This window comes from Psychrobacter sp. LFX-11D (assembly GCF_904846475.1).
Lineage (GTDB): Bacteria > Pseudomonadota > Gammaproteobacteria > Pseudomonadales > Moraxellaceae > Psychrobacter > Psychrobacter cryohalolentis.
Genome location: NZ_CAJHAV010000012.1, coordinates 1 through 57,671, shown reverse-complemented (window position 1 = coordinate 57,671; position 57,671 = coordinate 1). Strand labels below are relative to the sequence as shown.

At 42.4% G+C, this 57,671-nt stretch carries 49 protein-coding genes, 1 other RNA gene and 1 pseudogene (1 of these 51 running past the window's edge); 26 read left to right on the top strand and 25 right to left on the bottom strand.

Going from position 1 to position 57,671, the window contains the following annotated elements; translation table 11 throughout:
* The 3 genes from JMX75_RS09765 to ffs all read right to left on the bottom strand — a co-directional run.
* Nucleotides 1-2,816 carry the 5' portion of a M48 family metalloprotease gene (locus tag JMX75_RS09765; protein ID WP_201532179.1) on the bottom strand. 118 nt of this gene lie to the left of the window's left edge, so only the first 2,816 of its 2,934 coding nucleotides appear in the window; the start codon lies at nucleotides 2,814-2,816; its stop codon lies off the left edge, out of view.
* Between the two features lie 58 nt (nucleotides 2,817-2,874).
* On the bottom strand, nucleotides 2,875-3,471 hold the full coding sequence (locus JMX75_RS09760; protein ID WP_201532178.1) for a LemA family protein: 597 nt from the start codon (nucleotides 3,469-3,471) through the stop codon (nucleotides 2,875-2,877).
* Between the two features lie 207 nt (nucleotides 3,472-3,678).
* Nucleotides 3,679-3,775: signal recognition particle sRNA small type (ffs, locus tag JMX75_RS09755), an RNA gene on the bottom strand.
* Between the two features lie 244 nt (nucleotides 3,776-4,019).
* Here ffs and JMX75_RS09750 point away from each other — a divergent pair.
* Nucleotides 4,020-4,736 carry an SIMPL domain-containing protein gene (locus JMX75_RS09750; RefSeq protein WP_201532177.1) on the top strand — a complete coding sequence of 239 codons (717 nt, stop codon included), beginning with the start codon at nucleotides 4,020-4,022 and terminating at the stop codon, nucleotides 4,734-4,736.
* Nucleotides 4,737-4,834: 98 nt separating this feature from the next.
* On the opposite strand, the gene JMX75_RS09745 is transcribed toward JMX75_RS09750, so the two are convergent.
* Together JMX75_RS09745 and glnA are read right to left on the bottom strand one after the other, a co-directional pair.
* Complete coding sequence (locus JMX75_RS09745; protein ID WP_227673161.1) at nucleotides 4,835-5,566, bottom strand: DUF4124 domain-containing protein; 732 nt, start codon at nucleotides 5,564-5,566, stop codon at nucleotides 4,835-4,837.
* A gap of 283 nt (nucleotides 5,567-5,849) precedes the next feature.
* On the bottom strand, nucleotides 5,850-7,259 hold the full coding sequence (gene glnA, locus JMX75_RS09740) for a type I glutamate--ammonia ligase (protein ID WP_011513771.1): 1,410 nt from the start codon (nucleotides 7,257-7,259) through the stop codon (nucleotides 5,850-5,852).
* 749 nt (nucleotides 7,260-8,008) lie between these two features.
* Between glnA and JMX75_RS09735 the strand changes: the two genes are divergently transcribed.
* The 5 genes from JMX75_RS09735 to JMX75_RS09715 all read left to right on the top strand — a co-directional run bounded on the left by JMX75_RS09735 (nucleotide 8,009) and on the right by JMX75_RS09715 (nucleotide 12,377).
* Nucleotides 8,009-8,632: an anthranilate synthase component II gene (locus JMX75_RS09735; RefSeq protein WP_201532175.1), complete on the top strand. Its 624-nt coding sequence runs from the start codon at nucleotides 8,009-8,011 to the stop codon at nucleotides 8,630-8,632.
* A gap of 51 nt (nucleotides 8,633-8,683) precedes the next feature.
* The gene (gene trpD, locus JMX75_RS09730; protein WP_201532174.1) at nucleotides 8,684-9,823 is read left to right on the top strand and encodes an anthranilate phosphoribosyltransferase; all 1,140 of its coding nucleotides are present in this window, start codon (nucleotides 8,684-8,686) and stop codon (nucleotides 9,821-9,823) included.
* A 63-nt stretch (nucleotides 9,824-9,886) separates the two neighbouring features.
* Nucleotides 9,887-10,774, top strand: a complete 888-nt coding sequence (gene trpC / locus JMX75_RS09725) for an indole-3-glycerol phosphate synthase TrpC (RefSeq protein WP_201532173.1) — start codon at nucleotides 9,887-9,889, stop codon at nucleotides 10,772-10,774.
* A gap of 103 nt (nucleotides 10,775-10,877) precedes the next feature.
* Nucleotides 10,878-11,609 carry a Smr/MutS family protein gene (locus tag JMX75_RS09720; protein ID WP_011513775.1) on the top strand — a complete coding sequence of 244 codons (732 nt, stop codon included), beginning with the start codon at nucleotides 10,878-10,880 and terminating at the stop codon, nucleotides 11,607-11,609.
* A 108-nt stretch (nucleotides 11,610-11,717) separates the two neighbouring features.
* Nucleotides 11,718-12,377, top strand: coding sequence for a DNA-3-methyladenine glycosylase family protein (locus tag JMX75_RS09715; RefSeq protein ID WP_201532172.1), 660 nt, complete (start codon nucleotides 11,718-11,720; stop codon nucleotides 12,375-12,377).
* Nucleotides 12,378-12,398: 21 nt separating this feature from the next.
* On the opposite strand, the gene JMX75_RS09710 is transcribed toward JMX75_RS09715, so the two are convergent.
* Entirely contained in the window at nucleotides 12,399-14,345 is a 1,947-nt protein-coding gene (locus JMX75_RS09710; protein ID WP_201532171.1) for a mechanosensitive ion channel family protein, read from the bottom strand.
* Between the two features lie 377 nt (nucleotides 14,346-14,722).
* Here JMX75_RS09710 and JMX75_RS09705 point away from each other — a divergent pair, with 377 nt between their 5' ends.
* The 7 genes from JMX75_RS09705 (at nucleotide 14,723) to JMX75_RS09675 (ending at nucleotide 26,448) form a co-directional block, all read left to right on the top strand.
* A complete protein-coding gene (locus tag JMX75_RS09705; protein WP_227673159.1) occupies nucleotides 14,723-16,594 on the top strand; it encodes a TonB-dependent receptor plug domain-containing protein in 1,872 nt (623 codons plus the stop codon).
* 338 nt (nucleotides 16,595-16,932) lie between these two features.
* Nucleotides 16,933-18,357, top strand: a complete 1,425-nt coding sequence (gene ahcY / locus JMX75_RS09700) for an adenosylhomocysteinase (protein WP_201532169.1) — start codon at nucleotides 16,933-16,935, stop codon at nucleotides 18,355-18,357.
* A gap of 13 nt (nucleotides 18,358-18,370) precedes the next feature.
* Nucleotides 18,371-19,219 (top strand): methylenetetrahydrofolate reductase, encoded by an 849-nt coding sequence (locus tag JMX75_RS09695; RefSeq protein ID WP_201532168.1) that lies wholly within the window; start codon nucleotides 18,371-18,373, stop codon nucleotides 19,217-19,219.
* Nucleotides 19,220-19,392: 173 nt separating this feature from the next.
* Nucleotides 19,393-20,292 carry a 16S rRNA (uracil(1498)-N(3))-methyltransferase gene (locus JMX75_RS09690; RefSeq protein WP_201532167.1) on the top strand — a complete coding sequence of 300 codons (900 nt, stop codon included), beginning with the start codon at nucleotides 19,393-19,395 and terminating at the stop codon, nucleotides 20,290-20,292.
* Between the two features lie 233 nt (nucleotides 20,293-20,525).
* Nucleotides 20,526-22,250: a putative bifunctional diguanylate cyclase/phosphodiesterase gene (locus JMX75_RS09685; protein ID WP_227673057.1), complete on the top strand. Its 1,725-nt coding sequence runs from the start codon at nucleotides 20,526-20,528 to the stop codon at nucleotides 22,248-22,250.
* Between the two features lie 327 nt (nucleotides 22,251-22,577).
* Entirely contained in the window at nucleotides 22,578-24,371 is a 1,794-nt protein-coding gene (locus JMX75_RS09680; protein WP_149491699.1) for an acyl-CoA dehydrogenase C-terminal domain-containing protein, read from the top strand.
* A 292-nt stretch (nucleotides 24,372-24,663) separates the two neighbouring features.
* Nucleotides 24,664-26,448, top strand: coding sequence for an acyl-CoA dehydrogenase C-terminal domain-containing protein (locus JMX75_RS09675; RefSeq protein WP_201532165.1), 1,785 nt, complete (start codon nucleotides 24,664-24,666; stop codon nucleotides 26,446-26,448).
* A 1,883-nt stretch (nucleotides 26,449-28,331) separates the two neighbouring features.
* Here the strand turns inward: JMX75_RS09675 and JMX75_RS09670 are convergent.
* From JMX75_RS09670 to JMX75_RS09620, 11 genes are all read right to left on the bottom strand, one after another.
* The gene (locus JMX75_RS09670; RefSeq protein WP_201532164.1) at nucleotides 28,332-30,590 is read right to left on the bottom strand and encodes a YfjI family protein; all 2,259 of its coding nucleotides are present in this window, start codon (nucleotides 30,588-30,590) and stop codon (nucleotides 28,332-28,334) included.
* A 109-nt stretch (nucleotides 30,591-30,699) separates the two neighbouring features.
* Nucleotides 30,700-30,879 carry a hypothetical protein gene (locus JMX75_RS09665; protein ID WP_201532163.1) on the bottom strand — a complete coding sequence of 60 codons (180 nt, stop codon included), beginning with the start codon at nucleotides 30,877-30,879 and terminating at the stop codon, nucleotides 30,700-30,702.
* Nucleotides 30,869-31,201, bottom strand: a complete 333-nt coding sequence (locus tag JMX75_RS09660; RefSeq protein ID WP_201532162.1) for a hypothetical protein — start codon at nucleotides 31,199-31,201, stop codon at nucleotides 30,869-30,871. The genes JMX75_RS09665 and JMX75_RS09660 overlap by 11 nt, the downstream gene beginning before the upstream one ends.
* Nucleotides 31,194-31,391 carry a hypothetical protein gene (locus tag JMX75_RS09655; protein ID WP_201532161.1) on the bottom strand — a complete coding sequence of 66 codons (198 nt, stop codon included), beginning with the start codon at nucleotides 31,389-31,391 and terminating at the stop codon, nucleotides 31,194-31,196. Before JMX75_RS09655 ends, JMX75_RS09660 begins: the two co-directional genes overlap by 8 nt.
* Complete coding sequence (locus JMX75_RS09650; RefSeq protein ID WP_201532160.1) at nucleotides 31,378-31,659, bottom strand: hypothetical protein; 282 nt, start codon at nucleotides 31,657-31,659, stop codon at nucleotides 31,378-31,380. Before JMX75_RS09650 ends, JMX75_RS09655 begins: the two co-directional genes overlap by 14 nt.
* Entirely contained in the window at nucleotides 31,652-31,927 is a 276-nt protein-coding gene (locus JMX75_RS09645) for a hypothetical protein (RefSeq protein ID WP_201532159.1), read from the bottom strand. The genes JMX75_RS09650 and JMX75_RS09645 overlap by 8 nt, the downstream gene beginning before the upstream one ends.
* Complete coding sequence (locus JMX75_RS09640; RefSeq protein ID WP_201532158.1) at nucleotides 31,914-32,150, bottom strand: helix-turn-helix domain-containing protein; 237 nt, start codon at nucleotides 32,148-32,150, stop codon at nucleotides 31,914-31,916. The genes JMX75_RS09645 and JMX75_RS09640 overlap by 14 nt, the downstream gene beginning before the upstream one ends.
* A 3-nt stretch (nucleotides 32,151-32,153) precedes the next feature.
* Nucleotides 32,154-32,387, bottom strand: a complete 234-nt coding sequence (locus JMX75_RS09635) for a helix-turn-helix transcriptional regulator (RefSeq protein ID WP_201532157.1) — start codon at nucleotides 32,385-32,387, stop codon at nucleotides 32,154-32,156.
* 187 nt (nucleotides 32,388-32,574) lie between these two features.
* Nucleotides 32,575-32,994 (bottom strand): antiterminator Q family protein, encoded by a 420-nt coding sequence (locus JMX75_RS09630; RefSeq protein ID WP_201532156.1) that lies wholly within the window; start codon nucleotides 32,992-32,994, stop codon nucleotides 32,575-32,577.
* 90 nt (nucleotides 32,995-33,084) lie between these two features.
* A complete protein-coding gene (locus tag JMX75_RS09625) occupies nucleotides 33,085-34,377 on the bottom strand; it encodes a coiled-coil domain-containing protein (RefSeq protein WP_201532155.1) in 1,293 nt (430 codons plus the stop codon).
* A gap of 179 nt (nucleotides 34,378-34,556) precedes the next feature.
* On the bottom strand, nucleotides 34,557-35,882 hold the full coding sequence (locus JMX75_RS09620; protein ID WP_201532154.1) for a tyrosine-type recombinase/integrase: 1,326 nt from the start codon (nucleotides 35,880-35,882) through the stop codon (nucleotides 34,557-34,559).
* Between the two features lie 474 nt (nucleotides 35,883-36,356).
* Between JMX75_RS09620 and JMX75_RS09615 the strand changes: the two genes are divergently transcribed.
* On the top strand, nucleotides 36,357-38,837 hold the full coding sequence (locus JMX75_RS09615) for a site-specific recombinase (protein WP_201532153.1): 2,481 nt from the start codon (nucleotides 36,357-36,359) through the stop codon (nucleotides 38,835-38,837).
* A 45-nt stretch (nucleotides 38,838-38,882) separates the two neighbouring features.
* Here JMX75_RS09615 and JMX75_RS09610 read toward each other — a convergent pair whose 3' ends face one another.
* Nucleotides 38,883-39,725: a symmetrical bis(5'-nucleosyl)-tetraphosphatase gene (locus JMX75_RS09610; RefSeq protein ID WP_149409461.1), complete on the bottom strand. Its 843-nt coding sequence runs from the start codon at nucleotides 39,723-39,725 to the stop codon at nucleotides 38,883-38,885.
* Between the two features lie 80 nt (nucleotides 39,726-39,805).
* On the bottom strand, nucleotides 39,806-40,669 hold the full coding sequence (rsmA, locus tag JMX75_RS09605; RefSeq protein ID WP_201532152.1) for a 16S rRNA (adenine(1518)-N(6)/adenine(1519)-N(6))-dimethyltransferase RsmA: 864 nt from the start codon (nucleotides 40,667-40,669) through the stop codon (nucleotides 39,806-39,808).
* Between the two features lie 522 nt (nucleotides 40,670-41,191).
* Here rsmA and JMX75_RS09600 point away from each other — a divergent pair.
* A complete protein-coding gene (locus JMX75_RS09600; protein ID WP_149409650.1) occupies nucleotides 41,192-41,485 on the top strand; it encodes a hypothetical protein in 294 nt (97 codons plus the stop codon).
* Between the two features lie 184 nt (nucleotides 41,486-41,669).
* On the opposite strand, the gene pdxA is transcribed toward JMX75_RS09600, so the two are convergent.
* Nucleotides 41,670-42,779 carry a 4-hydroxythreonine-4-phosphate dehydrogenase PdxA gene (gene pdxA, locus JMX75_RS09595; protein WP_201532151.1) on the bottom strand — a complete coding sequence of 370 codons (1,110 nt, stop codon included), beginning with the start codon at nucleotides 42,777-42,779 and terminating at the stop codon, nucleotides 41,670-41,672.
* Between the two features lie 323 nt (nucleotides 42,780-43,102).
* Here pdxA and dnaB point away from each other — a divergent pair, with 323 nt between their 5' ends.
* From dnaB to argF, 3 genes are all read left to right on the top strand, one after another.
* Nucleotides 43,103-44,506 (top strand): replicative DNA helicase, encoded by a 1,404-nt coding sequence (dnaB, locus tag JMX75_RS09590; protein WP_011513790.1) that lies wholly within the window; start codon nucleotides 43,103-43,105, stop codon nucleotides 44,504-44,506.
* Nucleotides 44,507-44,633: 127 nt separating this feature from the next.
* Nucleotides 44,634-45,740, top strand: coding sequence for an alanine racemase (gene alr, locus JMX75_RS09585; protein WP_201532150.1), 1,107 nt, complete (start codon nucleotides 44,634-44,636; stop codon nucleotides 45,738-45,740).
* A 194-nt stretch (nucleotides 45,741-45,934) separates the two neighbouring features.
* A complete protein-coding gene (argF, locus tag JMX75_RS09580; protein ID WP_011513792.1) occupies nucleotides 45,935-46,852 on the top strand; it encodes an ornithine carbamoyltransferase in 918 nt (305 codons plus the stop codon).
* A 124-nt stretch (nucleotides 46,853-46,976) separates the two neighbouring features.
* On the opposite strand, the gene rpiA is transcribed toward argF, so the two are convergent.
* From rpiA to JMX75_RS09555, 5 genes are all read right to left on the bottom strand, one after another.
* Nucleotides 46,977-47,636, bottom strand: coding sequence for a ribose-5-phosphate isomerase RpiA (gene rpiA, locus JMX75_RS09575; RefSeq protein WP_181209920.1), 660 nt, complete (start codon nucleotides 47,634-47,636; stop codon nucleotides 46,977-46,979).
* A gap of 146 nt (nucleotides 47,637-47,782) precedes the next feature.
* Nucleotides 47,783-49,087: an arsenic transporter gene (locus tag JMX75_RS09570; protein WP_201532149.1), complete on the bottom strand. Its 1,305-nt coding sequence runs from the start codon at nucleotides 49,085-49,087 to the stop codon at nucleotides 47,783-47,785.
* 137 nt (nucleotides 49,088-49,224) lie between these two features.
* Nucleotides 49,225-49,935, bottom strand: coding sequence for an arsenical resistance protein ArsH (gene arsH, locus JMX75_RS09565; protein ID WP_201532196.1), 711 nt, complete (start codon nucleotides 49,933-49,935; stop codon nucleotides 49,225-49,227).
* Between the two features lie 67 nt (nucleotides 49,936-50,002).
* Nucleotides 50,003-50,410 (bottom strand): arsenate reductase (glutaredoxin), encoded by a 408-nt coding sequence (gene arsC / locus JMX75_RS09560; protein ID WP_201532148.1) that lies wholly within the window; start codon nucleotides 50,408-50,410, stop codon nucleotides 50,003-50,005.
* Nucleotides 50,411-50,468: 58 nt separating this feature from the next.
* The gene (locus JMX75_RS09555) at nucleotides 50,469-50,852 is read right to left on the bottom strand and encodes an ArsR/SmtB family transcription factor (RefSeq protein WP_265088684.1); all 384 of its coding nucleotides are present in this window, start codon (nucleotides 50,850-50,852) and stop codon (nucleotides 50,469-50,471) included.
* Between the two features lie 281 nt (nucleotides 50,853-51,133).
* Between JMX75_RS09555 and ilvA the strand changes: the two genes are divergently transcribed.
* The 8 genes and pseudogenes from ilvA to JMX75_RS09515 all read left to right on the top strand — a co-directional run bounded on the left by ilvA (nucleotide 51,134) and on the right by JMX75_RS09515 (nucleotide 57,434).
* Nucleotides 51,134-52,687, top strand: a complete 1,554-nt coding sequence (gene ilvA, locus JMX75_RS09550) for a threonine ammonia-lyase, biosynthetic (protein WP_201532146.1) — start codon at nucleotides 51,134-51,136, stop codon at nucleotides 52,685-52,687.
* Nucleotides 52,688-52,782: 95 nt separating this feature from the next.
* A pseudogene (locus tag JMX75_RS13120) lies at nucleotides 52,783-52,842 on the top strand (excalibur calcium-binding domain-containing protein); the annotation flags it as partial.
* A 97-nt stretch (nucleotides 52,843-52,939) separates the two neighbouring features.
* A complete protein-coding gene (locus JMX75_RS09540) occupies nucleotides 52,940-53,380 on the top strand; it encodes an RNA-binding S4 domain-containing protein (RefSeq protein ID WP_201532145.1) in 441 nt (146 codons plus the stop codon).
* A gap of 225 nt (nucleotides 53,381-53,605) precedes the next feature.
* On the top strand, nucleotides 53,606-54,100 hold the full coding sequence (locus JMX75_RS09535; RefSeq protein ID WP_011513800.1) for a low molecular weight protein-tyrosine-phosphatase: 495 nt from the start codon (nucleotides 53,606-53,608) through the stop codon (nucleotides 54,098-54,100).
* Nucleotides 54,101-54,197: 97 nt separating this feature from the next.
* Nucleotides 54,198-55,319: a UDP-N-acetylmuramate dehydrogenase gene (gene murB / locus JMX75_RS09530; RefSeq protein WP_201532144.1), complete on the top strand. Its 1,122-nt coding sequence runs from the start codon at nucleotides 54,198-54,200 to the stop codon at nucleotides 55,317-55,319.
* Entirely contained in the window at nucleotides 55,303-56,082 is a 780-nt protein-coding gene (locus JMX75_RS09525; protein WP_227673058.1) for a YdcF family protein, read from the top strand. Before murB ends, JMX75_RS09525 begins: the two co-directional genes overlap by 17 nt.
* A 130-nt stretch (nucleotides 56,083-56,212) precedes the next feature.
* On the top strand, nucleotides 56,213-56,515 hold the full coding sequence (gene ccoS / locus JMX75_RS09520; protein ID WP_133104593.1) for a cbb3-type cytochrome oxidase assembly protein CcoS: 303 nt from the start codon (nucleotides 56,213-56,215) through the stop codon (nucleotides 56,513-56,515).
* 97 nt (nucleotides 56,516-56,612) lie between these two features.
* On the top strand, nucleotides 56,613-57,434 hold the full coding sequence (locus tag JMX75_RS09515) for a sulfite exporter TauE/SafE family protein (RefSeq protein WP_201532143.1): 822 nt from the start codon (nucleotides 56,613-56,615) through the stop codon (nucleotides 57,432-57,434).
* The last annotated feature ends 237 nt before the right edge of the window (nucleotides 57,435-57,671 follow it).

Genomic DNA, 57,671 nt, shown 5'->3' with positions numbered 1-57,671 from the left:
CGATAGTTGCTAACTATATATAGATTATCAGTAATGACATCATCAATATGGCTGTTTTGTATAGCGCTATTATACTCTATTTGACCATCACTCTGCTGCCTGTCTTGATAATTATCACCAGCCTCTTCACTGTCTATGCTTGGTGATATAAAAACAGGCACTGCTTCTATCAATGCCAATAATTGCACACTATTTAAATTTTGTGCAGTCAATAGTAGCCATTGTAAATTTGCATTGCTCACTGCTGTTAAATCAATATCAATCAGGCGTGCATGACGGCGCACATATACAACATAATTGGACACATTAAAACTTCTACCACTCAGAGCTGATGCTACCTGACCTTTGACATCTTTTGATAATCGGTAGGCTAGTAGCGTTAATATTGTTTTTTCAGCGTTGCCAAGGCTGTTAAAAACCTGACCTGATGGATCAAGCTGGGCATAAATATCATCTAAACCAGCTCGTAACTCCAGTTGCCATGATTCATTAGCATTTGCTAACTTATGGTTTAAAACACCAGCCAGTATAGGCAGTAGTTGCTGTAAGTGCAGCGCCTGCCATAATGACAAAATTGATGGTGACCGAGAGATTGTATTCTCTGAGCGCATGAATACTGGTTTAGGCTCACCCATGTAAACGTCATCATTGGCTATTTCATCAGCAAAATTTCTGCTTAAATCGACGGTTAACTGACTTTTAAACAGCTCAATGATGCCGTGCTGATAGCGCATCAGCATGGTACGAGATTTTGTTTGCTGTTTATAATATAGATGGCTTTGGTGGCTATGGCTACTTTCACTTTTTAAGCGTAGTTCATTTATTACGCTTTCGGATAAATTATGCTGGGATAGTTGCTTTATAGCAAATATTATCAAAGCACTATCTAACCGCCGATCAATACCAGCAACCATCTCTAGTAACTGCTGGTCTATGGTATGCAACAATATTTTCTGATCACTCATTATATCAATTCGAGGTTTTACATTAGACGTAGAGCTACTATCAGTCGTAGTCACTACCCTATCTTTAGGAATACCACTCCAGATATCTGATAAATCATAAGTGGCAATTGTAGATAATATGCAACCTTGATGGCATAACATCACTGCCTCAATCAAAACTTGCGCACCCCGCGGATGATAACTGTGATTAAGCACATATTGTGGCAATGACACCTTGTTTATAGCAGCAGTACTGATTAATTTTTTTGCCAGCAGGTCGCTATCATGCTTTGCTTGCCATGGCCTTATCAGCTGACGTTTATCGATCGACTTTGCTTTTACTTGTAAACGCCCATCAACTATCACATCCTTCTCTACAGCGAACTCAAGACCTGAGTCCGTGTCTAAATCACTACTTATTTTTGTATCATTGTTCTTATAAATACTAGGTGATGACTGAGATTGAATTATGATTTTTTCTGGCGATTCTGTACTTAGGCTATTATTTCTTCTTTTGAGGCTATTTGCTGTTATTACTCCCCAATCACCCAGCCGGCGCTGCTCATAAACTTCTTGTACTTTCTTCTGATTAATACGTTTTTCTTTGGCAACTTGTATGGCAAAGTCGTGATAAGTATTAGCATTAATGGCGTTCATACGCTCACTCAAACTTGGATGAGTGGCAAACCATGAGACATCACCTAGGTCGGCGCCGCTACTGGCAAAGAAAAAATGACTCAGTCCATTAATATCGGCGATACCTGTCAAGCGCGAACCCAAAGAATCTTGATGAATGGCTTGCAAGGTTTCCATAATTGCTGGCGAGCGTGTGAGCTGTATACTGGTCGCATCGGCTAGCAATTCACGCTCGCGGTTAAAGCTGTGCTTGATTAGTTGAGCACTTGCCATGCTAGAGAAGCTCAACCCATGTATTAGTAATGTCCAGATATTACGCGGTGCTTGTCGATCTATTACAGGTATATTTTGCAACCATTTCGACTGACGCTTGGCGGAGGACTGCTGTTGTTGTGATTGCTGCTGCCAGTAAGTGACCCACTCACTATGAGTGGTAAAACGGGCGGTTTGCGCCTCTGTACTGCGTGCAAAATGATCAACTTGTCTCTGTGATAGAGACTGATGGGAAGTGATATCAGTATCAAGAGAACGATGATTGGAAATTGGATCACTCCAGTCATAGAGTAATTGTAAGCCTGCCAGCACAACCATTAGTTGTAGATTAAACTTGGCATCACCATGTAAGAAATGACCATATTCGTGCCCTATCAGACCATATAGCCCCTCATCAGACAGTTTATCAAGCGCGCCTTGAGTAACTACAAGTGCCATATCTTGACTATGACGACCTGCAACGAATCCATTGATGCCTTGCTCGTTAGGCAACACATATAATATTGGCATACTAAAACCTGAAGCAATCGCTAGCTGCTGGGCAATCTCATAATAGCGACGATAAACAGGCGGGAAATCACGCTCATCACGTACCGCAATTTGGCGTGCACTGAAGCGAACCTTTGGTGCAGGCTCATGCTGATGGGCAATCCCTTGACTATGCTCCCACGCATCTTGGCTGTGGTCGATAAATAGGCGAACCCCGCCCACACGCTGAGCAATAGCGCGACCACCCGCTTCTAAACGTCTGTACTCTAAAAAACTGCCAATGACAAAGCTACCGATTATCCAGACCACAACCAGTATCAACACCCAATGATCAATGCCACCAGTAAATATCGTCAGCAGCAGCGCCATGATACCCAGCGCTACTGCCAGATGTGCAAAGACAATGAGAAAAAATAGCCCATAGAGCAATAGGCTACGCTGAGTACGGGTGCGCTGTTCACCAAAAAAATCCATCTAGTTGCCTGACTTAAAAATAGCTAAACGCATTTAAGCATCCGAACGTAATGAAACATCAGCCCATATTGACGACAGGTGCTTGTGCAATCGCTTTTCGATCTTCAAAGACCAATGGACTAAGAGGACGAAAACCAAAAGTCGTGCTAATCAGATTATTGGGAAATACCTCGCGGTCATTGTTGTAGAACATCACGCTGTCATTATAGTGCTGACGGGCAAAGCCAATGCGGTTCTCAGTATTGGTCAGCTCATCCATTAACTCTTTAATCATGCTGTCTGCTTTTAGCTCAGGGTACGCTTCCACGACAGCTGAGAACTGTCCTAATGCTTTGGACAACATACTCTCAGCCTTGGCAAATAGCGCCATGTGTTCAAGCGAGTCTGGCTGATGCTTGCTAGAATCCTGCAGACTCTGAGCATGGTTGCGCGCACTAATAACGCGTATCAGCGTCTCTTCCTCGTGAGACAAGTAACGTCGTATAGTTTCGACTAGGTTTGGAATCAAATCATGACGACGTTTTAGCTGTACATCTATCTGCGCAAAACCATTTTTTGCTTGATTACGGGCGCGTACCAACTTATTAAATATTGATGTACCAAAAATCATTACCAATACAACCACTACAATGAATGACCAAACAAACACTTTCATCGTCAGACTCCAATACGCTTTGTATTAATCTTATTGTTAATAAAAGTTACTGTATTGTATTTTAACTTATATAGTTTACTAAAAGTTCAAAATAAGACAAAAGACAGGCGAAAAAAAAGCCCTTTATAATGAAGGGCTTATTATCAGGATTCAATATTTGGGCTTATTTATATATTTTATTATCAAATTTTGGGCAAAAAAAAGCGACCCCATCAGCACATCCTCGGCACACATTATAACTATTACCGTTGCTACCTTCCGGTCCTGGCGGGATTCATAGAACAATGTTGCGAGGCTACCAATGGGGCCACCAGCTGCAGATTATACAAGAATTTTTCATTATTACAACCCCAATCGTAAAACTGTTCGCTTTTTATACTACATGCGCCTGTAACTTGAGTGACAAAATTCTCACAGCGATACTTTTAAATTTTGCTATTTTAGCTAAGAAGCTTAAATGCTATAAAAAATGCCAAATAAATAAAATGCATTTTTATGGCTTTCAAATTAACTTCTTCAAACACAATTACGTCATTCAGGAGATTATGATGAAAAACATATTAACTAGTAAAGCTGCTCTCAGCACTGGTACAGCACTTTTATTAACAGCGATGATGGGAAGCGCTCATGCAGCACCAACTGGCTACGACCAACTTACTTTTCAGGCAGAAGTAAAAGAAGAGATTCAAAACGATGAGGTCACTGCCAGCTTATATAAAAAAGCACAGGCAACCGATGCAAAAGCATTAGCAACCACATTAAACACTTCGATTAATAATGCTTTGAAAATCGCTAAACGCTACCCAACTGTCACCGTCAGTACAGGGCAACAGCGTACCTACCCACGCTATGATAAAAGCAATAAAATCGTTGGCTGGACAGGACAGGCAAATATCGATCTAAAAAGTACGGATTTTACCGCAACTAGCCAGCTGATTGCTGATTTACAAGAAACCTTAGTGATGGAAAATCTTAGCTTTGGTGTTTCAGATATCAAAAAGAATGCACTAGAGCAAAAGCTAATGACTGAGGCTTCACGCGCTTTTCAGCAGCAAGCTAAAAATATGACCCGTGCTTGGGATGCACGCGGCTATCGTGTCGTCAATGTCAATCTAAACACTGGCAGCAATTATCCGCGCCCGATGTATAATGCAATGAGTATGAAAGCTGAGAGTGCTGATGCGTCGGTACCAAGCCAAAACTTTGAATCTGGTAACAGCACCATCTCAGTCACTGCCAATGGTACGATTGAGTTGACTAAATAAAATACAGTCAAAGTTATATGAAAAGATGAGTATGAATAAAGGCAATCGCTGATATCAGTGATTGCCTTTATTTTTTAGATAACATTATTCATCATAGGCTACTTTATAGCTGGTTGCTCAAGAGTCATAGGTGTGTCTACTTGTGGTTTATTAAAGGTTTGCATATTAGGCTGTTTGCCATCTTGACGCAGTTTTAACAACACCTTTTGATGCCAAGGCAAGCGCTGATAAGCCAAAAGCTGCTCAGCAATTTTTTTATTATTTTGCAATGTCTGCGTATTTTGAATCACATAAATAGTTCGTGATATCTGCTTTAACGTCTGCCCTTTCGCGTTTTTAATCACAGCATGAATAACATGAGAGCCCGGTAGGATATCAACCGTAGAAATCGAAGCGCTTAAACCTTGAGCTACCTCATTACCATCAAGCATAATACTCACACTATCGCCTGTTTGTAATGCAGGTTTGATTTGTAGAGTAACCACGATACTTTGCGCCGGACGACGATAGGCGCGCTCTTCGCTAGGCTCAATCATCGTTAATTGATAACTGACGCGTGGTGCTTGAGTTGCGCTTGAAGCACTTGCCATCGCTGGCGGTATTGCATTGCTAGTGACCATTGGCTTAGCAGGTGCAATAGGATTACTATCTACTGCGGTGCTGTTATTAGTAGCATTATTGGACGTAGAGCGAGTGTCCGTTATAACAGAAGTTTCACTAATTTTCTTGCCCGGTTTATTTTCGTAGTTCTGCGGGCGATCGGTAAAGGTGACTTGACCCGTTTTTTCATCAATGACTTTATAAATAGCAGCGGCATTTGCAACAGGCATCCAAAGACTAGCCGTGCTAACTATAAAACCCGTCAGCAGGCTTAAAGTCACACTTTTATTCAAAAGATTACTTTTTGATAATAGAGTCATAGTCAGTCAGCCTAATAGATACTTATTATTAATATACAGATGAAACTATTATGCGTTACTTTTCATATTAAAGCAGTATCGTCTGCACAGAAATTTTGTCAGCTCAGTCAACACAAATATTCAAGAGCAAAAAAAACCAGCTAAGATCTACTTAACTGGTTTTTTATTGAGCTTTTAAATTTTTAACGACAAATTAGCAGCTGTAATATAAGTCAAATTCTACTGGATGTACAGTAATGTTGACGCGCTGTGCTTCTTCTTGTTTTAGAGCAATATAAGCCTCTAACATCTCTTTGGTAAATACATCGCCTTTTAATAAGAACTCATGATCATCTTTTAGTGCTTGTAGCGCCACTTCTAAGTTTTCAGCGACCGTTGGAATCAATGCTTCTTCTTCTGGTGGCAAATCATATAAGTTTTTATCAGCCGCTTCACCTGGATGCATTTTGTTTTGAATACCGTCAATACCAGCCATCAACAACGCCGCAAACGCTAGGTATGGGTTGGCTGCTGGATCAGGGAAACGTGCTTCAACACGCACTGCTTTTGGGCTACTAACGTGCGGAATACGGATAGACGCTGAACGGTTAGATGCTGAGTACGCAAGCTTGATAGGCGCTTCATAATGTGGCACAAGGCGCTTATAGCTGTTGGTCGATGGATTGGTAATCGCATTAAGTGCACGAGCGTGTTTAATGATACCACCGACAAAATACAATGCCGTTTCAGACAAGCCCGCATATTCATCACCAGAGAAAGTATTGACACCATCTTTTGAGATTGAGATATGGACGTGCATACCAGAGCCATTGTCACCAACGATAGGCTTTGGCATAAAGGTTGCGGTTTTTCCAAACTGATGAGCAACATTATGTACGGCATATTTGAGTTTTTGCACTTCATCTGCTTTGCGTACTAGAGTGTTAAAAGCAACGCCAATCTCTAACTGACAAGGCGCAACTTCATGGTGATGGACTTCGATACAACCTTCACCAATCATATCTTCAATGCGATCGCACATGACGGTACGCATATCTTGTGCGCTATCAACCGGTGGCACTGGTACATAACCGCCTTTGACACGTGGGCGATGACCCATGTTACCCCACTCGTAGTCTTTATTAGTTGACCAAGCGGCTTCTTCAGCGACGATTTCATGACTGACACCAGACATGCCCACAGACCATTTTACTTCATCAAAAACAAAGAATTCAGGCTCAGGACCAAAATAGGCAGTGTCACCAATACCGGTAGATTTTAAATACTCTTCAGCACGGCGCGCAATAGAACGTGGATCACGGTCATAACCTTGTAGGGTTGATGGCTCAATGATGTCACAAGTCACAACAACCGTAACCGCATCAAAGAATGGGTCAATAAACGCCGTATCAGGATCAGGACGCAATATCATGTCTGATGCTTCAATCCCTTTCCAACCAGCAATCGATGAGCCATCAAACATTTTGCCATCTTCCATCGATTCTTCATCAACGCTATGAGCTGGAAAGCTCATATGATGCTCTTTACCGCGGGTATCAGTGAAGCGGAAATCAACCCATTTAGCGTTGGATGATTTGATCAGATCAAGTAGTTTATTTGACATAGATAGTTTCCCTAGTGATTATCATGGTACTGAAATTATGGTAATGGCTTTGTATTACTAAACAGTGCTGAGGTTGAAGATAACGGTTTTTACTCGTTATTCATACTAACAGCCAGTATCTGTCTTTATTATTAATGACACATTTTTATCAATCAGACAAATGCAATTGCTATATTAGCAATATCTCGCTAATAATGTTGCACTCTTCAGACGCCGATTGATAAATAGTTTGTGCTGCAAGGCAATACAAGATACTTGTATGCTAGGGAGATGCAACAGCCATGCCAACCTAGCTAGTTTCATTACTCTATATCATCAAATTTTTAGTTTATTACTAATAAATACAGTCGGTTAAATAAAGTACAGACTAATTTTCCAGAAAAAATATTGACTCACATTTGCTTCTAACAATGAATATCAACGATTCAATATCATAATATTAGCATCATAATAGTGCATAGATAAGAATATATTTAGTGCACGTGCACCATAGTGGAACATTTACAAATATTTTTTGAAAATATACTTTTTTTAGCAGCGGTAATGGTGCCAAGTTGCCGTTCCATTAACGATTAAACATACTTTTATCTATCGACATTCAATCTATAGAATCATCACATTTGATAGACGACAAAATAATGTTAATATAATGATGCCATAAAATCTTTAACATTAAGTGACATAGCAAACTGCCATACAAATTTATTAATCAATGCCAACAGTAAACATCTCAATAAGTTGAAGCCCTCATGATTCTGATGATCGATAACTACGACAGCTTTACATATAATATTGTACAGTACTTCGGTGAATTGCAGCAGGACATCACCGTCTGTCGTAATGATGAGATTAGCATTGAGCAAATAAAAGCGCTTGCGCCTGACATCATCGTTATCGGTCCTGGACCTTGCACCCCTGATAGCGCCGGCATCTCACTTGAATTGATTGATACTTTTAAACACATGATACCAATACTGGGTATCTGCTTGGGTCACCAAGCTATTGGACAGGCGTTTGGCGGTAACATAGTCAAAGCAAGCGAAGTGATGCACGGACGCTTATCCGCTATTTACCATAATGGAGAGGGTGTGTTTATGGATTTACCCAATCCTGCACAGTTTACCCGCTATCATTCACTGGTCATTGATAAATCAAGCTTACCAGAAGGCTTTGAGGTCACTGCTTGGACACAACATATCGATGGCAGTATAGAAGAAATCATGGGTATTCGTCACCGTGACTTTGCCATTGAAGGGGTACAGTTTCATCCTGAATCCATTTTAAGCGAGGCTGGCTATCAGCTGCTTAATAACTTTTTACGAGCGCATCATTTGGCTGTTATAGACACCGATAATTTGCCACAGGTGGGCTAAGGCTAGCCGCTAGAAATTATCTAAAAATTTAAAATAATAATAAGTGAGAATATGATGACCACTGCTCCTTTGCAGAACGTACTTTCAAACGTAACCCGTACGCCAGAAGATATCCATCAGTTGTCAGATGACAGTATCCATGAGCTACTAACCACCGCATTAGGTAGGATTTTTCAACACATTGATCTGACCTTTGATGAGATGTATCAAGTGATGCTAATCATCATGCAAGGCAGATGTAGTGATGCCATGATGGGTGCTATTTTGACCGGTCTGCGTATGAAAGGCGAATCAATCGATGAGATTACCGCCTCAGCAAGTGCTATGCGTGCACTAGCGTCAAATATCGCCCCAAAAGACTGTGACTATATGGTCGATATCGTTGGTACAGGTGGTGATGGTGCCAACTTATTTAATGTCTCTACAGCGGCAGCGTTGGTAGCAGCAGCAGCAGGTGCACAAGTTGCCAAACATGGTAACCGCGGTGTTTCAAGCAAATCTGGTAGTTCGGACTTGCTTGAGCAAGCTGGTATCAGTCTATCGCTGACACCTGAGCAAGCTCAAGCCTGTATCGAAGACCAAGGTATTGGCTTTTTATTTGCGCCAAACCACCATAGCGCCATGCGTTATGCCAATCCAGTACGCCGTGAGCTAAAATCTAGAACGATTTTTAATATTTTAGGTCCACTCACCAACCCTGCTGGTACGCCCAATTTGGTGATTGGCGTATTTACCGCGCAATTATGTGAACCTTTAGCAAAGGTCATGAAAAATCTAGGCGCGCGCCACGTGATGGTCGTCGGTGCAAAAGATGGTTTGGATGAAATAAGTCTCGCAACCTCGACCACGGTGGCTGAATTAAAAGATGGTGAAATTTCTGTCTATGATATGATGCCAGAGGATGCAGGTATTGATTCACAAACCTTGATTGGGCTTGATGTTGACTCACCAGCGCAAAGCCTTGAGCTAATACGTGCCGCTTTGTCAGGTACAGAGACACATGAACGATCAGTGCTTAAAGCGCGCGATATGATTGCGTTAAATGCAGGCGCAGCGATATATACTGCAGGACTTGCAAGCAACTATCCAAACGGTGTGAGCCGAGCACAAAAAATTATCCAAAATGGCGAGGCTCTAGTGAAGCTTGAGTCTTTGGCACAATATACACAGAAATTGGCAGCCAATGCTTAACTTATAAGTACATAAACCTAGCCATCATAGACTATTTATCTTTAACCATATTTGGATACCGCCATGACTACTAACAAAACAGTTGGCTCACATATTCCTTCAGTATTACAACGTATCGTTGCTACCAAACATGAAGAGGTTGCTGCTGCTCGTAATCTGTTATCACTTGAGGACTTACAAGCGAAAGTCGTGGCAGATAAACAACCTCGTCGCGGTTTTGCCAGTGCATTGCGCGCCGCTAATATCGGTATTATTGCTGAGATAAAAAAAGCCTCGCCTTCTAAAGGTATTATCAATCACAACTTTGCGCCGGCTTTATTTGCTAAGCAGTATGAGCAATCAGGCGCAAGCTGTCTGTCTGTATTAACAGATCGCGATTACTTCCAAGGTGATGATAGCTACTTGGTCCAAGCACGTGAAGCTTGTGATCTGCCGATATTACGTAAAGACTTTATGATTGATGTCTATCAGATTTATCAGTCATATTTACTTGGTGCAGATTGTATATTACTGATTATGGCGTGCCTTGATGACGTACAGGCGAAAGAGCTACATGCGCTTAGCATCGAGCTTGGTATGGATGTGTTGATAGAAGTGCATACGGCAGAAGAGCTTGAACGTGCCCTACAACTGCCACATTCAGAGCACAATATCTACGGTATCAATAACCGTGACTTAAATACCTTTGATGTGGATTTGCAGACGACACTTGATTTAAAGAACGCCCTATTACGCGAGCTTGCTATTGATGATGCATTTTCTGCTAACCCTAATGATAGCTTGCTACGACCGCTCATCGTAACCGAAAGTGGCATTCACAGCAGTAACGATATCCGCATGATGCTAAGCCATAATATTCAGCACTTTTTAATCGGGGAACAATTTATGAAAACCGATCATCCTGGACAAGCATTACAATCCTTACTTGCGAGCGTCGCAGCACAGGCGTAAAGTAAGTGAGATAGTTTAGATAAAGCCAATATGAAAATAATCATTATCTTTATTACTTACTCAATTAATCATTTATTCACTAACCAACGATACATTAATTATTATGTCAAACTCTCTATTTTCAAAAGAAATGCAAGACCAACTTAAAGAGCTTAAAGGTCAATTGAGTAAAGGTCGTGATACCGTGTCACCTGATGGCGACGACGGTAAGCCCACTGAGCCTGTCTCGCTATTGACTCAAAAGCAAGTTAAAAAAACCGTCAAACAGATGGATAGCGAACATATTGATGATGATAAAGTCTTGTTCATGCAAGCAATGAATGGTGTCAATCAACTCGACGATAAAAACGTACGTTCACCTGCCAATGCCGCAAAAGCCAAAAAGCCTGATGCAGCGACACTGTCTAAACGTGCAGCCGCTCAAGGTGGCGAAGCAAGCGACTTGGGCGCTGGTTTATCAGATATGCAGGCTTTATTGAACCCTGTTGCTGGTGAAGCCTATTTATCTTATAAAAACCCTACCTTACAAAACAAAATTTTTACCCAGCTAAAACAAGGTAAATTACGTTGGTATGATGCTGTAGATATTCATGGTTGCACTATTGAAGAAGCGCGTGTAGCAATGACTCAATTACTCAGCCAAGCAAAGCAAAACAATGAAACATCGGTAAAAATCGTCCATGGTAAAGGTAGTGAAGCGATTCTAAAAACTTGCGTCAACGGTTGGTTACGTCAATTACCAGAAGTGTTGGCATTTTGCTCAGCCCCGCCAAAAGATGGTGGCAATGGCGCTGTATTGGTATTATTAAAAAAGAATAAGCCTGATAGCGAATAAGCTCTTTGGTTTAGGAACAAAAAAGGACTGCAAATAAGCAGTCTTTTTTTATAGCTGTATTTAACCTATATTCAGTAGGTAAATTTAATTATTTAGGACAAGTCTCTCATGGACGTACAAAATACTGAAATAATAAAAACCGTTAAAACAATTGAAAATAATGAACAGCTAAAACTTCACATCGATGCACTTATTGCTATTGAACCAAAATTTGCTCCTATCTATGAGCAAGTCGGTGCTCCAGACTTAAGACGTAATACTGGCGGCTTTGAGCAGCTAATGAGAGCGATAGTTGGTCAACAGCTATCTGTAGCGGCGGCTTCCAGCATTTGGAAAAAACTGCTTGATGCTAACCTCACCTCACCGCAAACGATTATTCAGGTAGAAGACGATATATTGCGAACACAAGGGTTATCTAAGCAAAAAATTCGTTATACGCGCTCATTGGTTGAGCATGATATCGACTTTGAAGCATTAACCACCATAAGTGATAAAGAAGTGCTTGAGATACTCACTGCCGTCGTTGGTATTGGCTGTTGGACGGCTGAAATGTACTTATTATTCTCTTTAGGACGAGCTGATGTACTGGCGGTCGATGACTTGGCGATTAAAGTCGCAGCGATGGATTTGCTAGGTCTAGCAGAACGTCCAACACCAAAACAATTAAAAATGGCGACCAAAGATTGGTCGCCACATCGGAGTGCTGCTAGCTTACTACTATGGTCACATTACGGCTGGCTAAATAATAGAAAAGCAGTGCCTTTATAATAGGCTATCTTACTAAATGCTTCATACCTTAGGGAATCTAAAGCTCTTTTTAACCTGCTTGAACTTTAGTTTTGCTAAATTATAACCACGATTTTTATGAATGCGTTTGTATCTATTGTCGATCATATCCTTTTTTAAGCCATCTTTGGGTTTATCTGCGGTCTGCTCATCATCAACAGCATTCACATCTTTGCTTAAATTAACGGCTTCAGACTTATCATCAGCAGCATTTTTTTTATCAGCTTTCTTTTCAACCGTCTCGCCTTCTTTACTTTCATGATCTAATTCAGCCTGAAGCTCTGGTTGCTTAACAATCAGCTGCTGTGTTGGCAGGGCATGCTCTACATCATACTTTCTAACTTGCATTAATAGATCAACAAATAACACGTCTTGTTTTTCATAAAATTCGATGATACCAGTGGCATTGATATAGGCTTGCAATTGAATAATATAACAATCTTGACGCAACTCTAAAATATTGACTTGGTTCCATTCTTGATTGGTTAATTCATGCTCATCCAAAAACGTATCCAAATGCTTTACCATTTTAAACACAACATCGATATCAGCGGTACGCTTGATATATAGCTGATGCAAAAAGCGGAACATATCACGCGAGGTAAAGTTTTCAATTTGCATCGATGAAAAATCACCATTAGGTACTGTGACGATAGTGCGAGTCAAAGTACGCACGCGCGATGAGCGAATACCAATATCGATGACGGTGCCTTCATAGGTACCAAACTTGCAATAATCACCGATACGTACGGGCGAATCTGCCACTACTACCACACTACCGACTAAGTTTTCGATGGTCTTTTGCGCACCTAATGCTAACGCTAAACCACCGACACCTAATGCCGCAATACCCGTCGTTAAGTCAAAGCCCAAGTTACCAAAAGTGACGATGACTGCAAATATCAATAACAGTGCTTTGACGACTTTGCGTAGTAGCCCCAAAATTGAGACCCGTTCAGTATAGTTTTTCTTATAGCTTAAGTTCACTGCACGGGTAAATAATGCATCGATAATGCGTAATAACAACCACGTTATCGCCACCCACGAAGCAATCTCAGCGAAACGGTTGACAGGCTCGCGCAGGGTCACTGACACGCCCGCATAAACCATCACCTCAGATAAAATCAGCGCCATAATCACCACCGCTAACGGCAATATCACTTTATCTGGCAATGGTAGCGGCACATCACGGACACGAGGGTAAGTGATTTCTAATAAATGATACAGTAGCCATACTGCGATGTAGGTGAACAAAAAACTACTAATAGTCATCATTAAAGCGGCTACCAAATCAGCCAACTGATAACCAAAAAGCTTTTTGCCTTCTAAAGAATCAATGGTATAACGAGAAACCAAAGTCGGCTCATAGTTCTCTATCGCCTCTGGTATTGAGCTGAGTGTATCGGTAGAAAACTGCCAATATTGCTCACCTTCTTTTGACACCACTCTTTCAAGTAATAGAGGAATGCTGGCATCACTGACTTTGATGACACCTACATTTTCTTGGCTTGGCGGTAGCTGATCGGTCAAATTGCCTTCAGGCGTATTATTAATCTGTAGATCAGCCTGAAAACGACCACCTGCATCGAGAGCTTGCTTGAACTGTCGTACAATGGTTGTGGGATTATCAGATTTAGATAGGTTTAAGTAATTACTCGCCAGCAAATAATCATTTTCCCCCAATGCTGCAATAAATCCTTGCACCGTATGCCGAGGCGTATCGCGTCCGAATGAATCAGGTATCGATGTGCCATCCCCTTCCTCAGTCTTAGTCCCACCCACACCCAGTATGCTCGTCTCAGCTGCCAACGCACTAGGCTGCGAGAGGATACTAAGTGCCATAGCAACGAGTAGTGTTATCACGATTAATGGTAATTTCATCAATGACATCGATAAAGATGGCACGGCAGTGGTATTCAGACGATGTTTAATAAACAAAACAAACCTCATGGCTTTATGAATGGCATAACGAAAAACGGGGGAAATCTGCCTTATAATAACAATTATGATGATCAAAAATATCACTAGTGAACAAAAAAATGATAAATAGCTTTTCCCTTGCTTAAAACACCCAAAGATAGCCAATAGTGAATAATATTCACCCTATGATGAATAAACATTAGGTGAAAGTGGTTTATAAATGAGGTTCTTTTGTAGATAATAACGCCATGTATTTTATTTATTACTTTTTGTAATTTTTGGCTGCTCAGATTTCACTTCTGTAACTTCTTTATTTGATTAATTTGGAATTCAACATGGTTTTATCACGTTCATCTTCAACCACTTATCTTCGGTTGTGTATTTTAAGCGCATTTGGCGCATTTGCTATGAGCGCTAACGCCGCTACTGACGTCAATGTCATCAGTAATAGCGAGCTACCACAAGTTGAGCTTGATAAAATTGTAGTCACCGCCACTCGTACACCGACTAAAACCAGTAATGTCATCTCCCAGACTCGTGTGATCGATAGCGAAGAATTGCAACGTTATCAAGGTCAAACCGTCACCGATATATTAAAGAATCAGCCTGGCATTAATATTACGCAAAGTGGCGGCATGGGCACAGCCAGTAATTTTTATATGCGTGGTTTTGATAGCAAGCAGGTATTGGTGCTTATCGACGGCATACGATATGGCTCTATATCTTTAGGCAGTCCATCTCTGAATTTATTATCAGCCGATCAAATTGATCGCATCGAAATTCTATACGGTGCTTCAGGCTCAAGTATTTATGGTTCTGATGCCATGGGCGGGGTTATCCAAATCTTCACTAAGGGCAATAGCGTAGAACAGTCCAATGTTTCCACGACCGTTGGTTACGGCAGTAATGATCATTATCAAGTTGGCGTAACAGGTCAGCTTAAAAATGATACTTCGTCATTGAGCTTAGGTGTCAGTCGTAATAAAACAGACGGTTTTAATGCGATTGCTAAAGCTAGTTCTAATTCTACTCCTAATGATTACAATGCGGACGATGATGGTTTTAAGTCTACCAATGCGAGCATGGCATTACGTCACAAGTTCACTAATGAGCTAAGTGCAGGAATTAGCGGCTTATATTCAGACTCTACGACTGAATTCGACTCAGCTGGCACTATTATCCCTAATGCTTACTCTGATCAAAAAAACGGTAGCGCTAACGCATATTTGCAATATCAAACCCCAATGACGCTGACTAAACTAAGTTATGGTCAAAGTATTGATAAATCGACCTCCCATGATAACAACTCTATTAACTATCAAGAAGGCAGTCAGTTCGATACTACGCAAGAGCAAGCACGCTTAGAGACCAGTATTAACGCCCAACCTGGTATAGTGATCGTTGGTGCAGAATGGTTATCGCAAAAACTAAAGGCATCAGATGTTTTAGATTTTTCAGGTTTTCCTGCCCCTCCTGTTCAAACCGCTTATACTCCTGACGATAGAACAGTGAAAAGTGCTTTCGTTGGTTATCAGTTATCAGAGTCTTATTATGACCTGCAAGCCAACTATCGTGTAGATGACAACTCGCAGTATGGTAATGAAAGCACTTATAATCTAGGAGCAGCTATACGTCCATTGGCTGGCATGCGTATCGGTGCAAACTATGCCACTGGGTTTCGTGCACCGACCTTTAATGACTTATACTTCCCAGGCTATAATAATCCAGACTTAAAACCTGAAACCAGTAAAAACACTGAAGTGTTCGTTGAATATGCTAATAATATGCAAACTTCACGTTTAACTGGCTATCACACCGATGTTGAAGATTTGATTGGTGGCAACACTAACACTGCTGAAGCAAAAATCAAAGGCGTAAGTTTAACCTCAGACTGGAATGTAAGCTCCTTTATATTTGGTTTAGGTTATGACTATTTAGATGCGAAGAACAAAACCAGAACTGATGCTAACTTTGATCAACAACTTCCCTACCGTCCTAAAAATAGTGGTTTAGTTTATATCGGTTATCAGCAACCTATGTTCGATGTTCGCCTCGAAGCAAAACATAGTGATGATAGACTGACTACCGAAAACAAGGAACTTGATAGCTATACGCTACTTAACTTAAGCGGCAGCGCCTATATCACTCCCAATCTTCGTGCTAACGTGCGTGTAGATAATATCACTGATGAAGATTACACCCTTGCTAGCCAGTTCGGTAATGAATATGCCACAGACGGTACAAGTTATTTCACCTCACTAACTTATAACTGGTTCTAAGTTCATTTAGCACTAATTAAAAATTAGATTATAAATAATTAAGGCTGTCAATCGACAGCCTTTTTTTATGCTAATAAATACCACAAGTGCTTACTATTTATATCAGCCAATAGGTGACAAATTATCTATCATCAATTACAATAACGACCTCCGAGAGGTGTTGCACCATATGAATTGATGGTTACGTTTACGCTCTATAAACAAACTAAGCTAATTAATTCGTCATGTTAGGCTCGGTAAACTGTCTGATACTGGTTATTCCAGTCTTTGACAGCATAACAACGGCACCTGCGTTATTATTCTTTTTATCATACATTAACCACTGATAGGAGCATATTATGGACGCAGTGTCTAACACCCCATCTGCCCATACGATCGATCCCTCTTTCACCGACTATAAAGTCGCCGACATCAGCCTAGCTGATTACGGCCGCCGTGAAATCACCCTTGCCGAAGCTGAAATGCCTGCCCTAATGGGCCTGCGTCGTCGCTACGAAGCAGACCAACCGCTTAAAGGCGCAAAAATCGCTGGCTGTATCCACATGACCATCCAAACTGCGGTACTTATCGAGACACTAGTCGCGCTAGGTGCTGAAGTACGCTGGACTTCATGTAATATCTTCTCAACCCAAGACCATGCTGCTGCTGCGATTGCTGCTGCTGGTATTTCTGTTTATGCTTGGAAAGGCGAAACTGAAGAGGAGTACGAGTGGTGCTTACGTCAACAAATCCACGTTGGTGGTGAAGAATCAGGTCAGCTTTGGGATGCTAACTTAATCTTAGATGACGGCGGCGATTTGACCGCATTGATTCATAATGATTATGCTGAATTGCTGGATAATATTCATGGTATTTCAGAAGAAACTACTACAGGCGTACATCGCTTGGTTGAGATGCTCAATAAAGGCACGCTTAAAGTACCAGCGATCAACGTTAATGACGCGGTTACTAAATCTAAAAATGACAACAAATACGGCTGCCGTCATAGCTTAAATGATGCGATTAAACGTGCAACTGACATGTTCCTTGCTGGTCGCCGTGCTTTAGTCATCGGTTATGGTGATGTTGGTAAAGGCTCTACGCAAAGCTTACGTCAAGAAGGTATGATTGTACGTGTGTCAGAAGTCGATCCTATCTGTGCCATGCAGGCTTGTATGGATGGCTTCGAAGTATTGTCACCTTATATCAACGGCGATAACACCGGCGGCGCAGAAAACATCAACACGCGTCTGTTAGAAGATACCGACATGATTGTTACCACGACTGGTAACTACCATGTGTGTGACAGACATATGCTAGCAGCCCTTAAGCCTGGTGCAGTCGTTTGTAACATCGGTCACTTTGACACCGAAATTGACACCCAATTCATGCGTGATAACTGGCGCTGGGTTGAGATTAAGCCACAAGTGCATCAAATCTTCCGCTCAGACGACGAAAATGATTACTTGATTTTGCTTGCTGAAGGTCGTTTGGTGAATTTGGGTAATGCGACTGGTCATCCATCACGTGTAATGGACGGCTCTTTTGCTAACCAAGTATTGGCGCAAATGTATCTGTATGAAGAAAAATTTGCTGACTTGCCAGCTGATACACGTACTGACAACTTATACGTCAAAGTTTTACCGAAAAAGTTAGACGAAGAAGTTGCCGCTGCGATGGTTGCTGGCTTTAATGGTACGCTAACTAAGCTAACTAGCAAGCAAGCTGAGTATTTAGGCGTACCTGTTGAAGGTCCATTTAAGCCTGACGCTTATAAATACTAAAAGGAGCCAGACTGTGACTAAGCCTGCTTTCTCCTTTGAGTTTTTCCCAGCCAAAACCGAGCAAGGACACGAAAAGCTCCTCAGCACTTATGATGAGCTGAATAAGCTGTCACCTGCGTACTTTTCGGTGACCTATGGTGCTGGTGGTTCAACTCGTAGCCGCACTTTAGATATCGTCCAAGCCTTATGCGCGCGCGGTGAGACTGATATTGCACCGCATATGTCTTGTATTGGCGATGATAAAAGTGAAATTGCCGAGTTACTTGAGCATTACAAAAGCTTGGGCATCAAACGTTTGGTCGCATTACGTGGCGATTTGCCTTCAGGTCAAGTAGGCATGGGTGAGCTGCCGTTTGCATTAGATTTGGTCAAGTTCATCCGTGAGCATTCGGGCGATCATTTCCATATCGAAGTAGCCGCCTATCCTGAAATGCATCCACAAGCGCGTAGCTTTAAGCTTGATGTCGACAACTTGGTCAATAAATATCAAGCTGGCGCCAATGCTTCGATTACCCAGTTTTTCTACAACGCTGATAGCTACTTGTATCTTCGTGAGAGCTTAGAAAAACGCGGTATTGATACCGTAGCACAGCCATTGGTTGCTGGCATTATGCCCATCACCAACTCTAGCAATCTGATGCGTTTTGCCGATAGCTGTGGCGCCGATATCCCACGTTATGTGCGTAAGCAATTGGCTGACTTTGGTGATGATAGTAAGGCGATTCGCGAGTTTGGCTTTGAAGTGGTCTACCGTTTATGCGAGCGTTTAATTAGCGAGGGCGTACCTGCCATGCATTTTTATAGCATGAATAAGGTTGAGCCAAACAAGCGCTTAGTCGAAGCCTTAGGCTTGATTGCTTAAATATTTACCCAATGTATTGCTTAATGACTGGCGTTCCTAGGAGCGCCAGTCTTTTTTGGTATGGGAATTGCAGTTATGCGAATTCCATTAGTGACAATCCCTTTACCCACTCAAATGATATTCTGCTAAGATATTGAAAAATATCATGACCCTCATTATAGGAATAAGTAATTTTGCGACGTTTCTTTTATGCCACTAATAGCAACATTAGTAATGACGTTACCAATGAAAAGGCTGCGACCTACCCTCAGCTTGGCACCTTGCCTATCGGTGCCAGCGTCGAATTAACTGAAAGTATCGTCCATCATTGGTGCCGTGTATTACGAGCAACTATTGGTGACCAAGGTGTTTTGTTTGATGGCTTTGGCGGTGAATATCAGGTACAGCTACTGACCATCAGTAAAAAAAACGCGACTGTGACCCTGCTTTCTCACACAAATAATGATAATAGTGCACCCATATTTACCAAAATCGGGCTGGTAATGAGTCGTGGCGAACGGATGGATTACGCCATTCAAAAATCTACCGAGCTTGGCGTCACTGCCATCCAATTGCTAAGCAGTCATCATGGCGAGGTCAATCTGAAGCCTGCCCAAGTAGAAAAAAAGCTTGCTCATTGGCAGCAGGTTGCGATTGCTGCCTGTGAGCAATGCGGTCTTAACCGTCCACCGCTTATTATTGCGCCTATTCCTATTAACGATTGGCTTAAGCCTATCACAACGACCACGCCTGTGAAGATAGAAGCGACTATCAGCTCTATGGTTACCACCCTTAGTCAGGATGCTTATTATCAAGTATTACAACGACCCGCTGATTTGCGTCTACAGCTTAGTGTACCAGCGGCAGGACAACCTGCTATGCCTGATTCGCTACTGACTGTATTACAGCAACCAGTGCCTTATATTGAATTGTTGATTGGTCCTGAAGGTGGCCTAAGTACTGACGAATGCGCTCAAGCAGCAGACGTTGGTTTTGAGCCTTGGCAAATTGGTGCGAGGGTGTTACGTACAGAAACTGCCCCAGTGGTCGCCTTGGCAACATTGCAAGCACTGTTGCCATGTGTCAATCCTTAGTAGTAGTACAAAGAGTCATATAGTCAGTTCACAATAAAAAATACAAATGAAATAGCATTTTACTGAGACAAATTTCGCTTGCTGTTCACTATGCGTATGAGCACCAGATTCTTCAAAAATTTGTCCTAGTAGCACTGTATCTTTTTAAACTGCACTAATTACATTAAAACAGCGCTAATTGCCAATACGAAAAGCTCTCTTTATCGATTTACCTCTATTTTATGAGTTCATTTATGACTGCTTTTACACCAATGCCACTGGCGGATAAACAGCAACTATTGGTCAAACTCTGTGAGCAATATGAAGATGCTATCTTTATCCTAGATGCAAATTTGTATTATTTATCGGTCAATGCAACTTATGAGCAAATGATCGGTTACACAGAAGATTTTTTGCTTGGGCGTCCGCTTGGCATATACGCAGCTGAATTGTTATCAGAAGATGAACAATTGGTATTAAAAAATCTGATTAGCAGTTTGGACAGCACAGGGTTCTGTGAAATTGATTTTTCCATGGCAAACCGTTACGGGCACAATGTTGATTGCCATATCACTTACCGCAGAATCTACCTAGATGATACGCCGTACTATGTCGGCACGATTCGAGATACCTCGATCGTTGTAAAAAATAAAAAGAAAATGGTGCATTTGCTCAATCATGATGAGGTGACTGGACTGCCAAACCGTAAGGTGTTTTTGAGTCAGACCAGTGAGCTGCTGTTAGAGAGCTATCAAGAAGTGGTGATTGTCCGTGTCAATATCGATCGTTATCGCAACCTTGCCACATTGTTAGGACCTGAATACATCAACACTTTGGTTGAGGATTTTGTATTGCGGATTAAAGCACTGGCACTTGATCATTTGCGCTGTTTTTCACATTTTGGCGGTGATGACTTTGCTTTATTGTTTGAGTGTAGTGACGCCAATATGGTGCGCCATCAACTAGATATTTTGATGCAAATGTGTGAGCGTCCTTTCTTTATTAGTGATAATGGAGCCACAAATACCGAGGTGTATTGTCATGTCTCTGTTGGGGTCAGTTACTATCCTGAAAATGATAATGAGTTTATCGGCTTATTAACCAAAGCTGAAAGAGCATTAAATTATGTCAAGCAGCAAGGTGGCGACGATGTCTGTTGGTATAACAAATCCCTTATTGAGCTCAATGCTGATCATTTGCAATTAGAATATGAGCTTAAAAGAGCCACTAACGAAGGTCAGTTTGTCGCCTATTATCAACCCAAATTCGCCCTAGATACAGGTGATATTTCAGGCTTTGAAGCTTTGGTACGCTGGCAGCATCCCATTCGCGGATTGCTGCAACCTATTGATTTTATTGATGCCATTATCTCTCACAAGTTATCGCTTGAGTTGTTCTCTCAAGTGGCAACCCAAATCGCTGAGCAGCTAAAGATTTGGCAAGGTTTGGGCTTTGACCAACATATTTGTATCAATGCCGATGCCGCTGAATTCAGCAATCCAGAATTTTTTGATGTGGTCAGTAATTTACTGGCACAGCATCAAATTGCAGCGCACCAATTACATATTGAGGTGACAGAATCTTCTTTGATGAAGCGCCACTCTAATGTTAAAGAACAGCTAAATTCGTTAAAAGCGCTAGGGGTTTGCTTGGCTTTAGATGACTTTGGTACCGGCTATGCTTCTTTGAGTTATCTGCAAGAATATCCCTTTGACTTCATTAAAATCGATAAAAGTTTTATCTCTAAGATTACCGCAGACAAAACTCAACGTGCCATTGTTAACGCTATTTTGGCATTAGCAGAAGCACTGGATATGCAGGTCATCGCAGAAGGTATCGAAAACGAGCAACAGCGCGATTTGCTCTTGGCTATGGGTTGCCAGTATGGTCAAGGCTATTGGTTTGGCAAACCTATGTCTGCTGAAGTTACAACCAACATGTTAATGCAACAACATTTGTCCAAAAATAACAATGGCTAGAGAGCGAGTATAAAACATCCTCATATCGTTCCTCTACCATATCGATAAACGTGCTTAGCGTGTAGGCTATATTGTACATAGGATGCAAGATAGGTTGATGACTTATCAGTATTGTCTCCAAACTTGTATATTTTCCAGTGAACGCCTATCTTTTACCAAGAATTTACAGATACGGTCTTAATTCTTTTCTCAATGTTATTTCATATGATCGGTATCGTTGTTTGTTAATAATGCAGACACACTCCATGCCAGCAAGATACTAGCAACTCAGACTTACAACAGTCATCCCATCGCTGTCGGTCATACACCAAAAAAGGACAGGAAGTTATGCAATACAAAGCACCCTTACGTGATATCCAATTCGTGATGCATGAGTTACTTGACAGCGAAAGCCATTATAAAACCTTACCAGCATTCCAAGAAGCAGATCGTGAGCTAATGGACAGTCTGTTTGAGATGGCCGCAAGCTTTGCTGAAAATGAGCTATCACCACTCAACCAAAGCGGTGATGCTGAAGGCTGTCAGTTCAACAATGGTCAAGTGACGACGCCAAAAGGCTTTAAAGAAGCATACAAAGCGTATTGTGAGCTTGGCTTCCCAGCCCTATCTGCTGAAGAAGACTTCGGCGGTCAAAACATGCCCTTTTCATTATCGACCGTCATTAATGAAATGGTTGGTACAGCTAACTGGTCATTCTCTATGTACCCTGGTTTATCTCATGGTGCCATTCAAACCATCGAGCATCACGGTACAGACGAGCAAAAACAAACTTACCTAGAAAAAATGGTCAGCGGCGAATGGTCAGGCACCATGTGCTTGACTGAAGCACATGCAGGTTCTGATTTGGGTATTATCCGCACCAAAGCCGAGCCTAAAGAAGATGGCAGCTATAGCATCACTGGTCAAAAAATCTTCATTTCAGCTGGTGAGCATGACTTAACGGACAACATCATTCACATTGTATTGGCTCGTCTACCAGGCGCGCCTGCTGGTACAAAAGGCATCTCACTGTTTATCGTTCCTAAGGTAACGGTCAACGAAGATGGCAGCCTAGGTGAAAACAATAACGTCGTTTGTGGCTCTATCGAACACAAAATGGGCATCAAAGCCTCAGCCACGTGCGTGATGAATTTTGATGGCGCAACGGGTTATCTAATTGGCCCAGAAAACCGTGGTCTACAGTGCATGTTTACCTTTATGAACGTGGCGCGTATTGGTACCGCAGTTCAAGGTTTGACAGCAGCAGAATATGCGTTCCAAGGCTCATTAACTTATGCCAAAGATCGTCTAGCGATGCGTTCATTATCTGGTGTTAAAGCCCCTGAAAAAGTAGCTGACCCTATCATTGTACATCCAGCGGTTCGTAACATGCTGTTGACTGAAAAAGCCTTTGCTGAAGGTGGCCGTGCTTTAGTCTATTACCTCTCACATTTTGCAGATACTGTCGCAAAAGGCGAAGGCGATGCGCTTAAATTTGCTGACCAAATGCTGTCATTATTGACGCCTATTGCCAAAGCATTCTTGACTGAAACTGGTCTAGAAGCGGCTAACCATGGCGTACAGGTTTATGGTGGTCATGGCTTTATCAGCGAATGGGGTATGGAGCAAAACGTGCGTGATACACGTATTGCATGTCTTTACGAAGGTACCACTGAAATCCAAGCGCTTGATCTATTAGGTCGTAAAGTATTGGGTTCACAAGGCAAGCTGCTAGCAAACTTCGTCAAAATCATTCAGACATTCTGTGAAGAAAACAAAGAAAACGACGAGATGGGTCAGTTTATTCGCCCACTTGCCAAACATCTTAAAGAATGGGGCGATTTGACTGCACGTATCAGTATGCAAGCGACTGAAAATCCAGATGCAGTTGGCGGCGCGGCGGTTGATTATATGTATTTCAGCGGTTATGTGACGCTAGCCTACTTATGGGCACGCATGGCATTAGTGGCACAAACTGAACTTGCTAACGGTAGTAGCGAACAAGCATTCTACGACGCGAAAGTCAAAACTGCGCAGTTCTACTTTGCCAAACTGTTGCCACGTACCACCACTCACGTACAGCGTATCAGCACTGGTGTTGAGCCGTATATGAGCATGGATGTTGATCAATTTGCGTTTTAATTAACACCAAAAAACATTGATCGATCATTTTTTTGTAGCGCTAAATAATGTATTTTTTATCGGCAACATACCAAGGTGTGTTGCCGATTTTGTTTACTATCACTTAAAATCTGCCATAGTCATTTTTTAAATAAAATAATCCATACTTTTGGTGTACGCATAATTCACGAACAAATACACCCGTGCGCAAGCTAATTTGCTAAACTTTAATAATGAATATTAAGCCCAACTCAAAAGATCTCTTATAAATTTGTTCAACTCACTTTTATTTATTTGAACCAAAGGAATGTTTATGGCTGTTTATAATGCCCCTCTTAATGACATGCGCTTTATCTTAAATGATGTATTTAACGCGCCTAAATTTTGGCAAAATAACGAGAATCTTGCTCATGTCGATATGGAAACGGTCGATATGATTTTGGAAGAAATGGCAAAACTGACAAAAAACGTTTTGTTACCTATCAACCGTAGCGGTGATGAAGAAGGCGCAACCTTCCAAGGTGATGGCGTTGTTACGACTCCAACTGGCTTTAAAGAAGCTTATAAGCAGTATGCTGAATCTGGCTGGGTCGGCTTAAGTGGTAATTCTGAATACGGTGGTCAAGGTTTCCCAAAAATGGTGACCATGCTAACTGAAGAAATGGTTTTTACCGCCAACCAATCATTTGCTCTCTACCCTAACCTAACCGTTGGCGCAACACTGTGCCTAAACGCGGCTGCCTCTGAAGAGCAAAAGCAAACTTACTTAGAGAAAATGTACAACGGCGAATGGGCTGGCACCATGTGCTTGACAGAGCCACATGCTGGTACTGACTTAGGTATCATCAAAACCAAAGCTATTCCTAATGATGATGGCAGCTATGATATCTCTGGTACCAAAATCTTTATCACTGGCGGTGAGCATGACCTAACTGACAATATCATTCATCTGGTACTCGCAAAAACCCCTAACGCGCCAGAAGGCTCAAAAGGTATCTCACTATTTGTCGTACCGAAATTCTTGGTCAATGAAGATGGCAGCTTAGGCGAGCGCAACACCTTAGCAGTCGGCTCTATCGAGCATAAAATGGGTATCAAAGCCTCAGCCACTTGTGTCATGAACTTTGACAGCGCCAAAGGCTGGATGGTTGGTGCCGAAAACACTGGTCTGTCATCAATGTTCATTATGATGAACTATGAGCGTGTCACCATGGGTCTACAAGGGCTTGGTGGTTCTGAGCTTGCTTATCAAAACGCAGCACTATACGCCAATGACCGTGGTCAAGGTCGTAGCGATACCCAACTGCAAAGCCCAGAAAAACCAGCGGATGCCATCATTCATCATGCCGATGTACGCCGTATGCTATTAAATGCCAAAGCCAACACTGAAGCGTCACGCTGCTTTGCGATGTACGTTGCCAAAAACCTTGATGAAGAGAAGTTTAGTACCGATCCAGAGGCCGCTCAAGCTGCTGCCGCACGTGTTGCACTATTGACGCCCGTGGCTAAAGCATTCTTGACTGACAAAGCATTAGAAGCCACTATTGATTGCCAGCAAGTATTTGGCGGTCATGGCTATATACGTGAATGGGGTATGGAGCAAATCGTTCGTGATACGCGTATCGCCCAGATCTATGAAGGTACCAATGGTATTCAAGCACTTGATTTACTAGGTCGTAAAGTGGCGAAAAATAACGGCAAATACGTTACCCATTTCTTAGGTGAAATTCGTGATTTTGTCAATAATATGCAAGCAGAGCACGGCATCAAGCAAGCGACGCTAGATGCTGCTGATACAATTGAAGCACTAACCACAACGGTGCTAAATAATATTGGTGAGCGTAAGAATGAAATTAATGGCTGTGCCGTTGACTACATGCATGCCTTTGGTTACCTAGCCTACTCGTATATGTTTGCGTTGATGGTTGAAGCAGCTGATGGTAAAGAAGGTGATTTTTACACCAATAAAGCCAAGCTTGCTGATTATTTCGTTGGTCGTATCTTGCCACGTATCGATGCCCATGCTCAGATGGTTCAAGCTGGTAGTGATCCGATGATGAACTTTGACCTGAATTACTTTGACGTACCTGCTAGCTAATTGGTTACTTTTATAATAAAGTAAGCCCTGCCGCACTATGATAAAGGGACAGTCACGCTACTGTCCCTTTTTTACGTCTAACATATTGTTTTTAAAAGCAATTATATAAACCTTTACATATTTGGTAGCCGTTTTGGTAGCCATTAGCTTTATTTTTTGGCTATTGGTAGTTAAAACCTTAACATTACTTAACAGGCTAAACCTTAAAAACAGTCGTTTAAGTTTCAACATTCCTCAACATGCCAGCAAGTGAAAACCATAATAATTGATAACAAGCTCATAGGCTCTAACTTAGCTTAGCTAACTTTGTACCATATCAAGGTTAAAACGCTGTAGCGGCTAAATGAGGCGGTATAGATAACGTGTTAAGGCTCATATCATTGGTTAGTAACTCAATGTCCACTTGTCTGCCTCGTTACCTGTCGCAAAAGTCCCTTATGCTGCCTCATGTTACTTGTCTTGAAACTATCCAGCATGGGCAAAATATGCCCCGTGCGCGTACTGTTCCATAAACTACCCCTTAACGTGTCCAACAATTCATTTTTAGCCCCTGCTTAAGATGTCCGAAAATTAACCCTTTTTATGGACTCCAAGTATTATTTTGACGGCTCTTTTTATGGACTCAAGAAAGTCCCCCTTAAGATGTCCAAAAACTATCCAAGTCCTTTTAAAGCAGTCCGAAAAACTACCCCTTTATGGACTCCGAAAACTCCTTTTTTATATTGCTCAAAAACCCTGTAATTGGTGTTTGCCTCGCGTACGCGCGCGATACTTGTACAGAAACTAGCTAGCCCCTTATGATGCATAGCTTTGTGATACTAGCAATGATGAGGGGCTGCCTTGCAAAATGTTAGCATTTGTCAACATTGGGCGGCGTGTGATTTGGTTTTGAATGTACGGTTTTATTAGGTTTTGAATAACAAGTTTTGACAAGTCGGCGGCTGTATTAATCGGTTTTGAATGTACGGTTTTATACGGTTCTAACCTTTTGGTAATCATGGGGTGGTAGGTGCTGCCAGTAATGAAATGAATGTGAGGTTTTGTGAGGTTCTAACGTGTCCGAAAACTAGCCGTAATCTTGCCGTTGTTCTCATGCTCGTACTTGTTAAGAAACTACCCTTTGATATGCGATATAACCAAAATAGGATTTATCCATAATCCGCTACAACCCTCCTATAATTCAACCCTAAAACCGCCTTGTAACCTATGACTGATAACCGTTTTCGGCTCATTCACTTTTTGGCAGTTCGTAGCGGAATAGTTAACTTAAACCACGTTTAATACGCCCAGTTTTGAGCCTATCTATTTTGTTTGACGGCTCTATGCTGTTTTAGTGAGGCTATAACGCTGTAGGCTAATGATGGTCATGCTTTGCGGTAGCACTTACCCCATTGGGGGTTGTGCAATCGGTAAAAGATGGTAAAAGTAATTCCACTTTTCGACTATACAAAACTATACTTTGTGACGGTCTGCAAATTGATTTTGAATGTTAGGTTTTATTAGGTTTTGGATATTGGGTTTTGCTGGGTTCTACGATGTCCGAAAATTACCCTTTGCATGAGATAGGCGCAAAACTGCTCGCATCAAAAAACTAGGGGTAACCTCAGGTTTTGAGTGCTGGCAATGTAAACAAATGACAACATGCTAAATCGTAGAAGTAGTTTAAAACCTTAACAATAGTTAACAGGTGATTATCTAAAACCTTAGGGTTTCCTTAGGGTATCTTTACACTATAAAAAGACGCTCATGCCTCAATTAATCATTAAATTATTGCTATTGCCTCCAACTTTGCACTGCCAAAACTGACATAACCCCCTAACAGGCACAAAAAAGACGCTATTTATTAATAACGCCCAGATATTGCACTGCCAAAACTGACGAAACTAAATAAACGCTTTGAGGTTTGGATTGATATAGTAACGCTCTGTCGGTCTGCCACCTTGCCCCGTGCTTTCCACCTGCTTATAGTTGAGCCAGTCATATTCTATGAGCACATCAAGCGCAGTCTGGACTGCCTCATCATCTGTTAAACCTTTCCAGCTTTTACGCTTTAGACTTCGAGCGGTAAAGCCATGACTTACCCAGTTGGTTTTGTCGGTTTTGTCACTTGGTTTCTTGAGCATTTCCAATATTTTCTTGGACAGCAAAGACGCTTTGAGGTGTGAATTATCAGTAATGCAGCTATACACCCTAAGCATGTGCGACTCCAGCATATCGCCCCATGCAATCGCCGCTTGTAGTGCGTCAAGGCTAACGCCTCCTAAACGTCTGCCTATCTCCACACAGTCCACCAGATGAAAGATAAGGGCTAACGCTGGTATGAGTCTGCCATACTTGAGCAAGTGCTCACTGATTACCCCGTGTTCTGCCTCATCAGCTTTGTTTTGTAGGTTGTTATACCACTCCATAAACACAGGATAAGCATTACTATCAAAGCGAAAGTAAGGGCGCTTGTAGAACTCGTTAGGCTCATGTGCCCCATAACTGACTAAGCTATCGGTGTAAAGGTTGTCCATCGACTCAAACAAGGCATAGGCGGCGTTACGGCTGTCTTTATCGACTGCTATGTCGTTCTCCTTAGTTCTTGGCATTGGGTCTGGGTAAACCATCATTTGAAAGCGTTGCATGAGTCCATCATTGCCCATTCCTTTCATGGTCTTTTCTAAATACATCTCGAGCTTATCAGGCTGCAAGCCACCCATGACAGACAAACAATGATTTTCAATGAATAGCGAGCCGCGCCCTATTCTGTCCACCATTTCGCTGCCTGTACCGTTAAAGCCTGACAGGTAGAACGCCCTTTGTTCTTGTTCGCTGTCCTTATCAAGGCTGGCTAAAAAGCCTGACAGCTCATCACGAAACTGTAGAACGCCGTTATTGTTTTGGTTCTCAATTTCGCCCAGCTTTTCCATAGTAATATTACCTACCATGTGGCGGCGTGGAATGGGCACGTTGTTATCTTGAGCCTTGCTTTCAGCTATCGCCGCCGCCTTTTTGTGCAAGTCCTCACTGGTTATAGGCTCGTCCGTGTCATCGGTCTGGGTAGCGAGCTGCTTTGCCATTTTCTTGAGTGCGTCATCGTCTGCCTTTGCCTTGCTGTCATTGATGAGCTTTTGCGTTTCATGTTCTTGTTTAGCGAGTTCATGAGCTGCCCTTGCTTGGCTCGCAAGATTATCAATCGGTTTCATTGCGGCGGTTATTGACGGGCTTTTCTTACTTGAGGGCTGCCCAATGATTGCACCCCACAGATTTGGCACTATGTCCCAGTCATCAAGGCGCTTAGGCATGATAGCCACCTTTGTACCTATGACACTGCCCAATGCCACAAGCAAAGGCACTGCTACAAATTCAAGTGGTACGTTAAGCCGTTCGGCGCTGTTCATTGCATAGTTGTAAAGCGGTTCAGGTAGCATGTTCTTGGTTATGCTGGTCACTGGTGGCAAGGTGTGATTGATTGGCTTTGGCTTTGGCCAGTCTGCAAGCTCCAAGTCGATTATCTGGGTATCATCAAACGATAAGATTTCAGCATAACTTTTGCCGCATTCAAGATGAGCCATTACACCCCACGGGGCAAGAACTACTTTGACGTTGCACCCTGCAAACTGCTTTTTAACCTTGTCCTTGTGCTCAATGCTGGGCAATATCGTTACTTGGGTATCTTGTGCAAAGTGCTTTACCGTATCAAGGAACAGGTAGGGCGTTGGACTCACTGCTACTATGATTTTCTCATGTGCAAAGTGTTTAGCGAGCGTTACCCCGTCTTTGTAATTATCGACTATGACAAGCTCATAATCGCTTTGAGGTGTGCCAAGAAATAGCGCACATGATTGGCTTGTGTCAGTGACAAAGGGCAAGCCGCTATCATTGGGTGTAAAGCAAACAATACTTATTGCCTCTATAACTCTATTATGTAATATTGCTCCTACTGTGCCTGTAGTTTGCTGCCTTACTGCTCCATGTTCGCCTGTGGTCGGTGCGATGTCATGTTGAATATCTAACAAGCTATTGGGTTCTAACAGGTGATAAATATCTGTTAGCAATTTGTCGCCTTGTAATGTCTGTTCTGTCGCTGGGTTGTGGTCGCCCAGAACAGTGATTAAGCCCGTGTTGGTCGCATGGGCTTTTTGCTGTGTAGTGGTCATCTTTTACCCCCTGCTTGCGCCTGTTGAGGCTTGCGTGTGGCTCGATACTTCTTGTAGTAGCTTTTGCGCTTTGCATACTTGCGGCTTTGTTTGGGCTGTGGGTAATGCCTCATTGTTCGCCCTCCTTGTCGATGTCGTCTTGAGCCTGTGCGCGTTTGGCTGCTTGCATGATTTGATAATAGCGGCTGCCTTGCGTGTCCTTTCTTTTTTGCTCCTTGCCCTGCTTTGACTTTGCATAGGCAAGTTGAGCGTCCATAAAGGTTTTAGGGTTATCGTTATCAGTAGGCACAAGCATCTACCTTACCGAAGCCAGTTTGGGCTAAGGGTTCGTTGATAGTGTCCAGTTGGCTATAAAGCAGATTAATCCAAGTATCGGCGGCATCTTGTGACAGACGCGCTAATGCTATGGCTGCATGGGGTTCTATTTGACGGGTAGCGATAAGGTGTAGCAGTTGCCCCAAGTCATGCAAAACAGTAGCAGCGCCGTTAATGTCACATGCAATATCGGACAGCATGATAGACGGCATTAAAATTACTTCGTTATCATCGGCGGCGGTCATGTTGATGGTTTTAACTTGGCTGGCGTGGGCGGTGTTGTTTAAGTTATGCATAATTAGTTACCTTTATTTTTGTGAGTGTTTGGACGTTGACGGGTTTGCATGAGGCAATCAATAGCAGCAAAAACAAGCAAGCCATGACTGATATAAAACCGATAACGCTAAACTTGCCGCGCTTGGGTTTCTGGTTGCCACTGTGCTGCCCGTGGTCGGCTTTTAGACTGGTTCTGTTATCTTTGGTCATTTCTTACGTCCTCCACGTTGAAAGCGATTTCTGCTATGCGTGTCGATAGCCCTTTGAGTGAGTCCACTTGTCGGCTGCCTGTTGGTATTGCACAGCGTAAAGCTAGTAGTTGGTTTTCTACTTCTACTATCTCTATCAGACTATTAATAGCGGTCACATTGGCGTGCAAGGTAATGATTAGCTGGTCGATAAAATCATCAGTTATCATCAAAAAACCCTCATCTTTTAACCTGTCTATGACTTCGTTTACTAGGTCGTCATTACTCATAGTCATTCACCTTGATTTCAGGTAATAAGATAAGCCCACTCATCTGCTCGCTGACAATGCTTGCAAGTTCACTATTAGCGAGTAGGGCGGCTCTTACAGCGACTATCACGCCCTTGCTGGTATCATCATCGGTTTTGATTGCGCTAAGTGCTATTGATAGGCTTTCAGCATCGTTTGATAGGTCTTGTATGCGCTCATCAAGGACAGACAAGTAATAACTATCTACTGCCACCAAACGCGGCTCTAAAACATCATTAAACTGGGGCATGTGCCACTCCTTTGCTGTCTGCTTTGTTTACCCAATAACGACTAAAATGCTTGCCGTTTTCCTTAACCGTTTTGCTTTGGATATTCATGCCTGACTGCCTAAGCTCATGAATACATTTAGCAAGGCGCGTTATGCGATATTCAGTGATTGCTTGCCAAGACGTTATTGGCTGCCCTGTTAGCAAGTGGTCTTTGATGATTTGATTTTGAGTTGTTTTAGTCATTGCTTACGCCTCGCTGTTAGCATGTTGGCTATCAATAAATGCCAGAATGTCGCTGTTCTTAAATAGCAAGATGCCATTGACGTTTGACGGCTTGATAAACTTAGGCGGTTCAGCTTGCCACCATCTACGCAAGGTCAAAGGACTTACACCAATTAAAGCGGCGGCTTGCTTGATACGCATTTGCCCGTCTGGGTGGATTGCTGGGGGTGTCTGGACGTTATCTGTTGCTTGGGTCATGCTCTTAACTCCGTATATCTGCCATTGTTTGGCGTGGTCTGGAGTTATCAGTATGCTAGGCAGTGTATGGGGTGTAGCAATGGTGCGCCCTTAAGAAAAGGGCATGATGTGAGGGTGTGACCCTTATATTTTAGGCAATAAAAAAGCCCTGCATTTGCTGCAAGGCTCTTATGTTCTGCTCATGTTGTTATTGGTTCTGCTTGTAGCTTTTATTCAATATCAAGCCTGTTATAAATCCCTCAGCGTTCGCTATGTGCTTGGCTGCTTGGTATGAGCTGACTTGCTTGTCACTGTCTTTGCCGTACTTAAGCGGCGTTAAGTAATGCTTTGCTATGCTACTGTCGCTCATGCGCTCAACGTATTTCAATAGTAAGATTTTGCCCTCTAAGGGCTTATGCTCACATAAAATAGTTATGAGCCTTTCCACTTTTAACGCCTCATCATCGGTAATGTAGGCGGCTGTGCGTGTCTTTCTTTTCTCCACAACATGCCCACGCATTAACATAGCCATAGGGCTTTTATAACCTAGTCCATTACCGTGTGATAATGCCCAATACCCCCAAGACGCTAACAAGTTCTGCACCTCTAAATCTAAACTGATTGCCATTTCTCAATACCTCATGATTGCGTATTGAGATAGTAGCGGCGGCTCATAGGGGCTAGGCAATGGGGTAGCCCCAAAAAAAGGGGCATTGTGCTATAGGGTGGTCTTTTCTTTTAAGGGTGGCATGTGCAACTCTTTAACGGCATGTAATGGCACGGCTAACAATGTCTGTCCATTCTTTGTGTATGCAACATTCGTTATCTTTTCTATGCGTTTGCCAAGTTCTCTTGTAGGGTCAAGGTTCATTCTTTTTGCTATCAGCTCAAATTTACCAGCATGTGAAGTGATATGAGGGTGGCTTTCTTTCAGCTCCCCATCTGCATAAATCCGCTGCCATATCATCAATGCTAAATGTAGTTCAGGCGGATAAATATGCTCACTCATGTTCTGCCAGTCAAGTGACTGGTCTGTGGTCGTAGTCTTAGCGGCTGCCAGTTCGGTATTTGCTTTATCCAACTGCTCTTTGAGCTTATCAATTTCAGCTTGTGCATTAGCTGGCGTGTTTGTCTGTTGCTCTAACTTAAATATCTTATTATCTTTTTTCTTAATGACATTAAGTAGTCCTTGAATACGCTTTATCATTTCATCAGGTGTGTTTACGGGGTGCGTGTCCTCATGAAAGCTAAAGTCATTACTATAAATTTGATAAGACTCTTTAAGGCGCTCATCTGGTGGCAATTTTTTATTAGTTAAGTCTATGCGTTTTCCAAAGGGAATAGTCACAACATCAGGCACAGCGGCTTGAAACTTTGAAAGCTGTTGTTCTAGTTCGGCTATTTTGTTCTGCGCTTCTTTTAGTTGATTAACTTCTCTATCAGCCTTAATAACTTGAGCACAGGCATCGGCTTGTTCCAGTTCATATTCATAATTTAATTGAGATAACGTATCATTTATTTCATTACGTTTATTAGGGAACAAAAATGACAGCTCATTTCTTGAAAAACGCACCTCATCAAAATTAATAGTTGATAATTTAATAGCATCAAGTTTTCCTATTTCTGGGGTAGGCGTTTGAGTGAACAAAAAGACTTCATCAAAAACCTTATGTATTGTCATTTGCTGCTTGAGAATTCTTTGGATAGTTAATGGCGTGTGTATTTCTATCCATTCTGGCGCGTCACAATCACCATACATTGAATAGGTTTCATAATTTCTAGTCTTGTGCATGAAAAAATCATCATGCGTAAAATATGCTTTCATCTTTTCGTAAACAGTCACACCATCAACGGGGCAACCAACGTAACCACTAAATAAAAATACTGGTGTAAGCTCATTAACGTTGCTCAGTTCCTCAAGTATTGAGTGGTCTATTTTTTCGCCTGTTCGCTCAAAAACAAAATCAATCGTTTCTTGCATTGATAAATATTCTTTAATTAAAACACTCATGTTTACACCCTACACCCTTAAACAAAATAGGAGTGAGGCGCTGACAGCATAAGGGTGTAAATCGCTGTCGTTCGGTTCATGACTACCTAGCCTCACAAGTGGAATGACAGCCCTTGAGCCGTCAAAACTGGTTTAAAACTGTCTAATATGGGGGTTTTGTCAGTTATGGCAGTGCTGTTTTAGGCTTGTTGTTCTTTTTTATTCTTAAAATCAGCATGAATAACATTATCAAACTTGCCAGCCTTGATATTGTCTAGGTAGTTCGCCCAGTCGTTCATCATGTGAGTTCTATTATCCGAAAAATCAAAACGGCTATATGCTTTGCCGTACTTGTTAAGCATTGCATGACCTAACTGTATTTCGGTTATCAGCTCATCATAGCCCAGTCGTTCCATCAGCATAGTTTTTGCGCTTGCTCTAAAACCGTGGGGGCTGTGAATGTCTTTATAGCCTTTGCCGTTATTCATAACTGGACTGTTCAGTAACTTGTTAATTTCTTGGACATGATGATACTGGGCTTTTTTACGTCTAGAGTTATAGAATACATAATCATAATCGCCCGTTAATGGCTTTATTTTCTCTAATATGGCTATGGCTTGCGGTGCTAGTGGTATCACTACACTGTCCACCATATCGCCCCGTCCCTGCCCTTTCTGTGGCTCTAATATCCATTGCTTGGCGTTTAGGTCAATGTCTGCCCATCTCATAGCGCAAACATCACCAATGCGAACAAACGTAAGTGCTAGTAGCTGTAATATACTTTTGTTATAAAGTTGGCTTGTATCGTCTAGCTGGTCAATATCTTTTAGCAGTTCGGCAAACTCTTTAGGCTGTGTTAATGATGGGCGGTGCTTTACTTTATGCTTAATGAGTGTTCCGCCTAAGTCGCTGGCTGGATTGTACTCAATGACCATATGAGCTTTGGCAATTTGTAGAATGCTCTTTAATATGGTTTTTACCGTTAAGCCTTTGTACGGGTGTTTTTTCTGTATGTCCTTGATAAACTTAATAACAATGCTAGGGCTAATGTCCGTAACTTTCATATGTCCTAACTTTTGCTGAATAACCTTAATAATTATTTTATTGCTCTTGATAGTCGAGTGCGATAAGCTCTTGCTGTTTTGTATTTCCAGCCATTCATTAATAAAGTAATTTAAAGTATTTTGACGGTCTGTTATGTCTTTTTGCTTTAAGCTGTCCCTATGCTCTATTGGGTCTATATCTTTAGCTAACAGTTGCATATTGTCGCTGTGGTATTGACGGGCTGCGGCAAGGCTTAACGCTGGATATTGTCCTAACGTCATATAGGGACGTTTGCCAGTGACAGGGTGCGTATAACGGTGTCTAAAGTCGGCTGTAACGTCTTGACTATCTTTTTGTGGTCTAATACGTATCTCTAAGCCTTTGTAGCCAGCTATAGGATAGCTAATCGTTTTAGCTGTCTTGATAGTGTCTTTGATTGCTTTCTTAATTTGCGTGTCGGTTGTTAAGTCTATTTTAGCCATCGTCTTATTACCTGTGTTTTGGTAGCCACTTTGGTAGCCATTTGGTAGCCGTTTTCACATTAGTTCTAACGTTATCACAGATGACATATTAGCACCAAAGCTATGTATAATAAAGGCTTTATGGCTATCAGGTTATATCAGGCATTATCAAAAAACACACTCACGCTACTGTCCCTTTTTTTGCCAAAAATATCTTCATAAAATTGACACAATAGTCATCAAAATACCTGCTAACAAAATAGTTGACTATTGATGAGCCGTTACGATTAAAATAACGCAAAACCAAATGCCTTAAACTTAATAAAAATATACTAAAACTTATAAATGAGGGCGCAGTACATTAACAAGCGGTAAATTAATAAAGATATGTATCGCAACAGTGATAATTACAGCCAGTCACTAAAAGAAGAAGATGTCTTATTTCACATACTACATAATAACGATGATTGAAATAACTACCATAAGGGATACGATGTGTCAGAGATAAAACACATTTTACAACAGATTACTGCCTTAAGTGATGTACCAGATCCCGCGGTACTTAAGCGCTTAATCGATGAGCTACGAGTAAGTGATAAAGAGCCTACTTTAGCCAATCAGAATATTCAAAATCTTATTGAGGTTTTACGTCAGCATCCAGAATATGGCGATGGGCTGTCGAGTTTCGTCTTAAAACTTATTATCGAATACCGCCAGATCGCTCTTTATACCGATACTGGCATTATGTCAGATCAGGGTTTCTTTTACAGTTTGCGCCGTTTGATTGGTCATCGTTTTTTGCCACTACTGCCACAAGAAGATTCTGTCGTAGAATTGGTTGGTTATTTATTTGATAAACGCTCTGATGAGCGCTGGCTTGCCCATATTGAAAAAGAAAAATGGGATGAGCTGGTCGGGCTGCTCAAAGTCCATGAGCAGCATCTAAACTTAGTCGCGACGGCAAAAAACAGTATTTTGAACGCGATTATCATTTTATCGTATCGTATCAGCGGTATTGGCTTGCATCCAGACTTGATGGAATCTTACCCGCAAATGCTGAATTATTCAGCGTCGTTTGTGGCACAAAATCAAGAAGCAGTCTTGTACGTCAATCAGTACCGAGAAGCACATGAGCTCGACACCTTAACTGATATCATTCCCGAAAAAGCCGTGGATCCAGCGCCTCTATTGGTCATGATTGAGCAATGCGAAGACATCGTTGCCACCATACGCAAGCGCATTTACAAAACCGGTATCTCTATTCGCCTAACCAACATGATGCTACGATTAGATCAAAGCTTACAGCGCATGCGCATATTGACTGAACTGGTAGCAAACAACTACGATAAGCGCGATCGGGCAATAATTGAATTGATTCAAGCGCTGATTACGACTGCCAGTCATCGTTATAGTATTGGCTATTTGATTGACAATAATACTAAGCTGCTATCGCGAAAAGTCACTGAAAACGCCAGCCGCGTTGGCGAACATTATATTAGTACTGATAAATCTGGTTATCAGAAGATGTTTAAAAAAGCCTCTATCGGTGGCTTTATCATTGCTTTTATGGCGACGACTAAGATATTGGCATACCACTTAGCTCTCGCACCAATGGGTCGCGCCTTTGTCAATAGTATGATTTATGGTTTGGGCTTTGTTTTCATCCATATCGTCCATGGTACAGTCGCTACCAAACAGCCTGCCATGACAGCGGCAGCTATCGCCTCAACCATATCAGACAGCTCGGGTAAAAAGTCCCATCAGTTAAATAAGCTGTCTGAATTGGTGGTCGATATTTTACGCACCCAGTTCATTGCCATCATGGGTAATATTATGATGGCTATACCAGTCGCCTTGATCATCTCTTTTGCTTGGTTGCAATATACTGGCGCGCCGATGATTGATACCGATAAGGCGGCTCACCTACTTCATGATCTCGACCCTTTTCGCTCACTAGCTTTGCCACATGCTGCTATTGCTGGGGTGTATTTATTCTTATCAGGTCTGATTGCTGGCTATTATGATAATTTGGCGGTCTACAACCAGATAGGCGCCCGTATTCAGCGTCATAAGCTATTACAGTATTTATTACCCAAAGCATGGCTACAACGTTTAGGCGGCTTTATAGAAGCCAATCTTGGTGCCATCATGGGCAACTTTATCTTTGGGGTTTTCCTAGGAAGTACTGCAACGATTGGTTTCTTATTTGGCTTACCAATTGATATTCGCCATATTGCCTTTGCTTCAGCGAACTTGGCTCATGGCTTATTTAATATGTCGTCCAATCAGCTAGAGTGGCAAGTGGTGCTGCTTTCTGTCTTTGGCGTCTTACTTATCGGTATGGTCAACTTGATCGTCAGTTTCTCACTGGCACTTCTTGTCGCTTTACGCTCAAAAGAGGTGAAATTCGTTGATTGGAGTCGCTTAACTAAGCAACTCTTCAGCCACTTAATGACGCATCCTTCTGACTTTTTTTGGCCACGCGACAAACCGATGAAGTATGCACGTATTGATAGCCAAGGTCAGATGATTTTCGATGATACCGCATCACAAAATAGCAATCAGCCACTTCCCAAAAACTATGTAGTAAGGCGCTTATCTGATGTCAAAGTGCTCCCAAAAGCCTTGCAGAAGAAGACAGAAGGACAGCAGGCGGTCACTGATATACATTATACTAATCCATCAGCAGAACATCAGCTGAGTCCTGAACTAAACAACCGCGAAGCTCATATTACCGTCAATAAGTCAGCCATGAATAAAACCATTGAGCTTGATGATGGTCTGACAGAGGAAGCACTTAGCAGCGTCCCTTATAGTCAGGATATTCAATATGATAAAACGCATGCTGCGTTTGATGAGAATAATCAGACGGTATCTGATGCGATTAGTCAAGACAGCACTGCTGATAGCAAAGTTGCAGGCGACGCCAAAACGCCACTACCTAAACCAAAAAAGCCACCAAATCTACCCAGTTAATGGGTTAATTTGATGGCTTTTTTGGTTTTTGGAATCACTAAAAAATTAAGAAGATATCGGCAAGCACTGCGCACTTGACGTGATGGTCTTGCCATCACTTAAGCGATAAGCTAGCAAATGATTGCCCCAAACACAGCCACCATCTAGTGCACGAGCATAAGGCAGATCAATCTCACCTTTGAGTGCGGCCCAATGCCCAAATAACACCTTACGCGTGCGCGGCACTTGCCATTCAAACCAAGGCAAAAAATCCTCTGGCATGCGCTCATCTAGCCCTGAGGTAAAGCTAAATTCAAGCAGCCCATCCTGCTGACATAAGCGCATGCGAGTAAAATAATTGGCAATCGCTCGCATTTTCGTAAATCCATGAATGTCTGCATGCCAATTATCTGCCGTCTTGCTATAGAGGTTTGGCAACAATCTATCAAGCTGTTTTAAATGACTGCGCAACTGCGACTCTAACTGATGTGCATATTTTTCGGCGTCTTCAATACTCCAATGCGGCGGAATACCCGCATGCACCAGCACCGTATGCTTATCAGGATACACCAATAATGGCTGATGACGTAGCCACTCTAGCAATTCATCACAATCATCGGCTGCAAAAATCGGTGCTGTCTTATCTTTTTTCTTAATTTTCGTCGCCCCACGCCATACGGCTAGCAAATTGATATCATGATTGCCAAGTACAGTCGCGGCTGCCCCTTGCTCACACAAATCTTTGACATGACGCAAGGTATTTAAAGAGTCCTCGCCGCGTGCCACTAAGTCGCCGGCAAACCATAATTTATCTTGCTCAGGATCAAAATCCAACGTTTCAAGTAGCTGAAGATACGCAGCATAGCAGCCTTGCAAATCACCGATGACATACTGATGACGATAACTCATAAGCTCTCAATCTTTCTTGTGGATATTGTAGATACTACTTAGCAATCAATGATATCTGCGGTATGAATAACACTGATAAATCAGCCTTCTACTTTACGCGCTTGATTGCTCAAATTGACAAAATCTTTCACGCTTAAGGTTTCAGGACGGGCTTGTGGATCAATGGCGCAAGCTGCAAAATCGTCTTCGCTCAACGTCGGCAATAAAGTTGATTTTTTGAATATAGCGCGCAACGTTTTACGGCGATGATTAAAGGTTTCGCGCACCACCAATGCGAAATACTCTTCATCTTCTGCCACGACTGGCTTAATAATGTGCGGCGTCAGACGAAATACGGCACTGGTCACTTTTGGCGGCGGATTAAAAGCACCGCGTGGTACGGTGAGCAAATAATCCGTATGGCAGTGATACTGCATAATGACCGATAGGCGACCATAGGTTTTGCTACCGACGTCAGCGGTGATACGTTCAACCACTTCTTTTTGCAGCATAAAGTGCATGTCTTCAATCACATCGGCATAGCTGAGTAAGTGAAAGAGTATGGGCGTTGAGATGTTATACGGTAGATTACCTACCACGCGTAATTTGCCGCGCTCATCGCTATAAAGCTCCCGATAATCCACATGCATGGCATTGTTTTTGATAATCTCAAAATTTGGATGACTATTAGCCCCGATACGGATACGCAAGCTATCTGCCAAATCACGATCCAACTCGACTACAGTCATCGCATTCACTTCGGCCAATAGCGGCTCAGTCAATGCGCCCATCCCTGGCCCAATCTCAATCAAATTGTCATCACGCTCTAAGCGAATGCTCTCAACAATCTCACGGATAACACTACGGTCATGTAAGAAGTTTTGACCAAAGCGTTTACGCGGTTGGTGTTTGGCAGCACGTAGGCTGTTGGTAATAGATTGAGCATCAAATGTAGTTTTTGACATAGAATAGTCTTAATGAGTAAGAGGTAAAAGTGAGCAATGACGATAAAATGAGTGTTTTATTGGGATGAATTATATCACAGCTTATTATTTGACTGTGTTTTTGAGATATTTGATCTATAAACTACCCATACCTTGGCGCAACCAACACAGTAGCTTTTTGTTCTAAACCATTTGATATAATACGGTTCCCTAGTGAGGACTCGAATCTACGGCTGTAGGCTAATGATATCAAAGTTTTAACTTGTTGAGATAATCACAGTGTACTTCATGGTGTACTTGTCATATATATTCTGTTCGTGATCGGTACGCTATACAGGCTTCGAACAGGAGATTTTAGATATAATCTTAATGCCTATGAGGTCATTGATTAAAAGCTAGTAAGTTAGCTTCTGCAATCTCTCTATCGTAGCTTATGTTTAGGGTGTTTTAAGCTATATTATAGATATATTTGGATATTTGTTTTCTGGAACTTAAGTAGAGGTATAAGTGAATATCTGTAGAATCAGTACACAAATTAGGGAAATGTCTGAAGCAAAAGTAGATGCAGATGTGGAGACATGGAGAGATGTTTTTAGTAAATTTGATAAAGCAATAGAAGAATGCTTCGATGTTGATATGTTAGTTAAGTGCTTATTAGAAGATGACTTATGGTATATACCTTTTGATTCTAGAATGAAGCTTATGGAAAAAGCAAAATCTTTAGGCGGATGCTCATTGGAGTTTTTGGCAGATTACTATTCATTTAAAACAGCATTTCTGGATCCAGGCAAAGAATATGATGATGCTGTCGTAAAATTAGATGAATTATTTCAATAGGTTCTGTTAGGGTATACCCCAAGGGAACCAGATATTTCACCCTTCAAGCCTATTAACAGACCACTTAAAACAGACTGGTATAATGGAACCACTTATATTAGGGAGTGTTTGATGATTCATAAATAGGCATGGTTGATGCAAAAGTTGCCCAATATTGCGTGATAAACCTCGCTAAGGCATCGACTTATTCAAGAGGTCTATTTATGAGCGATTTATCGGCCATTTCATTTGCCATGAGAAGTGCCTGATATAGACTTGTGGCACTGGCACCGCCGCGTCCTGCTAAATCAAGCGCAGTACCGTGATCGACAGAAGTACGAATATAGGGCAGCCCCAAGGTCAAATTGACCGTATCGCCAAAACCATGTGACTTGAGTACAGGCAACCCTTGGTCGTGATACATGGCAATCACTGCATCGCAGTTGGCTAAATGTCTCGGCGTGAATAAAGTATCCGCTGGCATCGCCTCTGATATATCTATTCCAATATTGATAAATTCTTGCAGCACTGGATTGATAATCTCAATCTCCTCAATGCCCAAATGCCCGCCCTCGCCCGCATGTGGATTTAGACCACAAACTAAGATACGCGGTTGCGTCAAGCCAAATTTCTCACACATATCATCGATAACAATTTGTACTGTTTGGCGTACATTATCGGCAGTGATGGCTGCAGGAATATCTTTTAACGCCAAGTGCGTTGTAACAAGTGCCACTTTCATGGCTTCATTAGCAAGCATCATGACGACTTTATCACAGCCACTTTGCTGCATAAAAAATTCCGTATGCCCACTAAACATCGTGCCATCTAACAGTTTAATATCAGCCTCTATCAATGCAGATTTTTGTAGTGGTCCGGTGACGATAGCGGCGACTGTTTTGTTGGCTGCCAGTTTATGCGCTATTTCCAACTGCGTAACCACCATTGCGGAGTTATTGATATCAATTTTCCCACAAGCGACGGGCGCAGCACAGGGAATATTTAATAAGATAAAAGCATTATCATTATTAATAGCGCCACTGTTAATACTCTGCTGTGACATTTGATTTAAAAAATCATCGTCTTCTATAATTGCCTCATTTGTATTAATCGTTTTCCAAGGTGGGCAGCTTTTTAGTATGCCCGCAGCAATGAGCTCATCGGCACGTTTTTGCATTGCCGTGCTATCTGCTGTGACCCAAACTGGACGATCAAAATCCTGTAACTTACCCTCAGCCGCTAGCAGCAGTACGATATCCATACCAATACCCGCAGGTTCACCAGTCGTGATTAATAATGGCAATTTTTCTTGCATAGCACTAACATCCTATTATTATATTAAGAAGCTGATTCTATTGTATTTTTTATGATAAATGAGCGTATTTGAAGCTGTGTTATATGCCATGAACTTCATTTCATAGAAGCAGGCATTTTTATAGATAATTACTTATCTGGGCTGAAAAAATCACATAATGTGTTAAACTTTCGCTTTTGATTGTAGCATTTACTGGCACGCGTGAGATGACGTTTTGGTACTTCTCTCATCGAAATGCATTGCGCTTGCTTTGCTGTATCATTACTAAAATAAATACTTACAACAATACCCATCTATACCGACTTTTGAAATATTAGGCACTCATGGCAGATACTGAAAAAACCGACGACTTACTCAATCAAACACCACCGCACAATATCGATATTGAAAAGGCGCTGCTGGCGTCTTTGATGAGTATCGAAGAGGCATACGATAAGATTGCAGATATCGTTACCAAAGACGATTTTTATGCTGGGCGACATCAGTATATTTTTGATGCTATTGCGCATTTAGCTGCAGTCAATGAGCCTTATGACACGGTTATGGTACATGATTGGTTAGAGGCACAAAAGCTGCTAAAAAGCGCAGGCGGCGACAGCTATTTGGCGGATATCTTGAGCCAAAGTCCAGCAACTTTGTTTAACCTGACGGCTTACGCCCAGCGTGTACGCGAGCTATCTACACTACGTCAGCTGATTACTACCGGCAATGATATGTTGACCCTAGCCTATAATCCCAAAGACCAAACCGTCAGCGATATTTTGGATAACGTAGAAGCGAAGATATTTAGCATCAATGAGCAGCATAATAAACGTGCAGAGCAGCGTGGACCTGTCGGTATTACTGCCGTATTGACCAATGTTATTGATAAAATCCAAGAGCTCAAATCAAATCCAGATGGCATGATTGGACTACAAACCCCATTTGTTGAGCTCAATAATAAAACCCAAGGCTTGCAAGCAGGCGATTTAGTCATTGTGGCTGCGCGTCCATCAATGGGTAAAACCACCTTTGCGATGAACTTAGCAGAAGGGATTTTATTTAATGAAGATTTGCCTGTAGTGGTATTTTCGATGGAGATGCCCGCAGAATCTATCGTGATGCGTTTGCTATCATCTTGGGGCGCAATCAACCAAACACATCTGCGGTCAGGTCAAATGAATGAAGATGAATGGGCAAAAATGATGAACGCCATTCAGCATTTGCAGTCAAAGCATCTATATATTGATGACAGTACCGCCCTGCCACCGTCTGAGCTGCGTTCACGCTGCCGCCGTATTGCCAAAAATCATGATGGCAAGCTTGGCGCTATCATTGTCGATTATCTACAATTAATGAAGGTACCCGGCCTAGATGGCAACCGTGTTGGGGAAATCTCTGAGATTTCTCGAAGTTTAAAAGCACTAGCACGTGAGCTTGAATGTCCAGTTATCGCCTTGTCGCAGCTTAACCGTAGTCTAGAAAATCGTCCTAACAAACGTCCTATTATGTCGGATCTGCGTGAATCTGGTGCGATTGAGCAGGATGCCGATTTGATTATGTTCATCTATCGTGATGAGGTTTATAATGAAAACTCAGATCACAAAGGTGTGGCTGAAATCATTATTGGTAAGCAGCGTAACGGCCCTATCGGCACCATACGTTTGGGTTTTGAAGGACAATTTACCCGCTTTATCAATTTGACGCCAGAATACTATCAAAATGTCAGTTTTGAGAACGACGAATAATAAAACTGACAGATAATTACGCATCAAAATTGCTCGTAAAAATGGCCAGTGACTCATCAACTCAATTGATGAATTACTGGCTTTATAAGTTTATCCCTTCATCACTTTGCTAAAAAAGAAGACGATTATGCGCACAATCACTATCAAGCCTGCCGCCATTACTCATAATCTTAATCAAGTAAAAGCGTTAGCACCAAAATCTAACGTCCTTGCGATGGTAAAAGCCAATGCCTATGGACATGGTGTCGCCGCCGTCCTACCAGCGTTACAGCAAGCAGATGGTATCGGGGTCGCTACTTTAAGAGAAGCGTTAGAAGCACGGCAATTGGGCTGGGATAAAACTATTGGGCTTATTGAAGGGGCCTTTACTGTTGATGAATGGCGACAAGCAATTGAACACGATATCAGTTGCGTGATTCATCATGCGCCGCAATTGGACTGGGCATTAGAGCAAATACCACCTGTTGATAGCGCCACTCGAGTGGTTTGGATAAAGTACAACACGGGTATGAATCGTTTAGGTTTTAATAACCAAACGCTTATTTCAGCCGCAAAATCTCTGCATGATGCTGGCTATCAGCTGATTTTGACCACCCATTTTGCCAATGCTGACAATCAAGATCACCCATTAAATGCCATACAAATCCAGCGTTTTAATGACATGCTAAGTACTTTACGACAAACAGTCAGTACTAGTATTAAAGGATCATTGTGCAACTCTGCTGGTATCGTTAATTTCCCAGAGCATCATCATGATTGGGTACGTCCAGGCATTATGTTATATGGCAGTGCGCCTGTCATCGACCAAAGCGCGTATACGCTAAATTTGCAGCCAGCCATGGAATTTAGCGCACAAATTATTGCCTTGCAGACCGTACAAGCTGGCGACGCCATCGGTTATGGCAGCCGCTGGATAGCCCAGCAAGATGTTAAAACGGCTCTCGTTAGTATTGGTTATGGTGATGGATATCCCCGCGTTGTCAATGAGGATGCTTATGTTTCAGTCATTGACGCCGTAAATCAGCAACGTTACTCATGTGCAGTGATTGGGCGTGTCGCAATGGATATGATTGTCATCGATGTGAGCGCTGTACCAGAGAGTAGCGCTTTAAATAGCAAGGTCATACTATGGGGTGATGCACCGCATGTTGATGAAGTTGCCACCCATGCTGATACGATTGGCTATGAGCTACTGTGTCGTCTAAGCGTACGCCCAAATCGTATACAGATGTAATCGCCATGTCAGATAATGTCTCATCGAATGCAGGTTTGCATGACTGATAAATCATGGCAAATTGGACATTTACATTGAGAGTAATTGCGCTATACTAAAAGTTTGTTGTCATTCCAGTATACGCATTGACGCGATATAATTGCCGGCTGATAACGTATCATTTTCATTGACTTTGTTCGACTGCTAGGATTGCTATGAGTTTGCGCCATTTTTTGACCTTATCTGATTTAACCAAACAAGAACTAGAAAATCTTATCAAACGCGCCAGCGAATTGCGTCATATGCAACATGCAGGCGAGATATACCAGCCCTTTGTTGGTCGTACGCTCGGTATGATATTTGAGAAGTCATCCACCCGCACGCGTATCTCGTTCGAAACCGGCATGGGACAGTTTGGTGGTAGCGCTATCTTCTTATCGCCAAATGATACCCAACTTGGACGCGGTGAGCCAATTGAGGATTCCGCGCGCGTTATCTCTAGCATGGTCGATATCATTATGATTCGTACCTTTGGTCACGAAAAAGTCGAAACCTTTGCAAAATACTCAAGCGTACCAATCATTAATGCCTTAACGGATGAATTTCATCCCTGCCAGTTGTTGGCTGATATGCAAACTTATTACGAGCATCGCGGTAGTATCGAAAATAAAATCGTCACTTGGGTCGGTGATGGCAACAATATGTGTGCATCCTACATGCAAGCTGCCAATCAGTTTGGCTTTGAGCTACGAGTAGCAGCGCCTTATGGCTTTGAGCCTGACCCTGAGCTGATGAAACGCTTCTCACATTGCGTGAGTATCGTTGAAAACGTACAAGAAGCGGCAAAAGACTCTCACTTAATTGTCACTGATGTGTGGGCAAGCATGGGACAAGAGTCTGAACAAAACACGCGTGCGCGTCGTTTTTCCTCTTATCAAGTGACACCATCACTGCTAGATAAAGCCGATTCTGAAGTAGTCTTTATGCACTGTTTGCCAGCGCATCGTGGTGAGGAGATCTCTCATGATATGTTAGATGACCCACGCTCAGTGGTATGGGATGAAGCTGAAAACCGCTTACATGCGCAAAAAGCCTTGATGGAGTTTTTGCTAAAAGACAAAATCAAAATATAGATACTATTTTTCAAAAGCTATTTATACAATCATAGATATTAAAAAGGCAGAGCACATAACTTGTGCTCTGCCTTTTTTAATATGTGATAACCAAGTTAGTGTCTAATAGACAAGCGCTTATTGATTATCGAGTCAGTACTTCAACCCCATTACTGCTGGCTTTTAACAACACATCGGCTTGATTAGCAGCAAAGATACCATTACAGACCACACCGACGATATTATTAAGCTGCTGTTCAAGTGCTATTGGATTACTGACATCCAAATCATAAGTATCCAAAATCACATTGCCATAATCGGTGACAAAGTCTTCACGATAAACAGGCTCACCGCCCATTTTGGCCAACTCGCGCGCCACATATGAACGGGCTTGTGGCAACACCTCTATCGGCACCGGGAACTCACGTCCTAGTATCTCAACACATTTACTAGCGTCAACCATACAAACAAATTTGTTCGATGCAGCAGCAACGATTTTTTCACGCGTGAGCGCACCGCCGCCACCTTTAATCAGTTGCAAATGCGCGTTTACTTCATCAGCACCATCAATATATACATCGAGCTGACCGGCAAAATTTAAGTCAATAATCTCGATACCAAGTGCGCGCAATCTATCTTCTGTCACCTGCGAGCTTGCAACTGCGCCAGCCAGCTTTACTGTTGGTAATAACTCAATCAGACAGTTCACTGTACTTCCTGTCCCTACGCCAAGTATCATATCATCTTCGATATAGCGTAGGGCGGCGCGGGCGGCGGCTTGCTTTTGTGCTTGCTGATCACTCATCATAAGTCCTTGGCAAAATAAACGTATCGCTTTAAAAAAAGTAAAGGGTAAAAGAGGTAAAATGCGCCGCTATTATAACCGATGACTTTGATAGATGTCAGCGTAATAGCACCTCTAATAATAAGATATGACGTTAATTTTTACGACTAAGACAAATAGGGCAACCAAAATACTAAAGCTAATAAGGTGACTAATAACACTGGCGGGGTGATAATCAAACCAATCTTCATATACTGCCCCCAGCTGATTTTATAATCTTTTTCTGCCAATACATGCAGCCATAGTAAAGTCGCAAGACTGCCCATAGGCGTAAATTTGGGTCCTAAATCATTGCCAATGACATTGGCATAAATCATCAGCTCACGAGTGGCGGTCGGTACTTGGGCGCTATCAATCGCTAGTGCGCCTATCAAGGTAGAGGGCATGTTATTCATAATAGATGCCACGATAGCAGAGAGGAATCCTGTGCCCAAGGTTGCTATTAGGGTTCCTTGTTGTCCTAACCAATTTAGGATTTGAGCACCATAAGCAGTTAATCCTGCATTGCCCAAACCATAAACAACCAAGTACATGCCGATAGAAAATAAAACAATCTGCCAAGGTGCTCTACGCACAATTTCAGGCACGGACATCACCGCCCCACGACCGCCTTGCCAAAATCGCCCTGCAATCGCCATAAGTAGTAAGGCTGCTGCGCCAGTCACGAGCGAGATAGGAATACCGAGCGGCTCTGTCGCAAAATAAGCGACAAGCAGCAAAGCCAGTAGCGGAAAAGCGGCTTTGAAAACCAAGGTGTCTTCAATCGCTGACTCAGGCGTGCTAAGGTTAGCCATTGAGTAGTGTATTGGAATGTGGCGTGCATAAAATATCCATAGCACCACTAGCGTCGCTAGTACAGAGACAATATTGACTGGTACCATAACCAAAGCATAACGTCCAAAACCAATATCAAAGTAGTTAGCACTAACGATATTAACGAGGTTAGATGTGACCAATGGCAAACTTGCAGTATCAGCAATAAAACCAGTCGCTATGATAAATGCCAAAGCAGATGGCGGCGAAAAATTTAACCGTAATAAAATCGCAATCACAATCGGGGTCAGTAATAATGCCGCCCCATCATTGGCAAAAAACGCAGAAATAAAAGCGCCTAATATCACAATCATAGGGAACAATAGACGCCCTTGTCCATTACCCAATCTCGCTACATGCAGGGCTGCCCAAGTAAAAAACCCAGCCTTATCTAAGATAAGAGAGATGATAATCAGGGCGACAAAGGTAAAGGTAGCATCCCAAACGATGTCCCACACGACACCGACATCAGATAATTGCACCACACCAAAAGCTAGGGCGACCAACGCCCCGCCCATCGCACTCCAACCAATGCCCAAACCTTTAGGTTGCCATATTACTAGCCCTAAAGTAACGATAAAAATAATCAATGCGAGCATGAACTACCTTACTTAAGCAGACTTACTTAAGAAAACTTAGTGACATTTATTCAAGTAGGCTTCATACAGCCTACTTGATTTAGCCTATTTTATTGAATAAGTATCGAATCGATATTAGGTCAATTTAGAATTAAAAATTAAATCGATTTTTGATTGACGCGTTTTGATACTTCTTCAGCACTTTCAACCCGTTCAGAATAGCGATCAGTCAGATAGGCTGAGCGTCCACGAGTGAGCCACGTAAACTTCACTAACTCCTCACAAACATCAACAAGGCGCAGATATAAAGGCGACTTATCCATGCGATTATCATCGTTAAATTCCAAAAAGGCTTTTGGAATAGACGACTGATTTGGGATAGTAATCATGCGCATCCAGCGCCCAAGAATACGCAGCTGATTGACCGTATTAAAGCTTTGACTACCTCCACTGACTTGCATTATCGCTAAAGTCTTGCCTTGAGTTGGTCGGACGCCGCCCAATGACAGCGGGATCCAATCGATTTGCGCTTTCATGATACTGGTCATACTTCCGTGACGTTCGGGACTGACCCACAGCATACCCTCTGACCACTGCGCAAGCTCACGCAGCTCTTGCACTTTAGGATGATCTGCATCAACAGCATCCGGTAATGGCAAGCCAGATGGATCAAACATCTTCACCTCACAACCATACCAGCGCAATAGACGACTCGCCTCCTCGGCTGCTAGCTTTGAAAAGGAACGCGTGCGCAATGAGCCGTATAACACCAGTATTTTTGGCGCATGGCGTGGGTCATTTGCGCCTATTAAAGACTCAATATCAATAGGATGAATAAGACTTGTATCAATATTAGGCAAATCATCCATATTTACCTTGTCAAGACCACTTTCATCCAAATCAATAGTCTCTGAAACTGTTGCGGCGCTTTTTGTATCAACCTTTAACGTCATAAACAGTCTCTCCATCTTCTTTAGTAAAACTACTGACCGGATTGGCTAATAATGTAAACACTCGCTCCGACGGTCGGCACAACGCCGCGCCCTTATCTGTGACTACAATAGGACGATTGATTAAGATAGGATGGTCAATCATGGCATCGATAATCTCATCATCAGATACGGCAAGGTTGTCTAGACCCAGCTCATCATTAATCGATTCTTTACTGCGTAACAGCTCTCGTGGTGAGAGAGCCATTTTTGCCAACAGCTCAACCAAATACTCGCGACTCGGCGGTGTTTTAAGGTATTCAATCACCTCTGGATTATCCCCTGACGCTTGCATAATGGCTAAAGTGTTACGAGAAGTACCGCATTTTGGGTTGTGAAAAATCAAAGATGTCATAGTAATCTCACCTATTTTTTATGAATATAGAATTGGGACGTTTTTGATTGATAGCAGTTTAACAATGGGGGTGGTTTTTAACATCATCCAGCTCATTAATGCCACCGCGACTATCGGTTGAACAGCCATTTAAATTATTAACAAGAGCCGCACACAGCTCTGGATGTCCAGAGCAGCAATCTTGTAATAAAAACTCAATGACGGTCTGCATATGTGATAAAGAAGCACGGTAGATAATCTGGCGACTTTGGCGCTCTGATATCACCCATCCTGCTCGTGCCAGCACAGCTAAGTGCGTTGACATTGTATTGTGCGGCACAGACAATTGGCGCGCAATTTCACCCGCAGGTAATCCTAAAGGCTCGTGACTGACCAGCAGTCGAAATGCCTTTAAACGAGTTTCTTGTGAGAGGGCGGCAAAACTTATGATAGCTTGAGTCATTTCCATATGTCCAATAATACAGACATATGGAAATGACTCAAGCTTTTTTGGATAAATAAGCAAAAAAACTGGTTTTGTTGATAATTTTCTTTGACTTAATAAACATCAATGACCAAACCGCCGCAAAAACTGTAATTGTGTCTTGCAACATGTTTAAAATCAGCATAGGCTAATCTATTTGATTTTTATCATTCTCTGCATTTTTTGTCGCTGATAGCGACTTGCTTGTTTACTTATAATTCACCGCACTTTTTCATACATACTCTAGTTTAGGAATCATTATGCTGTCACATTGGGTACGAGCCATCTTGCAAGCCACCGTCTATGACGTTGCTATTCAAACACCACTTGAAGCGGCACCCAAACTGACCCAACGTTTTACTAATGACATTCGTTTTAAACGTGAAGACCTGCAACCGGTAAAGTCCTTTAAACTGCGCGGCGCTTATAATCGCATTAGCCAATTAAATGATGAGCAAAAAGCACGTGGCGTGATTTGCGCATCGGCGGGCAACCATGCCCAAGGGGTTGCCTATTCTGCTCGTAAACTTGCTCTTAATAACATTATCGTTATGCCAACCACTACTCCTGATATCAAAGTAGATGCCGTCAGAGCGCTTGGCGGCAATGTCGACTTGTACGGTGATAGCTTTGATGAAGCCAACCGTTATGCCATTGATCGCGCTGAGCGTGAAGGTTTGACTTTTATCCCACCATATGATGATGAGCTGGTGATTGCCGGACAAGGCACCATCGGGCTTGAGCTCACCCAGCAATGGCGCAATATGGATTACGTTTTTGTAGCAGTTGGTGGTGGTGGTCTGATTTCTGGCGTCGCTGCATTTTTGGGCGAAGTTGCCCCGCATGTCAAAGTCATTGCTGTAGAAGCCGACCAATCAGCGTCACTAAAAGCGGCGCTTGAAGCCAATGAGCGAGTCAAACTTGAACAAGTAGGACTGTTCGTCGATGGTGTGGCAGTTGCCCAAATCGGCGAATTACCGTTTGATATTGTTCGTATGCAGAAGAGTGATAAGTCCGGTCCTGTCGTCGATCCTAAAGTCGTCACTTGTACCAATGATGAAGTTTGCGCTGCTGTCAAAGATATCTTTGAAGAGAACCGCAGTATCGTTGAGCCTGCTGGCGCGCTGCCAGTTGCTGGTATGAAAAAATACATCGAGGCTCATAACCTACAAGGCAAAAACTGCGTCGCCATCATTTGCGGTGCTAATATGAATTTTGATCGCTTGCGCTACATCGCTGAGCGTACTGAGATTGGTGAGAAAAAAGAAGCTATCTTTGGCGTAACGATCCCTGAGCAGACTGGCGCTTTCTTAAACTTCTGTCGTAGTCTACACGGTCGTAATATTACTGAGTTTAATTACCGTGCTGATAGTAAGAAATCACCTGATTCTATGGAACCTGCGGCGATATTCGTTGGGATTGCATTAAAAGAAGGTGACAAAGAGCGTCAAACCATCCGTACGCAATTGGTAGCTGATGGCTATACAGCACACGACTTGACCGATGACGATGTCGCCAAATCCCATATCCGTCATCTGATTGGTGGCCATGCTCATGTTGAAAATGAGCAGTTATTACAAGTCACTTTCCCAGAACGTCCAGGTGCTTTATTGACCTTTTTAGAAAAATTGGGTGACGACTTTAATATTACCTTGTTTCATTATCGCAATCATGGCGCTGCTGAAGGTCGAGTATTGGTCGGTTTACAAGCTTCTGAGGGTAACTCTCGCCAGCTACAAGATGCGCTGCTCGATATCGGTTACGACTGCACCATGCTTAATGATAATGTTGGTTATCAGTTGTTTTTGAAATAAAAATAAACGTAGACTATCAATTTATCAGTGGCCGAAAGCATTAATCCCAAATGACATAATGCACAAAAGCCACTTAAATCTTATAGCACTGTCCTAATACAAAAATGGATAATAACCATGACGGCATCCCCTGTGAACAGCAGTGTTGTCAATAACTTCAATGACAAAAACGATGTTAATCGCTTACTGCTCTTTTAATTATTAAAAATACCACCATTATAATCTTACGTTATTGATATCTATGAGGTTTTGATGAGTAAACATAATAAAAACCACAATCAGCCCAGTCATAGCAATCCTGATGCTGTTCGTATGCGTCTTGATAAATGGTTATGGTCTGCACGCTTTTACCGCACTCGCACTCTTGCCAAAGAAGCCATTGAAAGCGGGCGCGTACATTATGCAGGTAGCCGCGCAAAGACCAGTAAAGAGATTACTGTTGGCGATGAATTGCAGATTCGTCAAGGATCAGCCACTGCCATGACTGAAAAGACAGTCGTTGTTGAAGCACTAACGGCGCAACGCGGTAACGCAACAGCAGCTGAAGTATTGTATTCAGAAACCGAAGAAAGCATCGCTCGCCGTGCCTATTATGCTGAGCAGCGTAAACTTGCCAACCTTGCCCGTCCAGACAACAAACCCAATAAAAAAGAGCGCCGTGATTTACATCGCTTTAAAAGCAATCAAGATTAGCTCTGTTGGTAAGATCAGCAATAACATCGCCTCATCTTAAGTAATAATACGGCTAGCGGGTATGCATGAACTGCTGACCCTATTGTTTACTCTCTGCCCTTGCCATTCAAGGTATTAACCGTTACGCTATCACCCATTAACTTACACTCTATAGCATGCTTATAAATCACATTTCTAATGTTGATTTTGATAGCATGTTTTTTTATTGCGACAAAAGGTCATCATATGCCCATCAAAGCGTCTACTCCGTCATCTGTATTATTGGTCTGTTTGGGGAATATCTGCCGTTCACCAACTGCTGAAGAGATTTTTCGTCAGCAAGCAGCGATTGCAGGGTTGTCGATGAAGGTAGATTCGGCAGGCACTGGGGATTGGCATATTGGGCATGCACCTGATGAGCGCGCGCAGCGTCACGCTAAAGCTCATGGTTACAACATCAATAAATTGGTCGCGCGCCAAGTCAGTGCTGATGACTTTCGCGATTTTGATTTAATCTTAGCGATGGATGCACAAAATTTAGCAGACTTGCAGAGTATTAAAAACGGTATAACAAATACCGATAAAAAATTAGCCAAATTGGCTTTATTTAGTGAGGAAGATCCCACTTACGGCGGTGATGATGTGCCAGACCCATACACTGGTGATGGCGATGCTTTTGAAGAGGTAATCGAGCGTATCGAATCAAGTGCACAAGCTTGGATTGAAAGCTGGAAGATATAGTAATCATAAGGCGCTATATTTTTGCTACCTTTATACCTAGCATCCTTTATAATAAATACCATATGACTTTTTGTTTACTTGCCCCATAGGCTATGTTATGACTTCAGCTTTATGCTCTAAACCCAGTGCACCACATACTCTATCTGATGACGTAGCTGATTTGTCTCATAGCAATACCATGGCTTTGGCATGTATGGCTGACTCTGTAGTTACCTTAACGGATGAGGTGCAACTTGATGAGTTTATGGCATATTATGAGCAAGATACTCAACATAGAAAGCCATTATTTGTCTTGTCCGGTGGTAGCAATGTGCTACTACCAGCAAAGCTCAATGCGATTGTCTTACGACCACAAATGCGTGGTATACAGGTGACAGCGCAAACAGACTTTCATGTCGATATCGAGGTAATGGCAGGTGAAAACTGGCACGACTTGGTGGTACATACGGTCGCTCAAGGCTGGTATGGACTCGAAAACCTTGCACTCATACCTGGTCTTACGGGCGCCGCTCCCATACAAAATATTGGCGCTTATGGTGTTCAGCTAGAAGACTGCTTACAGTCTGTACGTGCTTACCATCTGCCAAGTCAAACGTGGCATGATTTGACCGCGGTCGACTGCGAGTTTGGCTACCGTGATAGTATATTTAAACGTCAGCCGAATACGTGGCTAATCAGCCGTGTGGGTTTTAGATTGCATACTGATGCGACAAAGGTGCTGGCAAGCTATGGCGATGTACAGACCGTCGCACAGAGCTATGCGACACAGCAAGGTCGCACCAAACCGATGCCCGCTGACGTAATGCATGCCATCATTGAGATTCGTCAGCAAAAGCTGCCTGACCCGAAGCAATTACCAAATTGCGGCAGTTTTTTTCAAAATCCTATTGTCCCTCAAGATCAATTTGCTACGCTGCAATCATCTTATCCGGCTATCGTTGGCTACCCAATGCCTGACGCAATGACTAAAGTGGCAGCCGGCTGGCTTATCGAACAAGCGGGTCTAAAAGGCGGCGGTATAGAGCCTATTTTTACCCATCAGCAGCAAGCGCTAGTATTGACCAATCACGCGCCGTATATTGCTACCAAACAAGATGTCGCCGCTGCTCAAAAATATATTATAGATACTGTCTATAAGAAATTTGCGATTCAACTGTCGCGTGAGCCAGTATGGGTAAATGCCGATGGCTCCATTGGATACGATGAGCATGTGGTCTAAGCAGTCATGGTCTAATCGCCTATGGCGACATTATTTACGTTCAGCTGAGCGTATGATCAAGCTGTTTCGTATTATCAATGCCACGTTTTTGCTGGGTGCAACGACAGTTATTTTAGTCCTCATCAGTTTATTCACGCCGCTATTTTCTCAAGCAGTAGTCTATATATTGGCTCATCTACCATTACCAAAAATGCCACCTGTTGCTATGAGCTCGCCGCCTACCGCTTATGTGGTATTGGGTGGCGGTCTGACCAATGATAATAATAATCAAATTATCCTCAATCGCTATAGCCTTAATCGCGCCCGTGCTGCCGCTACAGCCTATCACGACCTTCCTCTGCCCATTGTACTCAGTGGTGCTGAAGCGCCTTGGCTCGGTCAATGGCTGATTGAGCATGGTATCGATGGTTTGATCAGCGAAAACGCCAGTATGAATACTTGCGAAAATGCGCGATTTACGGCAAAACGTATCCCTCTGCATCATGTCTATCTCATCACCGACAGCTACCATATGGCACGTGCTCGCAGACAATTTGCCTTAAACGGTATCAATAGCACGGCGATTAATGCCCCCTTACCCGTCATACGTGACTGGATGGAACCAGCACAAAACTTAAGCCATTCTAGGCGGGCGGTTTATGAGGTTGCTGCCTATTTACGCGATGTGATACGACCTCAAGCAAATTGTCGCCAAGCTAAAGAAGTGACGTCGCAGCAGCTGTTGACTCCAAGAGGTAAAGTTGCCAAAACTGCTGACGACTAGAGTCTATACCTCAATTTTAGAAACATACCCTCATAATTATCTACCTTTTTCCCTTTATCCTTACAGGTCAACCATCTCACTGGCAACAGGTGTATAATAGTAAAAGAAACTGCGATTAAAGAGATGTGCCATGCTCAGTATATTTTTACTAATTCCATTAAGTCTCATGCTGTTTGTGGTCGCGATTTGGGCAGTACGTTATGCGGTCAAATCCAATCAATTCGAGGATTTGGATAACGCCTCACAGCGCATTATTTTAGATGATCGTCAAGAACGTCGACAAGTTATACAAGCTCAGGAAAATGTAACACCTATTCAAGAAGTAAAAGAAGTGAGCGCTACTACTTCGATTGAAAAAGAATCTAATAAGCTAAATAATGCGCATATTGTCGCCCCTCCTCTCTCTGATACAGACAAGAACTCAAAAACATAGCCTTGGGCTATTTTACTAATGCGTTACCCACTTATTCTATCTGCATAAGACAGTGGTAAGTCGGTACGCTTTTTACCATTTTTAGGAGTACCTTCCCATGACCACAGCTTTACTCGTTGCGGCATTATTAATGGGTTTTTTTGGTTCACCGCATTGCTTAGGTATGTGTGGCGGCTTAGTAACTGCCTTTGGTCTGTCGATGAAGGATGTCAGCCCCGCCAAGCGCCGTGCATTGGTGGCGACCTATCATTTCGGTCGCTTAACCAGCTACGCATTTTTGGGTTTGATCGCAGGACTGTTAGGTACTGCCGTATTACAACCGTTGATGCAAGGCAATAGTGCACCACGTATTTTGCTTGGTTTGGTATTGGTGTTCGTCGGCATGACCATGCTTGGTGCACCATTTTTAAAGAGACTTGAGCGTTTTGGTATGCGATTTTGGCAATACCTAAGCCCTATTCGTCAAAAAGTATTTCCACTCAATACTTTCCCGCGAGCATTGTCTGCCGGCCTTCTATGGGGATTCTTACCTTGTGGCTTAGTCTATGGCGCCCTACTTATCGCTGTGGTCGCGCACAATCCTCTCAGCGGTGCTGCCTTGATGTTCGTCTTTGGCTTAGGAACCGTACCGATGTTAGTCGCTACTCATGAGACCGTTGGTTGGTTACGGGATAAGATTGGACGTTTTCGCTTAAGACAGCTTAATGGTGCTGTTATGGTATTATCAGGTTTGGCTGTGGTCTTCGTTCCTATCGCCATGTCCAGTATGCATGGTGACCATGGCGGCGGTCATAGCATGGGCATGGCGCATGGTGATACTATGATGATGACTGATACGGATAATACGACTCACCATGATATGAGCCAAATGGATCACAGTATGCACAATATGAATAATGACTCGGTGACGATGGAATAGCATTACTAATCAATGATAATTGCTTAATGTTATAACCAATATTACATGCATAAAAAAGCCCTTAATGATTTATTAAGGGCTTTTTACTGTTTAAAGACTTTAGAGCTTAAGGTGTAATGGACAAAATTCATGCTAAAAAGTAGAAGGTAGTCGCTAATGGACATAATTCATGCTATTTGAGTGACTTTGATGCTAAAAAGTCTTTAATAAACCGTAACTTACGGTGCTCATTTAGCC

Bases quoted from the DNA above. Each gene is read 5' to 3' on its own strand.
- JMX75_RS09760 (WP_201532178.1), bottom strand. From the start codon at position 3,471: ATGAAAGTGTTTGTTTGGTCATTCATTGTAGTGGTTGTATTGGTAATG.
- JMX75_RS09750 (WP_201532177.1), top strand. From the start codon at position 4,020: ATGAAAAACATATTAACTAGTAAAGCTGCTCTCAGCACTGGTACAGCA.
- JMX75_RS09745 (WP_227673161.1), bottom strand. From the start codon at position 5,566: ATGCCTGTTGCAAATGCCGCTGCTATTTATAAAGTCATTGATGAAAAA.
- glnA (WP_011513771.1), bottom strand. From the start codon at position 7,259: ATGTCAAATAAACTACTTGATCTGATCAAATCATCCAACGCTAAATGG.
- JMX75_RS09735 (WP_201532175.1), top strand. From the start codon at position 8,009: ATGATTCTGATGATCGATAACTACGACAGCTTTACATATAATATTGTA.
- trpD (WP_201532174.1), top strand. From the start codon at position 8,684: ATGATGACCACTGCTCCTTTGCAGAACGTACTTTCAAACGTAACCCGT.
- trpC (WP_201532173.1), top strand. From the start codon at position 9,887: ATGACTACTAACAAAACAGTTGGCTCACATATTCCTTCAGTATTACAA.
- JMX75_RS09720 (WP_011513775.1), top strand. From the start codon at position 10,878: ATGTCAAACTCTCTATTTTCAAAAGAAATGCAAGACCAACTTAAAGAG.
- JMX75_RS09715 (WP_201532172.1), top strand. From the start codon at position 11,718: ATGGACGTACAAAATACTGAAATAATAAAAACCGTTAAAACAATTGAA.
- JMX75_RS09710 (WP_201532171.1), bottom strand. From the start codon at position 14,345: ATGAGGTTTGTTTTGTTTATTAAACATCGTCTGAATACCACTGCCGTG.
- JMX75_RS09705 (WP_227673159.1), top strand. From the start codon at position 14,723: ATGAGCGCTAACGCCGCTACTGACGTCAATGTCATCAGTAATAGCGAG.
- ahcY (WP_201532169.1), top strand. From the start codon at position 16,933: ATGGACGCAGTGTCTAACACCCCATCTGCCCATACGATCGATCCCTCT.
- JMX75_RS09685 (WP_227673057.1), top strand. From the start codon at position 20,526: ATGACTGCTTTTACACCAATGCCACTGGCGGATAAACAGCAACTATTG.
- JMX75_RS09680 (WP_149491699.1), top strand. From the start codon at position 22,578: ATGCAATACAAAGCACCCTTACGTGATATCCAATTCGTGATGCATGAG.
- JMX75_RS09675 (WP_201532165.1), top strand. From the start codon at position 24,664: ATGGCTGTTTATAATGCCCCTCTTAATGACATGCGCTTTATCTTAAAT.
- JMX75_RS09670 (WP_201532164.1), bottom strand. From the start codon at position 30,590: ATGACCACTACACAGCAAAAAGCCCATGCGACCAACACGGGCTTAATC.
- JMX75_RS09660 (WP_201532162.1), bottom strand. From the start codon at position 31,201: ATGCATAACTTAAACAACACCGCCCACGCCAGCCAAGTTAAAACCATC.
- JMX75_RS09655 (WP_201532161.1), bottom strand. From the start codon at position 31,391: ATGACCAAAGATAACAGAACCAGTCTAAAAGCCGACCACGGGCAGCAC.
- JMX75_RS09650 (WP_201532160.1), bottom strand. From the start codon at position 31,659: ATGAGTAATGACGACCTAGTAAACGAAGTCATAGACAGGTTAAAAGAT.
- JMX75_RS09645 (WP_201532159.1), bottom strand. From the start codon at position 31,927: ATGCCCCAGTTTAATGATGTTTTAGAGCCGCGTTTGGTGGCAGTAGAT.
- JMX75_RS09640 (WP_201532158.1), bottom strand. From the start codon at position 32,150: ATGACTAAAACAACTCAAAATCAAATCATCAAAGACCACTTGCTAACA.
- JMX75_RS09635 (WP_201532157.1), bottom strand. From the start codon at position 32,387: ATGACCCAAGCAACAGATAACGTCCAGACACCCCCAGCAATCCACCCA.
- JMX75_RS09630 (WP_201532156.1), bottom strand. From the start codon at position 32,994: ATGGCAATCAGTTTAGATTTAGAGGTGCAGAACTTGTTAGCGTCTTGG.
- JMX75_RS09625 (WP_201532155.1), bottom strand. From the start codon at position 34,377: ATGAGTGTTTTAATTAAAGAATATTTATCAATGCAAGAAACGATTGAT.
- JMX75_RS09620 (WP_201532154.1), bottom strand. From the start codon at position 35,882: ATGGCTAAAATAGACTTAACAACCGACACGCAAATTAAGAAAGCAATC.
- JMX75_RS09610 (WP_149409461.1), bottom strand. From the start codon at position 39,725: ATGAGTTATCGTCATCAGTATGTCATCGGTGATTTGCAAGGCTGCTAT.
- rsmA (WP_201532152.1), bottom strand. From the start codon at position 40,669: ATGTCAAAAACTACATTTGATGCTCAATCTATTACCAACAGCCTACGT.
- JMX75_RS09600 (WP_149409650.1), top strand. From the start codon at position 41,192: ATGTCTGAAGCAAAAGTAGATGCAGATGTGGAGACATGGAGAGATGTT.
- pdxA (WP_201532151.1), bottom strand. From the start codon at position 42,779: ATGCAAGAAAAATTGCCATTATTAATCACGACTGGTGAACCTGCGGGT.
- dnaB (WP_011513790.1), top strand. From the start codon at position 43,103: ATGGCAGATACTGAAAAAACCGACGACTTACTCAATCAAACACCACCG.
- alr (WP_201532150.1), top strand. From the start codon at position 44,634: ATGCGCACAATCACTATCAAGCCTGCCGCCATTACTCATAATCTTAAT.
- argF (WP_011513792.1), top strand. From the start codon at position 45,935: ATGAGTTTGCGCCATTTTTTGACCTTATCTGATTTAACCAAACAAGAA.
- rpiA (WP_181209920.1), bottom strand. From the start codon at position 47,636: ATGAGTGATCAGCAAGCACAAAAGCAAGCCGCCGCCCGCGCCGCCCTA.
- JMX75_RS09570 (WP_201532149.1), bottom strand. From the start codon at position 49,087: ATGCTCGCATTGATTATTTTTATCGTTACTTTAGGGCTAGTAATATGG.
- arsH (WP_201532196.1), bottom strand. From the start codon at position 49,935: ATGGATGATTTGCCTAATATTGATACAAGTCTTATTCATCCTATTGAT.
- arsC (WP_201532148.1), bottom strand. From the start codon at position 50,410: ATGACATCTTTGATTTTTCACAACCCAAAATGCGGTACTTCTCGTAAC.
- JMX75_RS09555 (WP_265088684.1), bottom strand. From the start codon at position 50,852: ATGACTCAAGCTATCATAAGTTTTGCCGCCCTCTCACAAGAAACTCGT.
- ilvA (WP_201532146.1), top strand. From the start codon at position 51,134: ATGCTGTCACATTGGGTACGAGCCATCTTGCAAGCCACCGTCTATGAC.
- JMX75_RS09540 (WP_201532145.1), top strand. From the start codon at position 52,940: ATGAGTAAACATAATAAAAACCACAATCAGCCCAGTCATAGCAATCCT.
- JMX75_RS09535 (WP_011513800.1), top strand. From the start codon at position 53,606: ATGCCCATCAAAGCGTCTACTCCGTCATCTGTATTATTGGTCTGTTTG.
- murB (WP_201532144.1), top strand. From the start codon at position 54,198: ATGACTTCAGCTTTATGCTCTAAACCCAGTGCACCACATACTCTATCT.
- JMX75_RS09525 (WP_227673058.1), top strand. From the start codon at position 55,303: ATGAGCATGTGGTCTAAGCAGTCATGGTCTAATCGCCTATGGCGACAT.
- ccoS (WP_133104593.1), top strand. From the start codon at position 56,213: ATGCTCAGTATATTTTTACTAATTCCATTAAGTCTCATGCTGTTTGTG.
- JMX75_RS09515 (WP_201532143.1), top strand. From the start codon at position 56,613: ATGACCACAGCTTTACTCGTTGCGGCATTATTAATGGGTTTTTTTGGT.